The 51,410-nt window shown below is 63.1% G+C and carries 29 protein-coding genes and 1 pseudogene (1 of these 30 cut by a window edge); 15 read left to right on the top strand and 15 right to left on the bottom strand.

The genetic code is table 11. From position 1 onward, the window contains the following. The 7 genes and pseudogenes from MF4836_RS35390 to MF4836_RS18800 all read left to right on the top strand — a co-directional run. Nucleotides 1–1,295, top strand: a pseudogene (locus tag MF4836_RS35390) (T6SS effector BTH_I2691 family protein); the annotation flags it as partial. A gap of 32 nt (nucleotides 1,296–1,327) precedes the next feature. Continuing rightward, nucleotides 1,328–2,071 carry a DUF6708 domain-containing protein gene (locus tag MF4836_RS35840; RefSeq protein WP_238596160.1) on the top strand — a complete coding sequence of 248 codons (744 nt, stop codon included), beginning with the start codon at nucleotides 1,328–1,330 and terminating at the stop codon, nucleotides 2,069–2,071. Further along, complete coding sequence (locus MF4836_RS35835) at nucleotides 2,068–3,039, top strand: DUF6708 domain-containing protein (RefSeq protein ID WP_238596159.1); 972 nt, start codon at nucleotides 2,068–2,070, stop codon at nucleotides 3,037–3,039. Before MF4836_RS35840 ends, MF4836_RS35835 begins: the two co-directional genes overlap by 4 nt. 104 nt (nucleotides 3,040–3,143) lie before the next feature. Continuing rightward, nucleotides 3,144–3,644: an AAA family ATPase gene (locus MF4836_RS18815; RefSeq protein WP_078471545.1), complete on the top strand. Its 501-nt coding sequence runs from the start codon at nucleotides 3,144–3,146 to the stop codon at nucleotides 3,642–3,644. Nucleotides 3,645–4,541: 897 nt separating this feature from the next. Beyond that, nucleotides 4,542–5,951: a circularly permuted type 2 ATP-grasp protein gene (locus MF4836_RS18810; RefSeq protein WP_020298782.1), complete on the top strand. Its 1,410-nt coding sequence runs from the start codon at nucleotides 4,542–4,544 to the stop codon at nucleotides 5,949–5,951. Between the two features lie 3 nt (nucleotides 5,952–5,954). After that, entirely contained in the window at nucleotides 5,955–6,905 is a 951-nt protein-coding gene (locus MF4836_RS18805; protein ID WP_078471544.1) for an alpha-E domain-containing protein, read from the top strand. Continuing rightward, a complete protein-coding gene (locus MF4836_RS18800) occupies nucleotides 6,902–7,696 on the top strand; it encodes a transglutaminase family protein (RefSeq protein WP_078471543.1) in 795 nt (264 codons plus the stop codon). The genes MF4836_RS18805 and MF4836_RS18800 overlap by 4 nt, the downstream gene beginning before the upstream one ends. 26 nt (nucleotides 7,697–7,722) lie before the next feature. Here MF4836_RS18800 and MF4836_RS18795 read toward each other — a convergent pair whose 3' ends face one another. Next, nucleotides 7,723–8,520: a hypothetical protein gene (locus MF4836_RS18795; protein WP_078471542.1), complete on the bottom strand. Its 798-nt coding sequence runs from the start codon at nucleotides 8,518–8,520 to the stop codon at nucleotides 7,723–7,725. Nucleotides 8,521–8,580: 60 nt separating this feature from the next. Beyond that, a complete protein-coding gene (locus MF4836_RS18790) occupies nucleotides 8,581–9,378 on the bottom strand; it encodes an AraC family transcriptional regulator (RefSeq protein WP_078471541.1) in 798 nt (265 codons plus the stop codon). 111 nt (nucleotides 9,379–9,489) lie between these two features. Here MF4836_RS18790 and MF4836_RS18785 point away from each other — a divergent pair, with 111 nt between their 5' ends. Continuing rightward, the gene (locus MF4836_RS18785) at nucleotides 9,490–10,428 is read left to right on the top strand and encodes a DMT family transporter (protein ID WP_078471540.1); all 939 of its coding nucleotides are present in this window, start codon (nucleotides 9,490–9,492) and stop codon (nucleotides 10,426–10,428) included. Between the two features lie 159 nt (nucleotides 10,429–10,587). Here the strand turns inward: MF4836_RS18785 and MF4836_RS18780 are convergent, their stop codons facing one another. Further along, nucleotides 10,588–11,238 carry a sel1 repeat family protein gene (locus tag MF4836_RS18780; RefSeq protein ID WP_078471539.1) on the bottom strand — a complete coding sequence of 217 codons (651 nt, stop codon included), beginning with the start codon at nucleotides 11,236–11,238 and terminating at the stop codon, nucleotides 10,588–10,590. A gap of 164 nt (nucleotides 11,239–11,402) precedes the next feature. Here MF4836_RS18780 and MF4836_RS18775 point away from each other — a divergent pair, with 164 nt between their 5' ends. The 4 genes from MF4836_RS18775 (at nucleotide 11,403) to MF4836_RS18760 (ending at nucleotide 15,323) form a co-directional block, all read left to right on the top strand. Beyond that, nucleotides 11,403–12,623, top strand: a complete 1,221-nt coding sequence (locus tag MF4836_RS18775) for a putative DNA modification/repair radical SAM protein (protein ID WP_078471538.1) — start codon at nucleotides 11,403–11,405, stop codon at nucleotides 12,621–12,623. Further along, the gene (locus MF4836_RS18770; protein WP_078471537.1) at nucleotides 12,620–13,480 is read left to right on the top strand and encodes a TIGR03915 family putative DNA repair protein; all 861 of its coding nucleotides are present in this window, start codon (nucleotides 12,620–12,622) and stop codon (nucleotides 13,478–13,480) included. The genes MF4836_RS18775 and MF4836_RS18770 overlap by 4 nt, the downstream gene beginning before the upstream one ends. 24 nt (nucleotides 13,481–13,504) lie before the next feature. Next, nucleotides 13,505–14,194 carry a hypothetical protein gene (locus MF4836_RS18765; protein ID WP_078471536.1) on the top strand — a complete coding sequence of 230 codons (690 nt, stop codon included), beginning with the start codon at nucleotides 13,505–13,507 and terminating at the stop codon, nucleotides 14,192–14,194. Nucleotides 14,195–14,612: 418 nt separating this feature from the next. Then, on the top strand, nucleotides 14,613–15,323 hold the full coding sequence (locus MF4836_RS18760) for a response regulator transcription factor (RefSeq protein ID WP_078471535.1): 711 nt from the start codon (nucleotides 14,613–14,615) through the stop codon (nucleotides 15,321–15,323). A 13-nt stretch (nucleotides 15,324–15,336) separates the two neighbouring features. On the opposite strand, the gene MF4836_RS35080 is transcribed toward MF4836_RS18760, so the two are convergent. The 4 genes from MF4836_RS35080 to MF4836_RS18745 all read right to left on the bottom strand — a co-directional run bounded on the left by MF4836_RS35080 (nucleotide 15,337) and on the right by MF4836_RS18745 (nucleotide 20,536). Beyond that, a complete protein-coding gene (locus MF4836_RS35080) occupies nucleotides 15,337–15,783 on the bottom strand; it encodes a hypothetical protein (protein ID WP_153050243.1) in 447 nt (148 codons plus the stop codon). A 119-nt stretch (nucleotides 15,784–15,902) separates the two neighbouring features. Next, a complete protein-coding gene (locus MF4836_RS18755; RefSeq protein ID WP_443217360.1) occupies nucleotides 15,903–17,129 on the bottom strand; it encodes an HlyD family efflux transporter periplasmic adaptor subunit in 1,227 nt (408 codons plus the stop codon). 48 nt (nucleotides 17,130–17,177) lie between these two features. After that, on the bottom strand, nucleotides 17,178–19,289 hold the full coding sequence (locus MF4836_RS18750) for a type I secretion system permease/ATPase (protein ID WP_078471534.1): 2,112 nt from the start codon (nucleotides 19,287–19,289) through the stop codon (nucleotides 17,178–17,180). Then, nucleotides 19,286–20,536 carry a TolC family outer membrane protein gene (locus MF4836_RS18745; RefSeq protein ID WP_078471533.1) on the bottom strand — a complete coding sequence of 417 codons (1,251 nt, stop codon included), beginning with the start codon at nucleotides 20,534–20,536 and terminating at the stop codon, nucleotides 19,286–19,288. Before MF4836_RS18745 ends, MF4836_RS18750 begins: the two co-directional genes overlap by 4 nt. Before the next feature lie 745 nt (nucleotides 20,537–21,281). On the opposite strand from MF4836_RS18745, the gene MF4836_RS35820 reads away from it, so the two are divergent. Together MF4836_RS35820 and MF4836_RS18735 are read left to right on the top strand one after the other, a co-directional pair. Then, nucleotides 21,282–30,842, top strand: a complete 9,561-nt coding sequence (locus MF4836_RS35820) for an Ig-like domain-containing protein (RefSeq protein ID WP_078471532.1) — start codon at nucleotides 21,282–21,284, stop codon at nucleotides 30,840–30,842. Beyond that, nucleotides 30,842–40,513 (top strand): VCBS repeat-containing protein, encoded by a 9,672-nt coding sequence (locus MF4836_RS18735; RefSeq protein WP_078471531.1) that lies wholly within the window; start codon nucleotides 30,842–30,844, stop codon nucleotides 40,511–40,513. Before MF4836_RS35820 ends, MF4836_RS18735 begins: the two co-directional genes overlap by 1 nt. A gap of 96 nt (nucleotides 40,514–40,609) precedes the next feature. Here the strand turns inward: MF4836_RS18735 and MF4836_RS18730 are convergent, their stop codons facing one another. The 8 genes from MF4836_RS18730 to MF4836_RS18695 form a co-directional block, all read right to left on the bottom strand. After that, the gene (locus MF4836_RS18730) at nucleotides 40,610–43,042 is read right to left on the bottom strand and encodes a TonB-dependent siderophore receptor (RefSeq protein ID WP_078471530.1); all 2,433 of its coding nucleotides are present in this window, start codon (nucleotides 43,040–43,042) and stop codon (nucleotides 40,610–40,612) included. Between the two features lie 83 nt (nucleotides 43,043–43,125). Beyond that, nucleotides 43,126–44,139, bottom strand: coding sequence for a FecR domain-containing protein (locus tag MF4836_RS18725; protein ID WP_078471529.1), 1,014 nt, complete (start codon nucleotides 44,137–44,139; stop codon nucleotides 43,126–43,128). Then, complete coding sequence (locus MF4836_RS18720) at nucleotides 44,136–44,657, bottom strand: sigma-70 family RNA polymerase sigma factor (protein ID WP_078471528.1); 522 nt, start codon at nucleotides 44,655–44,657, stop codon at nucleotides 44,136–44,138. The genes MF4836_RS18725 and MF4836_RS18720 overlap by 4 nt, the downstream gene beginning before the upstream one ends. A gap of 137 nt (nucleotides 44,658–44,794) precedes the next feature. Beyond that, a complete protein-coding gene (locus tag MF4836_RS18715) occupies nucleotides 44,795–45,814 on the bottom strand; it encodes a branched-chain amino acid aminotransferase (protein ID WP_020298764.1) in 1,020 nt (339 codons plus the stop codon). 292 nt (nucleotides 45,815–46,106) lie between these two features. After that, nucleotides 46,107–47,498, bottom strand: coding sequence for a dihydrolipoyl dehydrogenase (gene lpdA / locus MF4836_RS18710; protein ID WP_078471527.1), 1,392 nt, complete (start codon nucleotides 47,496–47,498; stop codon nucleotides 46,107–46,109). Nucleotides 47,499–47,501: 3 nt separating this feature from the next. Further along, the gene (locus MF4836_RS18705; protein WP_078471526.1) at nucleotides 47,502–48,788 is read right to left on the bottom strand and encodes a dihydrolipoamide acetyltransferase family protein; all 1,287 of its coding nucleotides are present in this window, start codon (nucleotides 48,786–48,788) and stop codon (nucleotides 47,502–47,504) included. Continuing rightward, nucleotides 48,789–49,847: an alpha-ketoacid dehydrogenase subunit beta gene (locus tag MF4836_RS18700; protein ID WP_078471525.1), complete on the bottom strand. Its 1,059-nt coding sequence runs from the start codon at nucleotides 49,845–49,847 to the stop codon at nucleotides 48,789–48,791. 1 nt (nucleotide 49,848) lies between these two features. Continuing rightward, nucleotides 49,849–51,084: a 3-methyl-2-oxobutanoate dehydrogenase (2-methylpropanoyl-transferring) subunit alpha gene (locus tag MF4836_RS18695; protein WP_078471524.1), complete on the bottom strand. Its 1,236-nt coding sequence runs from the start codon at nucleotides 51,082–51,084 to the stop codon at nucleotides 49,849–49,851. Nucleotides 51,085–51,279: 195 nt separating this feature from the next. On the opposite strand from MF4836_RS18695, the gene bkdR reads away from it, so the two are divergent. Further along, nucleotides 51,280–51,410, top strand: the beginning of a protein-coding gene (gene bkdR / locus MF4836_RS18690) for a Bkd operon transcriptional regulator BkdR (protein ID WP_078471523.1). Its footprint extends 355 nt past the window's final position; 131 of the gene's 486 nt are visible here — the first part of the coding sequence; it begins with the start codon at nucleotides 51,280–51,282; the stop codon falls past the right edge of the window.

The raw sequence follows: 51,410 nt of genomic DNA, 5'->3' as shown, positions 1-51,410 counted from the left end.
TTACAGAGACGCTGCGCAGCGTCAGCATCGGCGCCGCCACGCTCCACAGCGGCAGCACCCGGCTGCTGCATACGCTGGCTATTGGCGTGGACGACGCCCAAGCGCTGGCCAGAGGCGCCATGCAACGAATGCGCAATACCGCCATCTCCGCAGCCCCTGCCGGCGCCGACCTGCTGCTGGGCCTGGGCAGCCTCTGGTTCCAGCAAGACAGCCTGCGCAAAAACTTTGAGACCTTCCTCAACACCCCGGGCAGCGGCAATCCCGAGGCGCTGGCGGCGGTGTGGTCGTCGTCCATCGGGGTAATGGGGGTGGGGGTCGAGATTGCGGGTGTAGGGACTCAGCTATTGCGGCCGGGGCTGACGACCACGGTGCGGGTGGCAGGTCAGGTGCAGACGGTGATGATGGGGGTGCGAATTGCGCAGTATGGGGGGGCGATTGCTGCGGTCGCGGGGGTGATGGATGGTGTGCAGTATGGTTTTGCCGCCAAGAGAACGGCTAAACAAGGGGATGATCCTTCAGCAACGGGATACGCTGTCGCAGCAGCAGTTGCATTTTTTTCAGGTGGCATTGGAATCGGCGCTGCACTCGCTACACAAGCAGTCCTTCTTGGTCCGTTAGGCTTTGCACTAGTTCTGGGGTTAACCGCTTATTCCATAGCCTTGTGGGCAAAAAAAACTGAATCTAGCCCGCTTGAGCTATGGGTCAGACATAGCCGTTGGGGTAAGCCCGAAAAGTACAGACGATGGACATCAATTGATGACTTTGATATTGCAGTCGGAGCCCTTAATGCTGCTGTATTAGGAATGACTGCCGAAGTAGCAGTTGGTGTTCGCCTTCAACGAACAAGTGATCTGATCGCTGCGGGCGAAACTGAAATAATCATCAGAGATGGATTTTCTATCCCTGCCGGGATCTATTTAGACTATAAAATAACTTTGCCAGGTTATGACCCTAAGACTTCACGTTATAGCTGGAAACTAAAAGTTTTTCGTCCGGGGGATGAAGGCGGCATGATAATCGCGTCAGGTAGATCAGGCAGTTCTAGTAATTTGATATTACCTCCAGCCTCGCTAAAGTGTCCCGACTATAACCCTAGAACTACGACTCCAGAGCTTAAAGAAGATGTTGTCTCGCGCGTGCTCTCTATTAGTGGAGCAATTGCTCTTAATCAAACACATAGCGTCCACGCCATTGAATTAGAGGTGTCGTACTGGCCGAACCTGGCCGACGAATTAGGCGTTGCTTTCCTGATAGCTAAAGAAGATAAAATTGATGTTGATAAAAAAGGTGATTGAAATTGGTTAGACCGCTACTCGACCCCCCTTGTTTGGGCTGGCAAGAAGACTTGTCTGGGCCAGAGGTCCCTCCAAGTGCGCAGCCGTCATTAGGCGAAAATGGGGCAAACTATCTAGATGATGTCTATCTGGAAGTCTCTCGCCAAACAACAAGGGCTAGAGGGCTTTTAATTTGGTTGGCAATCATATCGGCTATCAGTCCGCTATATGTTGGTAGTTATATTATTTCCGGTTGGATTAATCTGTCGCTCGCAAATGTATTAGCAGCTTGCGTTGTGATTATTCCGCTTGCAGCATGGATGATTTTCTACTTTGTTAGGATGGGTATATCTCCCCCTCGTGATGAACCGATTCGTTTTAACCGCCCCCGCCAACGCCTCTACGCCTACAACTTCAAATACCGTTGGTGGAATCCCTTCGGGCGTTGGCGAGTAGTGCCTGTGGCCTACAATTGGTCGCAAGTACGCGCCGAACGTTGGAAGCAACGTGGGACTACCGCCCAAGGCGCACTCATCATCAAATGGGGCGTGGTCCTGTCCATCGTCGAGCCCGGCACCAATAAAGTCATCGACCGTTTTCCCTTGAGCACCATGGGCGCCGATGAGTTTGCCTGGGCTTATATCTGCACTTACATGCAGCAAGGTCCCTCGGCCCTGCCACCGCCGGGGCCACCGCACGACCATAACAACGTGCCTTGGTACAACTTGGCCCTGCGCCTGGCGCCGAAGGTGAAGTGGCCGGCCGAGATGGACTGGGAGTCGCGGACAGCGCCGTGAGAAGAGGTTCCTACCTTAAAGAAGATGCCAAGTCACACACGTTGAGCATCAGTGATTCCATTGCTGAAAACCCAGCTCATAACATCCATGCTATTGAACTACAGGTCTCATTTTGGCCGGATGTAAGTGATGAGTGCGGTGTTGCGCAACTGGTAGTTAAAGACGACAAATTAAATGATCACGCTAAGGAAAGTAAATTGACATCCCCCCTACTCAACCCACCTTGTCCTGGCTGGAAAGAGGATCTTCCACCGCCAAACGCACCTCCGCCTGCCATAGCCTCACTTGATAATAATGGGTCCAATCACTTGAGTGATTATTATTTAGAACTGCCTAGGGCCTCGTTCCGGGCAAGAGGGATTATGTTGTGGATGGGGCTAATTATGTTGTTATGGTTGGTGACGTTAACCATAGGGCCATTCTCTTTTATTCACTCTACAAAACCATCAATTTTATTGATTGGCATAGTTTCTACCCTAGTATCTTTTTGGATTTCTCTACTAGCCATTAGGCTAGATTTATCAATACCACGTGATCTACCACTGCGTTTCAACCGAGCCCGCCAACGCATCTACGCCTACAACTTCAACTACCGCTGGTGGAACCCCTTCGAACGTTGGCGCGTTATCCCCGTGGCCTACGACTGGTCACAAGTCCGCGCCGAACGCTGGAAAAAACGCGGCGCCACTGCCCAAGGCGCGCTCATCATCAAATGGGGCGTGGTCCTGTCCATCGTCGAGCCCGGCACCAATAAGGTCATTGATCGTTTTCCACTAAGCACCATGGGCGCCGATGAGTTTGCCTGGGCCTATATCTGCACTTACATGCAGCAAGGCCCCTCGGCCCTGCCACCGCCAGGACCACCGCGCGACCATAACGATGTGCCCTGGTACAACTTGGCCCTGCGCCTGGCACCGAAGGTGAAGTGGCCGGCCGAGATGGATCGTGAGTCGCGGACGGCGCCGTGAGCAGAAAGCGTCAGGTGGTGCTGCGACACCCCGGCAGCCGTCTCTCGGGGTGATGGACACTTTTAGTTTGCGTATGCTGCTTAGCCGTCCCAGGAGCAACCCCCATGCTTATTGTCTTCAGCGGCCTGCCCGGCACTGGTAAAACCACCATCGCCCGCTTGCTGGCCGTGCGCCTGGGCGCCACTTACCTGCGTATCGACAACATCGAGCAGGCGCTGCGTGACAACGGTATGCGCGAGGTGGGCAAGACCGGTTATGACATTGCCAATGCCCTGGCCCGCAGCAACCTGGCCCTGGGCAATCAGGTGATCGCCGACTGCGTCAATCCGCTGGCCGAGAGTCGTGAGGCCTGGCGCGCGATCGCCGATGGCGAGGGAGTAGGGCTGCTGGATATCGAGGTGCTGTGCTCCGACCTCGATGAGCACCGACGCCGGGTCCAAGGTCGGGAGTTGGATGTGCCGGGGCTGGTGCCGGCGAGTTGGCAGTCGGTGTGCGAGCATGACTACCAGCCCTGGGCTGTGCCGCCATTGCGTCTGGACAGCGCCCAGTTGTTACCGGAAGAGGCAGTGCAACTGATCCTCGAGCGGCTCGCCGCCGGTCAGTGAAGCGGTATGTTGCAAGCTGTTTCAACACGCGCTGTACAGGGGGCGCCAACAGGCCTTTTTCAGGATGGAAACGGTGTTGGCTGGTTGTTCTGCCGTGACCCGTTACCGGCAGATTGCCCGCCGTTTCGCCGATGATCCCCCGGCCAATACCCCAACTCCATAGGGGCCGCGCAGCAGTATCAACGACGGCAGCCACGGCTCAGTCAGTTACAGCGCATTTGTCCGGGATACGGGCGAAAAGGGCGGTGACTGCCGCTGTGCTGCGCTTTTTCGGACGCAGATGGTGCGTGCAGTGCCGCTGTTTTCAGCACCGGGCGCCCAGGGTTACGTCGGGTGGTCAGGCAGGTTGGGTAAAAAAGTCCCGGTTAAGGGGCAAAAAAACCGTCAGCCGCGCTTTCTGCACTTTTTTCGGTCGTTCCAGGGTTGAGCGACCCTGGGGGACGATGTTGCCGGCTCAACCGATTCAGTGAATATCGGTGTCCATGTCTCATAGGTGAATAAAAATGTCGCTTTATAGATGATATTGCGGGCTGCCTCGGCAAAATCCCCAAGGCACGGCATTTGGGCATAGCGATTGCAAAAGCCCTGAAGAGACCGGGGGCATGCCAATGCCTGAGTGCCGGTCCGTTGTCTTCTTTAAATTCCCCTCTTACCCATCAGCAAGGTCACGACGTCATTGCCTGTCCTGGCGCTGCCGCCCTTGCCGAAAAAACTGCACACAGTCCAGCGCAACGTTCGCGTCACGCGTCGCCGTGCTGCGTGTGCATCGTCCCCGGATAGCTGCAACGCACAATGAGGTGCTTTACAACCCAGTACTGACCGCACAGCGCAAGGCCCGATTTATCGAAATAGAGAGCGTAAATAAAAAGCCGTTTAAACCACGGCGAGGAGTGGGGTATGTCCCGTGCTTTTTTTAATGAAATGTATGACGCGAGTGGTGGCTGCCGCCCACATTACCAGGAGTTTGCCCGCTGGCTTGCGGACACTCCCTTGGAGTTGCTGGACCAGCGTCGGCGCGAAGCCGACCTGTTGTTCCATCGCGCCGGCATCACCTTCACTTTGTACGGGGACGAGCAGGGCACCGAACGGCTGATTCCGTTCGACATCATTCCGCGCAGCATCAAGGCCAGTGAATGGCAGACGGTCGAGCGCGGCTGTATCCAGCGGGTTCAGGCGCTGAACATGTTCCTGGCCGATATCTATCACGGGCAACACATTCTCAAGGAGGGCATCATCCCGGCCGAGCAAGTCCTGGCCAACGAGGGTTACCAGGTGGCGATGCAGGGCCTGGATCTGCACCGCAATATCTATTCGCATATTTCCGGGGTCGACCTGGTGCGTGATGGCGACGGCAGTTACTACGTGCTCGAAGACAACCTGCGCACCCCCAGCGGCGTCAGCTACATGCTTGAAGACCGCAAGATGATGATGCGCCTGTTTCCGGAGCTGTTCGCCGCGCAGCGGGTGGCGCCCATCGACCATTACCCGAACCTGCTGCTCGAAACCCTGAAAAGCTCCTGCCCGCTGGACAACCCCACGGTGGTGGTGCTGACCCCCGGGCGCTTCAACAGTGCCTATTTCGAGCATGCGTTCCTGGCCCGCGAGATGGGCGTGGAGCTGGTGGAAGGCGCCGATCTGTTTGTGCGTGACGACCGGGTATTCATGCGCACCACCTCCGGCGCCCAGGCAGTGGATGTGATCTACCGTCGCCTCGACGACGCCTTCCTCGACCCGTTGTCGTTCAACCCCGATTCGATGCTCGGCGTGCCGGGGCTGATCGCCGCCTACCGCTCGGGCAACGTAGTGCTGGCCAATGCCGTGGGCACCGGGGTCGCCGACGACAAGTCGATCTACCCCTATGTCGACGAGATGATCCGCTTCTACCTCAGCGAAGAGCCGGTGCTGAAGAACGTGCCCACCTGGCAATGCCGAAAGCCGGCGGAACTGTCCCATGTGCTGGCCAACCTGCCGGACCTGGTGGTCAAGGAAACCCAGGGCTCCGGCGGCTACGGCATGCTTGTCGGGCCGGCGGCCACGGCGGCGGAAATCGAGGATTTTCGCGCCCGGCTCAAGGCGCGCCCGCATGCCTATATCGCCCAACCGACCCTGTGCCTGTCGACCTGCCCGACCTTTGTCGAAAACGGCATCGCGCCGCGGCATATCGACCTGCGTCCCTTTGTGCTGTCGGGCAGCGAAACCCGTTTGGTGCCCGGTGGCCTGACGCGCGTGGCCTTGCGCGAAGGCTCGCTGGTGGTGAACTCGTCCCAGGGCGGCGGCACCAAAGACACCTGGGTAGTGGAGGACTGACACATGCTTTCAAGAACCGCTTCCGATCTGTACTGGATGTCCCGTTACCTGGAACGCGCGGAGAACCTGGCGCGCATGCTCGAGGTCAGTTACTCGCTGTCGCTGATGCCCCAGGCCGGGCGCAGCGACGGCCACGCCGAACTGGCGATGTCGCTGCTGGCTGCCGGCACCCTGGACGATTACAACGAGCGTTACGGTGAGCTCAATACCGAGCGCATGCTGCATTTTTTTGCCCTCGATGAAACCAACCCCGGCAGCATCTTCAGCTGCCTGCGGGCGGCACGCAGCAACGCCCATGCGGTGCGCGGGCGGATCACCGCCGACATGTGGGAGAACATCAACGCCACCTGGCTGGAAATGCGCAACATCGCCAGCAACGGTCTGGGGCGCTACGGCATCAGCCATTTCTGCGAGTGGGTCAAGGAACGCTCGCACCTGTTTCGCGGCGCCACCTCGGGCACCATCATGCGCAACGATGCCTACTGCTTCATTCGCCTCGGGACTTTCCTGGAACGGGCCGACAACACCTTGCGCCTGCTGGACGCGCGCTACGAAATGTTCGGCGAAGAGTCCGAGGAGGTCAGCGACAACTCGGCCCGCGGCTATTACCAGTGGAGCGCCCTGTTGCGAGCCCTGTCATCGTTCGAGGCGTTCAACGAGATCTACCGCAATGCGCCGAATGCCGAACAGGTCTCGGAAATGCTGCTGTTGCGTGCCGATGTGCCGCGTTCGCTGCACGCCTGTATCGAAGAGCTGGACCACATTCTCGCCAGCCTGCCCGGCACCAACGGGCGCCCGGCCCAGCGCCTGGCGGCGGAGCTGAATGCACGCCTGCGCTATACCGGGATCGACGAAATCCTGGCCTCGGGGCTGCACCTGTGGCTGAACGATTTCATCGCCCGGGTTCGCCACCTGGGGCAGACCGTGCACGAGTCTTATCTGGAGGTTGTATGAAACTGTCCATCCGTCACGACACCACCTACAGCTACGCCGACGAGGTCTGCACCAGCATCCAGTTTTTGCGCCTGACGCCCCAGGACAGTCAGCGTCAGCGCATCCTGCAATGGCACCTGGAATTGCCGCGTCTGGTGCGCAGCCAGATCGACCCCTACGGCAACATCCTGCATGTGCTGACCCTGGACGAACCCCACGGCGCCATCGTGCTCACTGCCTATGGCGAAGTGGAAATCGACCGCTCCCGGGAGGTCGAGCCTGACAGCCAGTCGCCGCTGCCGTTTTTGCGCAGCAGCCACCTGACCCAGTGCGACGCCGCCTTGAGCGCCTTTGCTGTGCAGCATTGCGGTGCGCGCCGTGATCGCGCGGCGCTCACCGAGCTGATGCACGCCCTGGCCGACCACATGCCTTACAGCCCGGGGGCCACGGCGGTCGACAGCACCGCCGCCGAGTCCTTTGCCGGCGGGGTCGGGGTGTGCCAGGACCACACCCATGCGTTTCTCGCCTGTGCTCGCAGCCTGGGAATCCCGGCGCGCTATGTCTCGGGCTACCTGTGCACCGAGGATGAAAGCCACCTGGCCAGCCACGCCTGGGCCGAGGCCTGGCTCGACGATGGCTGGTACAGCTTCGACGTGACCAACCGCCTGACCCGGCCCGAACGCCATCTGAAACTGGCGCTCGGCCTGGACTACCTCGACGCCTGTCCGGTGCGCGGCATGCGCCGTGGCGGCGGCGCCGAGCGCATGCAGGCGCGGGTCCAGGTCAGCTCGATGGTGCAGGTGCAGCGGTAAGGGCCGCCCAGGCGCGAGCCTGGGTGTCAGTTGGAGCCGGGATGCTGATAGTCCCGGCACCAGGCGTCGCCGTAGCGGCTGAGCAGGGCCTGGGTCAGTTGCTCGCTGTCGGCGGTTTCGCTGACGCGGAACAGGGTCCACACCAGAGGCCGCAGCAACTGATCGCGGGTCCGGTAGCCGGGGACATCAACAATGCTCTCGGCACGCTGGGTGAACCAGTGTTCCAGCAGGCGCTGGGAATCGGCGTCGGCCCCCAGCAGGAACACGAACACCAGGCCGATCAGGTCCAGGTTCCAGCTCAGCATCGGGTTGTCAAAGGCCACCTCGGCCAGGGGCAGGCTGCGTAGCAGGGCGGCGATTTCTCCATGCAGCCAGGGATCGTCGGCGAACTCGGTCTTGAGCTTGGCTTTTTTGCTCAGCATCCCGGGCTGGTGGGAGAAGCGCCGCAGTTGTGTCAGCAGCGCCAGCTTGCGCGTATACCCTGTCAACGATACGTCGCCGGTAAACAACAGGCGCATGACCCAGCGGTTCAGGCGGCAGCGCGGAAATCCGTATTGCTCCAGAACCTCGGCGGCCTGCCCGGCGGCCTGGGTCAGCAGTGGCCAATGGGCGTCCTTGCTTACAGGCGGGGTCAGGCCATTGAGTAGCAGGTGGTAATAGAACGCCTGCAGGGTGGCCTCGGGCAGATCCCGGGGCGGCTTGCGACTGAGTGGCGTGATGGCCGGGTGATGCTGGTTGTAATACTCGTTGTAGCTCAGTTCCTGATCGAAGCTGTCTTGGCCGGAAGCGATAAAACGCTCCACCGTATCCGTGCTGGAAGTCATGGGCAGTCCTGTGCATCAAGGGGGCGGGCAGTATAAGAAAAACCGCCGCCATGGCACACCTCATGAGGGCGGCAGGTAGCTTTTCCGGTACTCGTCCGGGGTCGCGCCCATCATCTTGCGGAACATGCTGATAAAGGCCGAGGCGCTGCTGTAGCCCAGGTCCAGGCCGATGGTTTCCACGGTCTGGCCTTGTTCCAGCAGGGCCAGGGCTTCCACCACTTTCAGGCGTTGGCGCCACTCGATCAGCGACATGCCCAGGTCGCGCTGGGCACGGCGCATCAAGGTGCGCTCGGTAGTGTTGGCGGCGCGGGCCAGTTGTGGCAGTGAGCGCGGATCGCCAGGGGCGGCTTTCAGCGCACGCAACACCGGGCCCAGCAGCGGGTCGTCGGAGGATGGCAGGTAACTGCCGGCGCATGAGGCTCGGGCCAGTTTATCCACCAGCACCTGCAACAGGCGTTGCTGCTCCTCGGTCTGGGGCTGGCTCGGCGGGTCGCGGCGCAGGTCGTTGAGCAGCGCCAGGATCAGCGGGCTCAGGGTCAGCGCGCAGTGGCGGCTGGGCAGCGCGCCGCACAGCTCGGCGCTCAGGTACAGCGAGCAATGGCACGCCGCATGGCGGTTGAAGCCGACGTGCTCGACGTTCGGCGGCAGCCAGATGCCGTATTGGGGCGGTGCCAGGTAATGGTGATCGCCCAGTTCGATTTCCATCACGCCGCTGTAGGAGTAGACGAACTCACCCCAGGCATGGCTGTGACGCGGGTAGGTGGCCTGGGCCGGCATGCACTCGGTGCGAAAGAAGATCGGCGCCGGCAGCGACTCGGTAAAGGGTGGGATGCGCAAATGCTGGGCGGTGTGGCGCATGGAACACCTGCTTGGCGGATAAGTGTTATGGATTGTCGGATAAAGACTATATCAATCAAATCTGTCAGTCGGACAATGCCAGCTCACTTCCCCCCCAATCAAGGACGCCCCATGGCCAATCGCCAAGCGCTCGATGCCAATGCCACTCTGTTGATGGTCGGCCTGTGCGCGGTCTGGGGTTTTCAGCAGGTCTCGTTGAAAGCCATGGCGCCCGACATCGCGCCGATCCTGCAGATTGCCCTGCGCTCCGGTCTCGCTGCGTTGCTGGTCGGGGCCTTGATGCGCTGGCGCGGGGAAACCCTGGCCGTGGGCGAGGGGCACTGGCGCCCGGGGTTGCTGGTGGGGGGGCTGTTCGCCCTGGAGTTTCTGCTGGTGGGCGAGGGCCTGCGCTACACCACGGCCTCGCACATGGTGATTTTCCTCTACACCGCGCCGATCTTCGCCGCCCTTGGGTTGCACTGGAAACTCCCTGCCGAGCGGCTCCAGGCCGTGCAATGGCTGGGCATCGGCGTGGCTTTCGCCGGGGTGGTGGTGGCATTCAGCGGACACTCCGGCCCGGCCCAGGGCGCCAGTACCTGGCTCGGGGATTTGCTGGCGGTGCTGGCCGGCGTGGCCTGGGGCGCGACCACGGTGGTGGTGCGCTGCTCGCGCCTGGCGGCCAGCCCCGTGACCCGGACCCTGCAATACCAGTTGCTCGGCGCCTTTGTCTGGCTGTCGCTGGCGGCCCTGTGGACCGGGCAGACCACCCTGCATTTCACGCCCATGGTGTTCGCCAGCCTGACCTTCCAGGTGCTGCTGGTGTCGTTCGCCAGTTTCCTGGTGTGGTTCAGCCTGTTGCGTCGCTACCTGGCCTCGCGCCTTGGGGTGCTGTCGTTCATGACCCCCCTGTTTGGCGTCGGCTTTGGTGTGTGGCTGCTGGACGAACCCCTGGAGTCGAACTTTATTCTCGGTTCGTTGCTGGTGTTGGCGGGGCTCGTGCTGGTCAGCGGTTATGAGTGGTTGCAGCAGCGCCTGGCTCGCCGCGCATTGGCGGGCCAGGGCCGGTTGTAGCCGGCCGGGGCTGGGTGGCCAAGTTTGGGCGGAGCCTGAGCCATCAACGACGGCGTTCATCGCGAACGGCGCCCGCAAAACCAGTACCGCCTTCATCAACACTGCACTGGCGGTCAGCAGGCGCAGGCAGTTCTGTCTCAGCCGGCACCTGGTGCCGGTTCAGGATTCGGCAGCGCGCTGGGCCTGGAGAATCTCCTCGCGCAGTTTTTCTGCGCCACTGCAGGCCGGATCCTGCGGGCCGAAGCGGCAGGATTTTTGTAGCACCTTGAGCGCCAGCTCAAGGTCGGCCTTGACCCCGATCCCGCGACTGAGGTGGAAGCCGTACATGGTGCAGGCCCAGGGGTCGTCGAGGTCACAGGCTCCAGCAAAGGTCTGGACCGCACATTGGCGAGCCTCGGGGCTGTCGGCATCCGCCGCGAGCATGCCGGCGGCGCGGTTGGTGCACCCGGAGACCAAGCCCAGGCTGCATGCCCGCTGGTACAGCGGCTCATAACCCTCGTCGGCGCCACCGGCCGGTTGCAAACCATTGGCCAGCCAGTAGCAGGCATTGGCGTCGCCGGTTTCGCAGTGGGCCAGGCAGCTTTCCATGCGCCCCGGGCCCTGGCAGGGATCGGCTCGCAGTGGCTGGAGGGTGGCGCGCGCCGGCATGGATTCGGCCGGGCACTTTTTGGCCTGAGCCTGCCAGGCGGCGTTGGCCTGGAGCCGGGCCGCAAGGCTGGCGCTGAGCTTGAGCGGGTCTTGATCGGCGTTGGCATGCAAGGCCGAGAACAGCGTAATAGCCAGTAGCCAGAGTCGATGGGCGGAGCGCATTGAGGGAATCCTTTCTGGGGGGCTGCGTATCTTAAGTAAATTCATGGCCGGTTCCAGGGCTTTCCCGGTATCGGTCGCAGTTTATTTCGAGCCAGGTCCACGTGCCTCTTGAACGGGACAGGTTCAACTCTGTACTGTATATGCAAACAGTATAGGGTTTAGCCATGCAGCTGATCGACAAGCTGAGCATCCTCGCCGACGCCGCCAAGTACGACGCGTCCTGCGCCAGCAGTGGTGCGCCCAAGCGCAGTTCCGCCGGCAAGGAAGGGCTGGGCTCGACCAATGGCATGGGCATCTGCCACAGCTATACCCCGGACGGGCGCTGCGTTTCGCTGTTGAAGATCCTGCTGACCAATTTCTGCCTCTATGACTGCCAGTACTGCGTCAACCGTCGTTCCAGCGACGTGCCCCGGGCGCGGTTCAGCCCCGAGGAAGTGGTGACCCTGACCCTGGACTTTTATCGGCGCAATTGCGTGAGCGGGCTGTTCCTCAGCTCGGGGATCATTCGCTCGGCGGACTACACCATGGAGCAGTTGGTGCGGGTGGCCAAGCTGCTGCGCGAAGAGCACGAGTTTCGCGGTTATATTCATTTGAAAACCATCCCTGAGGCCGACCCGCTGTTGATCGCCGAAGCCGGGCGCTACGCCGATCGTCTCAGCGTGAACATCGAGTTGCCGACCGACCTGAGCCTGCAGACCCTGGCTCCGGAGAAGCAGCTGGGCTCGATCAAGCAGGCCATGCAGACCATCTACACCGGCGAGCAGACGGTGCTCAACGAACCCCGGGCGCCGCGTTTCGCGCCGGCGGGGCAGAGCACCCAGATGATCGTCGGCGCCGACGATACCGACGACAGCACCATCCTCCACAGCGCCGAAGCGCTGTACGGCAATTTCCGTTTGCGCCGGGTGTATTACTCGGCTTTCAGCCCCATTCCCAACAGCCCGAAAAGCGTGCCCCTGGCCGCGCCGCCACTGATGCGCGAGCACCGTCTGTATCAGGCCGACTTCCTGCTGCGCAGTTACGGCTTTAGCGCCGATGAGTTGTTCAAGGGGCCGGGGCACCTGGCGCTGGACATGGACCCGAAACTGGCCTGGGCCCTGGAACACCGCAGCGTGTTCCCCCTGGACCTGAACCGCGCCGAGCCAGCGCTGATCGCCAGGATCCCCGGCATCGGCCTGCGCACCACCCAGCGCCTGGTGGAGTTGCGCCGCGAGCGGCGGATCCGTTACGAAGACCTGGCGCGCATGCGCTGCGTGCTGAGCAAGGCCAAGCCGTTTTTTATCACCAGCGACTATCACCCGCAGCAAGCCGAAAGCAGCAGCGCGCTGCTTTACCAGCAGTTGCGGGAGCGTCCGCAACCTCAACAGATGGGCTTGTGGGGATGATCTGCCTCGACTGCGACGAGCTGTTCGAAACCTGGCGCCAGCAAGCGCGCTGGTTGCTCAGCCACGGCATTGACCCGAGCCGGGTCAGTTGGTGTGGGACCCAAGTGGCCGACCTGTTCGCCACCGACGAAGCGTGCCCGCCACACATGGGGCCGGTGCAGGCGCGTATACCCAAGGCCTTGCTCGGCTTGCTGGAGCACGCCGCGCGCTATCACGGCGAGCAGCGCTGGAGCCTGCTGTATGAGGTGCTGTGGCGGGTCAGCCACGGCGATCGCACGGCCATGCTCAGTGGCGACCGCCTGGGCAGCGAATTGCAGCGGCGGATCAAGCAGGTGGACCGCGAGGCCCATCACCTGCATGCCTTTGTACGATTTGTCGAGGTGCCGCCAGGGCCGGAGGGCGCGCAGGGGGCGACTGCCGAACAGCCGCAGTACGTGGCCTGGCATGAGCCTGCCCATGACATCCTGGCCAGCGCCAGCGAGCATTTTATCGGGCGCATGGGCCGCCATCGCTGGATGATCGCCACCCCCCGGGACGGCGTCTATTACGACGGCCAGACGCTGATTCACCAGCGCCGCTGTCCCGTGGCCTGGCAGCAACTGGCGCAAGGCGTGCAAGACCCTGGCGGTGAAATGTGGCTGGCCTACTACAGCCATATTTTCAATCCTGCGCGGCTCAACCCCAAGGTTATGCAGGGTCACTTGCCAGCGCGGTTTTGGAAGAATCTGCCGGAAGGCCCGTTGATCCCTTCGCTGATCAGCGAAGCGCGCCACGGCAAGCAGCGCGACGGGCAGGCCAGCCAGGTGGCGAATCGTCCCGGTAAACGTATCGGCCCAGCGCAACCAGACACCCTTTGAAGCGGATCAGGAGCAGCATTGACGATGGATGATGGCAAGGGCATTACCGAGGCGTTCTGGTCGCAACAGGTGAGTGATGACGCCAAGATGCTGTGGCGGGTGGGCAGTCGGGGCATCACCTTTCTGGCGGCGCTGTTGCTGCCCAAGACCGGCTTGAAGGTGCTGGATATCAGCGTCGCGGTGCTGACGGCGTTGATTCCACTGTTGGTAATCGAGACGCACCGCGCCTATTCCAAGTTTTCGCCGGGCTTTCTTGCGGCCGTGATCAGGATTTGTGTCAACGGCACCGGCGTTGCTGTGGCGTGCCTGGGGTTGCTGATTTACATCGGGGTGGTAGTGCCGGTGGTGTCGGCGATCGGCAGCGTGTTTTTCCTGGATGTCCTGCGCAGCTTCAATGGCCAGGGTGTCGGGCCCCTTGAACAGGTATTTTTTAGCGTGTTTGCCATGGCAATCCTGTTGGCCCTGGTGATCGCGGTATTGAGGAATTTTCGCGAGTTGAACATCCTCGAGCTGGTCTATCGGCTGCCACGGGCCCAGGTCGAATGGGTGATGACACAGCGGCCGATGCGGGCCAGCAACTGGGGGATGTTCGTCTGGTTCGAGCTGTGCGTGTTGATCGCCAGCTTCGTCTACACCCTGACGGTATCCAAGGCAGCGGTGTTGCTGGTGGAGGGTTTCAGGCAGGTGCTGGCGTTGTTTCAGGTCAGCGTTTGAGACTGTGATTCGGTCGCTGGGTTCCGATATTCAGGCAGGTTTTAACTCCTGCAATAGCACTTTTTGCAAGTTGGCTTAGTGCGGTTTTTGAAGGGTCGTGTAATGGCGTGTTAGTCCGTTTTCTTATGTTGATTTTGGTGGTTTTTGAACTTTAAGTTTACGCTGCGACATTGAGTTGGCATGATGAAAACACCCCTCGCCTTGATTGGGAAAATAATAATTTAATCTTGCGTGGGCTGTCCGTAACCAACTAGCGGATTAAGAATAAGAACTATCTTAGCTCTTGATAAGACAAGTCTTATTGATTAATAAGTGGCATGTTCGGTTTTTAGTTGTCAGTCATTCACCGATTGTTAGTGTATTTCTAACTAGTCCGAGCTTGAGTTGGTGCCACTCTGTCGACCCGGAGTATTACGTCATGCGCATTGCCATTCTCGATAATCAACCGCTGGAGCTTGAGCGGTTGCGCGAGGCGCTGAGTTCCTACAGTTTGTCTGACGGTAGTTCCCCACTCTGTACCGCGTTTTCCAACAGTCCGGATCTGCTGCGCCGGCTCAAGCGCGAGACCTTTGACCTGGTCATCCTCGATTGGCAGGCCACCGAAGTCAGCGGTTTGCAGGTGCTGCTGTGGATCAAGGAGCATCTGCGGCCCGAGCCCCCGGTGATCATGGTGACCTCGCGCAGCGCTGAGCGTGACGTGGTCCAGGCCCTGAACGCCGGCGCCGACGAGTACATCAGCAAACCCTTCCGCCAGGCCGAGCTGCTCGCGCGCTTGAATAACGTATTGCGCCAGCGCCAGGGCGACAAGGGCCGAGATGAGGGGGCGGTGGTCTTCGGCAATCTGCGTTTCAACGTGCATGAGGGGCAGGTCTGCGTTGGCGGGACCCCGGTGGCCTTGACCCTGCGCGAGTTCAACCTGGCGTTGCTGCTGTTTCGTAACCAGGGCCGGCCCTTGTCGCGCAGCTATCTGTATGAACACCTGTGGATGCGCGATGAAGTGTTGTCGTCCCGAACTCTCGATACCCATATCTACCGCGTGCGCAGCAAACTGAAGCTGACGGCCGAGCACGGCTGGGTGCTGAGTACGGTCTATGGCTACGGCTATCGGCTCGAAGCGCTCAATGCCTGAAAGGTCATGTTTTTCAGGGTTTTGGCGTGCGCGGCGCGTCTGGGCTGCTTGTTGCTGAAGGAGGGTTCAAGGCGTCGTCGCACACCTGTTTACGGACGTTGAGCAGGTTGGCGGCAGCGGGTGAGCGGGCGAGTATCCTGGCGGCTTCCAGCTCACGTTTTATCGGTCCCATTTCCTCACGCCGCGGCGGCCCCATGCGCCCGGCATAGCCGGTGATGATCTGGTTGGAGTGGGTGCCGCAGCGAGTTGAAAGTAACGGCGCGAGCGTCAGCGGATTGCCTGGGCCCAAGGCGGGAACCCGCGGTTGCGGCCCGAATTCGGCATCGGTGACAGGGGGCGGTGAGCTGATAAGCACACCATGTTTGGGAGGGGATAAGGCATTTCCAAGGTGATGCGTGATATGGGCTGTCTGCAGCATGAATATCTTCAGGACTCGCCAGAACTGACCCTCGACCAACATTTTTGAGTTCGCTGTATTAAGGGGGTTAACTCCATGTTATGTGTTTGCGTTTCAGCTGTTATGCAAGTTGACAATTGCTCAGAATTACTTGCTGTTAAATGTCAAAAAGTTTGAAATTCCTAGCGCTCCCTTAATGCCTCCTTGGCCTTGTTGAAAGGTTTGATCAAGTAAGAGAGCACGCTTTTCCTGCCGGTACGAATGTCCACCGTGGCAATCATCCCGGGCACTATGGGTAAGGGTCTGCCAGCCTTGTCCAATAAGGAGTCGCTGTCGGTCAATATGTGTACCCGGTAGTAATAGACATCGCGGTGTACATCGTCCTGCAAAGTATCAGGTGAGATAAATATGACCTTTCCCGATAGCCCGCCATAAATCGAATAGTCATAAGCCGAGACTTTGACGCTGGCCACTTGCCCTGGATGGATATACGCGATGTCTCGGGGCGAAATGCGCACTTCGACTTGCAGGCGTTCATCCAGGGGCACGATCCGCATCAACTGGCCATTGGGCGGGATGACCCCGCCGATGGTATTGATCTCGATGTCTTTGATCACCCCGCGCACTGGCGAAGTGAAGGTCAGGCGGGTCAGCGAGTCGGTGCGCCCGCGGGTCACTGATTCCTGGGCGTCGATCTCGGCGTTGGCCTTGGCCAGTTCCTCGCGGGCCTTGACCAGATACTGGCTCTGGGTGTCGGTGTAGTGGTTTTGCAGTTCGTTGAGTTGGCGTTTCAGGCGCAGCACCTCCACAGCGCTGGCGGCTCCCTGGGCGACCAGGGGCGCGGTCAGTTGCAGTTCGCTGCGAATCAGGTGCATGGCCTCGTCGAGCCCCTCCAGGGATTTGTCCAGGCTTTCGCGGCGCGAGTGATAGAGCGCGGTTTCGGCGGCGACCAGGCTGGGGTCGGCCACGACCTCCGGCGGGAACTGCAAGGGCGTGCCGTTGACCTCGGCCATCAGGCGCGCGGCGGTGGCCTGGGCGGCGCGACCGCGGGAGGCACTTTCCTCCACGGCCGACTCGACCCGGATCGGGTCCAGGCGCGCCAGTACCTGGCCCTTGCTGACGATCTGCCCCTCTTGCACGCTCAAGCTGGCGAGCACGCCGCCTTCCAGGGACTGGATCAGTTGCTCCTTGGAAGAGGCGATCACTTTGCCGGTGCCGCTGGACACCTCGTCGATCTCGAAGTACCAGGCCCACAGGCCGAAAGCCAGGACCGCCAGCGCCAGGCAGGCGATCAACCGCGAAGCCCCCGGCAGCTCCTGTTCGGAGCGGTTGAAGCCGTCCGCCGGCAGGGTGTCGGTGACGTGTGGGGAGGGTTTGGGGGGATCGACCTGATGCGGTCCGATCGGCATTGAATGAGGCATGGCAGAGGTTCGCTCACACAGGGAAAGTTAAGACAGTCATTGGTTGCCGAAGTGGGCCAGCACCTGTTCCTTGGTGCCGTCCATGACGATGCGCCCGGCATCGATCACCAGCACCCGATCGACCCACTGCAGCACCGCCAGGCGATGGGTGGCCACCACCAGCGTGCGGCCGTCGAGCCAGGGCGTCAGTTGTTCCAGTACCTGGCGCTCGCTGACTTCGTCGAGGGTCGCGGTGGGTTCGTCGAGCAGCAGCGTGTTGGGTTCGCGCAGCAGCGTCCGGGCCAGGAGCAGGGCTTGTTTCTGGCCACCGGAAAGGCCGATGCCCCCTTCGAGGATCAGGTAGTCCAGGCCGCCTTCCTGGGATTGCACCAGTGCCAGGGCGCCGCTCAGGGTCAGGGCCTGGAGGATTTCGGCGTCGCTGGCCATGGGCCGGCCGAGGGTCAGGTTGTCGCGGATCGAGCCAAAGAACAGCCGCGAGTTCTGGGTCAGCAGGCCAATATCGCGGCGTACGTCTGCCGGGTCGATCTGGGTCAGTTCCAGGCCGTCCAGGACCACGTTCCCCTGTTGCGGCAGGTGCAGGCCGGCGAGCAATTGCAGCAGGCTCGATTTGCCGGCGCCATTGCGCCCGAGAATCGCCACGCGCTCGCCGGCGTGAATATTCAGGTGCTGGATATCCAGTGCCGGCTGCTTGTCCTTTTCGCTGTAGCGAAACTGCACGTCCTTGAGGGTGAAGCGCCCACGCAGCAAGGGACGGTGCACCCGCCGCGAGCGTTCGGGCTGGTCCACCGGGCGTTTCATCAGTTCGTCCAGGCCCTGGCGGGCGACGCGGGCCTGTTGCCAGCGGGCGAAGATCCCGGAAATCTGCGCCAGGGGCGCCATCATCCGTGAGGCCAGGATCGAAGAACCGACCAGGGCGCCGGTGGTCATTTCGCCGCGCATCACCAGGTAGCAGCCCGCCAGCAGCACCGTGACGTAGACCAGGCTTTGCAGCTCCTGGGTCCAGGTCAGCAGCAGGTTGGTCAGGTGCCGTTGCTTGATGGCGATATCCGCTGCAACGGCGTGCATCTGGTTCCACTGATTCTGAAAGCGCGGTTCGGCGCGCAGCAGCTTGATGTCTTCGATGCCTTGCACCGCTTCCACCAGCAAGGCGTTGCGCAGCGCCGCCTCGCGCATGCCCTCGGCCGAGAGCCGGGCCAGGGGTTTCTGCACCAGCAGCCCGGGCAGGATCAGCAGCGGCAGAGCGGCCAGGGCCACGTACACCAAGGGCCCGCCGGTGAGGTAGAGGATCACCAAAAACAACAGGACAAAGGGCAGGTCGGTGATGGCGCCGAGGGTGGTCGAGGTGATCAGTTCGCGCACTTGTTCCAGCTCGCGAATCTGCGCGATGAAGGTCCCGGTGGACTTGGAGCGGACATCATTGCGTAGGCGCAGGGCATGGCCGAAGACCTGGTCGGTGATTTTCAGGTCGGCGCGCTTGCCGATCATGTCGGCGACCTTCGAACGGGCCATGCGCAACAGGAACTCGAAGCCGATCGCCAGCAGCACCCCGATAAACAGGACCCACAAGGTCGGTTCCGATTGGGCGGGTATGACGCGGTCGTAGACCTGCATGGAAAAAATCACCCCGGCCAGGGCCAGGATGTTGGCCACAGTTGCCGCCAGCAGCACGTCGCCGTAACGCTTCCAGTCACGCAGGGCGATGCGCCAGAACCAGTCGGGGCGGTAGGGCTTGATGTAGTCGTCGACCCGGGCGTCGTCAACCGACGATTCCGGGCGCAGGATCGCCACCCGCACGGCGCGCTCGCGCAACTGGCCGAGCCGCAGGTTGATGAACAGACCCTGTTCGCCGCTTTTCAGCACGCTGATATTGCCCGCGGTGTCGGCCTTGTCGATGATCGCCACCTGCCCGTCGTCGAGTTCCACCGCCAGTGGCAGGCGCCAGGGGTCGAGCGCCGCCTCGGAGAACGCCTCGAACCGCAAGATCAGACCCATTTGCCCGGCCATGCGCCGCAGCACCGCATCCGGGTCGTTGCCATGCTCCCAGGCGAGGGAGACGCGCACGGTTTCTTCGGAGACGTCCATGCGGTAGAACCGGGCGATGTTGAGCATGGCTTCGAGCCAGGGTTGGTAGGCTGCGGCGTTGTTCATGGGTGGTTTTCGCCCTGTGCGGTAGGTGGGGTGTCCAGGCCATAGGCCTGGCGACTGCGGCCAGCCGCGCCGATGTAGGTGATCAGGCCCAGCCAGAAATCATGGCGCGCGGTTTCCTGGTCGGCGGCGGCCTGGTAGACCTCCTGCTCGGCGTTGAGCAGGTCGAGCACCGAGCGCGTGCCGACGCTGTACTGCTCGCGGTACAGCGCACGGGTTTCACTCATGCTGGCCATGCGTTGCGCGAGGATGCCGAGCCTGGCCCGGGCCCCGATTGCCAGTTCATGGGCGCGCAGCAGGGCGTCTTCGGCCGTCAGGCGGCTTTCGTTGATGGTGGATTCGGCATGCTCGATGGCGGCGTTGGCGCCTCGGACTTGAGCCGAAATCGCCCCCCCTTCGTACAACGCCATGGAGCCGGTCAGGGTCAGGGTGTTGTAGCTGCCGTGGCGGATCCCGTTGTTCGGGTTGGTGCCGCTGAGGGCCTGGTTCGCCGTGGCCTCCAGGGCCAGGGTTGGATAGCGCTGGGCCTTGGCGTTTTGCAGTTGCCCGTAGGCCGAGCGCCGATCCGCCTCGGCGGCCAGTACATCGGGCAGCAGGCCGTAGTCGGGTGGGGTGTCGAGTTGGGCCAGGCGCTCCAGGTCCGGCGGCAAATCGGCGACCCTGGCCGGCAACGCGGCGCCAACCAGGGTTTTCAGGCGCGCCCGCCATTGATTGAGCGAGGTGCCCACTTGCTGGCTGTTGGCCTGGGCGCTTTGCAGGCGCGTGGTGGCCTGGATGAAGTCCGACTGCGGCGTCAGCCCGGAGTCGGCCCGCAGCTTGACCCGCTGCAGCACATCCTCGACCGCGACCACCTGGTCCCGGGCGATCTGCAGCAGGCTCTGTTGCCGATGCACTTCAAGGATGGCCTCGGCGGTCTGCCCGGCGATGCTGTCGACCTGCTTGAGCAGCAGCGCCTGTTGTTTGAACACCTGGCCCTGGGCCTGGGTCACCGAGCCCTCGACCTTGCCGAAGTCATGCAGCATCTGCGACAGCGACACCGTCGCCACCTGGCCATAGCCATAGGTGTTGACGCGCCCGGAGTTCATCCCGGCATTGACCTTGGGGTAGTAACCGGCCCTGGCCACATCGACCTGGCCTTGCTGCTGCTCGATGGCACTGACCGCGGAAATGATCGAAGGGTGACGGCTGACGGCGATGGCGACAGCTTCGAACAGGCCCAGGGTCGCCGCTGGCAGCGTGTTGAAGGTCAAGGGTTGGAGGGCAGGGGCGTCTTGTCCCAGCTCGGTCGCCAGCGCCTGCGCGCCTGGTGTCTGGACCGTCCTCGAGGGACCCTGCGACAACCATGGCAGGTTGGCTTGTATTGCCTGGGCAGGCGTATCGCAGACACTAGCGAGTAATAAGCCGAGGGGCCAGTAGTGCAGTCTGGGCATATGCTCCGATGTCCTGGTCAATAACTAAACATGCACTTGCGGGTGCCGGCTAATAAGGAAAGTGATCGATTTGGTACGGTGCGGAATAGATAACTTTCAATAGGTTGTCCGGATATTTACGGTATTTGTATCCTGGAGAAGCGGCATGTTCAGCGTGGTTCGTAAGTGATCGGTGGGTTTATGTGCCGGACCGAGGCTAGCACCTCGTTTGAGCGTGCATGGGGTTGTGTGTCAATTGTTGACAATTGATCCGGTGGAGTTATGCCGGTCGGATTGATTTTATTAACTATTTGAATTTTATTGATTTATTTTTTGTTGTTGGTGTTTTTAAGAGGGTTGTTCTGCTGGGTTATATCTATTTGAATGGGTTATTGTTCGATAACTTTAGTTTATGGTCGATTCGTATAAAAAAGACGGGTGTTGTTGGAGTTGTCGAACTTTCATGATGTTTTCCTGTTTGTGAACAATTGTCACGTACGCCGTGATAGTGCAGCCGCCGTTGCTACGTTTACCTCAACTTCAAGTGCTGTTAAGCCCTTATTGCAACGAGGTAGATTCAGTGGACATGTCAATTTCCATTATCGATAAAGCCACTCAAAAACAGCTGTCGGTGGTCGGGCAGGAAGTGTCGTTGCACGGGCCGTCGGTTATCCGCCTGACAGGCAAACGCAGTGAGCTGCACCAAGTGGTGCGTGAAGGCGACAGCCTGAACTTGACCCTGGCATCCGGAGCGGTGATCAAGGTTCACGGGTTTTTCCCGACCCAGGGGCCTCAGCAAAACCAACTGGTGCTGCAGGACGGCAAGCAGTTGTTGCAGATGGAGTCGGTCGACGATGGCCTGGTGAGCGCGCGATTTGTGCCCATCGACTCGATTGATCCGTTGCTGGTCTACGCCCATTTCGACCTGTCGACCCTGGCCTGGATCGTCGGTGGGCTGGCATTGGCCGGGGCCGGTGCCGCCGCGCTCGCGGGGCGTAATGCCAGCAGCAACAAACACCCGGCAGCGCAGGGCCCGGAGCCCCTTGCGGCGCCTGTGTTCAGTGTGGAAGGCAATGCCGACGGCGGGTTGACCGTGGCTGGTACGGCGCCCGCCGGCAGCACAGTACGGGTGACCTACCCGGATGGCAGTTCCAGTAGCGTGCTGGTGGGCAGCGATGGCCACTTCAGCGTTACCTCCGGGCCCAATCAGCCGTCGGGCCCGGTCAGTGCGCAGAGCACGGACAGCAGTGGCCATAGCAGCACTTCGGCCACCACCGGTTATGTCGATACCTCGGCGCCGCAACCACCCACTCAAACCGTCAGCGCCAACCCCGATGGCACGTTGACGGTCACGGGCACGGCAGAACCTGGCAGTACGGTGAAAGTGACCTACGCCGACGGCAGCTCAAGCACCGTGGTCGCCGATGCCACGGGGCACTACAGCACCAGTTCCAGCACGGTCCAAAGCAGCGGCAACGTGAGCGTCACCGCGACCGATGTGTCGGGCAACGCCAGCACCGCGACCACCAGCGTCTTCACTGACACGGTCGCTCCGCAACCTGCGACTGAAACCGTGACGGCCAACCCTAATGGCACGCTGACGGTAACCGGCCACGCGGAACCGGGCAGCACAGTGGTGGTGACCTACCCCGATGGCAGCTCAAGCACCGTGGTTGCCGATGCCTCGGGGCACTACAGCGCCAGCTCCAGTACGGTACAAGGCAATGGCAGCGTCACCACCACCAGTACCGATGCGGCAGGTAATACCAGCACCGCGACCACCGGCACCTATACCGACACCAGCGCCCCGCAATCTCCGACTCAAACCTTCACGGCCAACCCCGATGGCACGCTGACGGTCACGGGCACGGCAGAACCGGGCAGCACGGTGACGGTGACCTACGCCGATGGCAGCTCAAGCAGCGTGGTCGCCGATGCGGCGGGGCACTACAGCACCAGTTCCAGCACGGTCCAAGGCAGTGGCAGCGTGAGCGTCACCGCGACTGATGCGGCGGGCAATAGCAGCACGGCGACTACCAGCGCCTATGTCGACACCACGGCGCCGCAAGCGCCCAGCCAGACCATCACCACCCATCCTGATGGCACGCTGACGGTTTCCGGCAGCGCCGAGCCGGGCAGTACGGTGACGGTGACCTATGCCGATGGCAGTTCCAGCACCGTGGTCGCCGACGCCACCGGGCACTACAGCACCGGCTCCAGTACCGTGCAGACCAGCGGCACGGTGAGTGTCACCGCGACCGATGCCGCAGGTAATACCAGCGCAGCGGATGCCAGCACCTATGCCGATACCACCGCGCCACAAGCACCGATTGAAAGCGTTTCCAGCAACCCGGACGGCACGCTGACGGTCAGTGGTACCGGGGAACCGGGCAGTACGATAAACGTCACCTACCCCGATGGCACGTCGGGCACGGCACTGGTCGATGCCTCGGGGCACTACAGCACCACCTCGAGCACCCCGCAAAGCAGCGGCAATGTGTCGGTCAGTGCCACCGATGTGGCGGGCAATACCAGCGCAACGGACGTCAGCACCTATACCGATACCAGCGCACCGCAAGTTCCGACTCAAACCATCGCTGCCAACCCCAACGGCACGCTGGCGGTGACCGGCACTGCGGAGCCGGGCAGCACGGTGACGGTGACCTACGCCGATGGCAGCTCAAGCACCGTGGTTGCCGATACGTCCGGGCACTACAGCACCGGCTCCAGCACGGTACAGGGCAGCGGTAGCGTGAGCGTTACCGCGACGGATGCGGCCGGCAATGCCAGTGGGCCAAGCACCAGCGTCTATACCGATACCAGCGCCCCGCAATCTCCGGCTGAAACCGTCACGGCCAACCCCGACGGCACGCTGACGGTAAGCGGCACGGCGGAACCGGGCAGCACGGTGACGGTGACCTATGCCGACGGCAGTACAAGCACCGTTGTCGCCGACGCCTCGGGGCACTACAGCACCGGTTCCAGCACGGTGCAGAGCAGCGGCAGCGTCAGCGCCACAGCAACGGATGCGGCGGGCAATACCAGCGCCGCGACCACCAGCGTCTATACCGACACCACGGCCCCGCAATCTCCGACTCAAACCATCACGGCCAATCCCGACGGCACGCTGGCGATCACCGGCACTGCTGAGCCGGGCAGCACGGTGACGGTGACCTACGCCGATGGCAGCTCAAGCAGCGTGGTCGCCGATACGTCCGGGCATTACAGCACCAGCTCTAGCACGGTACAGAGCAGCGGTGGCGTGAGCGTTATCGCGACAGATGCGGCGGGCAATGCCAGTGCGCCGAGCACCGGCGTCTATACCGATACCAACGCTCCACAAATGCCTAGCCAGACCCTCACCGCCCAGCCTGACGGCACGCTGACGGTAACCGGCAGCGCCGAGCCGGGCAGTACGGTGACGGTGACCTATGCCGATGGCAGTTCAAGCACCGTGGTTGCCGATGCCAGCGGGCATTACGGCACCGGCTCCAGTACCGTGCAGACCAGTGGCGCGGTGAGCGTCACCGCAACCGATGCCGCCGGTAATACCAGCGCGGCAGCGGTCAGTACCTATACCGACACCACTGCGCCACAGGCACCGAGCGAGGGCGTCTCCAGCAACCCGGACGGCACGCTGACAGTCAGCGGTACGGCGGAAGCTGGCAGTACGGTCAGCGTCACCTACCCCGATGGTACTTCGGGTACAGCGCTGGTCGATGCCACCGGGCACTACAGCGCCACCTCGACCACGGCGCAAAGCAGCGGCAATGTGTCGGTCAGCGCCACCGATGTGGCGGGCAATACCAGCCCGCCGACCACCAGCGCCTATACCGATACCACGGCGCCGCAAGCGCCCAGCCAGACCCTCACCACCCATCCTGATGGCACGCTGACGGTGGCCGGCAGTGGCGAACCGGGCAGCACGATAAACGTTACTTACCCCGATGGCACCTCGGGCACGGCGCTGGTCGATGCCTCGGGGCACTACAGCACCAGCTCCAGTACCGTGCAGACCAGCGGCACGGTAAGCGTCACCGCGACCGATGCCGCGGGTAATACCAGTGCCGCGAACGCCAGTAGCTATATCGATACCACCGCGCCACTAGCACCGGGCGAAAGTATCTCCAGCAACCCGGACGGCACGCTGACAGTCAGCGGTACGGCGGAACCCGGCAGTACGGTCAGCGTCACCTACCCCGATGGCACCTCGGGCACAGCCCTGGTCGATGCCACGGGCCACTACAGCACCACGTCGGGCACGCCGCAAACCAGCGGCAGTGTGGCGGTCAGTGCCACCGATGCCGCAGGCAATACCAGCGCCTCCACCACCTCCGGCTACATCGACACTGCGCCACCCCTGGCGCCGAGCCAGAGTGTCAGCGCCAATCCTGACGGCACCTTGAGCGTTTCCGGCACGGCGGAGGCGGGCAGTTCGGTGACCATCACTTACCCCGACGGCAGCACCAGCACCGCGCTGGTCGACGGGACCGGGCATTACACCACCACCTCGGGCACACCGCAGATCAGCGGCAGCCTGAGCGCCATCGCCACCGATGCCGCCGGCAATAGCAGCGCGTCCACCAGCGCCCCCTATGTCGACACCTTGCTGCCGACGGCGACCGCCGCCATCAGTGCCGTGACTTCGGACACCGGCAGCAGCACCAGCGATTACCTGACCAGCGACTCCAGCCTGGTGGTCAGCGCGACCCTGACCGGAACACTCAACCCCGGCCTGGGCGACAAGGTGCAGATCTCGCTGGACGGCGGCGCCACCTGGCACGACGCGGCGCTGGTCAGCGGCAGTACCTTTGCCTTCGACAATACCGCCAGCCCCCTGGCCGACGGCAGCTACCTGTTCGAAGCCCGGGTCATCAACGCGGCAGGCAACCCCAGCCCGACCGGCACCCAGGCCGTGGTGATCGACACCTCGACCCCCAGCGCCAGTGAAACCATCAGCCTCGACGCCATCACCACCGACAGCGGCGCCAGCAGCAGCGACTTCATTACCAGCGACAACACCTTGGTGCTCAACGGCACCCTGGGCACTGCCCTGGCTGCGGGCGAGGGTGTGCGTATCAGCCTGGACGGCGGCGCTACCTGGCATGACGCGGCGGTCAGCGGCACCGCCTGGAGCTACGACAACACCAGCAACACCCTGGCCGATGGCATTTATGCGGTGCAGGTGCAGGTGATCGATACCGCCGGCAATATTGGCCAGAGTGCGAGCCAAAATGTGCAGATCGATAGCACGCCTCCGGTCGCCAGTGAAACCATCAGCATCGATGCCATCACCACCGACACCGGCGCCAGCAGCAGCGACTTCATCACCGGTGATAACACCCTGGTGCTCAGTGGCAGCCTCGGTACGGCCCTGGCGGCGGGCGAGGGGGTTTACCTCAGCCTGGATAACGGCCTGACCTGGCACGCGGCCGCTGTCAGTGGCACCCAGTGGAGTTATGACAACAGCGCCATTGCGGTTCCCGATGGCACCTACCACCTGCTGGTGCAGGTGGTCGACAGTGCCGGCAACCTTGGCCAAAGCGCCAGCCAGACGGTAGTGGTCGATACCCAGGCTCCAGCGGCCAGCGAGACGGTGAGTATCGCCGGGATTTTCCTCGACACCGGGATCAGCGCCAGCGATTTCATTACCAGCGACCACGGTCTGTTTTACTTCGGCAATCTCGCTACGGCGCTGCCCAGTGGCGAGGGTGTGCAACTGAGCGTCGATGGTGGCGTCACCTGGAACGACGCGACGCTCTCCGGCGCCAGTTGGAGCTATGACGGTATCGGCCAGCCGCTGCCTGACGGCACCTATACCATTGAGCTGCGGGTGATCGACAGCGCCGGCAATATCGGCCAGACCGCCAGCCAGCCCCTGGTGATCGACAGCAGCGCCCCGGCGGCCAGTGAAACCATCGCCATCGCATCGATTACCAGCGATACCGGGAGCAGTAGCAGCGACTTCATCACCGGCGACAACACCTTGATATTCAGCGGCACCCTGGGCACGGCCCTGGCGGTGGATGAAGGCGTGCGCATCAGCCTGGATGGCGGAACCTCCTGGCAAGTCGCGACGGTCAGCGGCACGAACTGGAGCTACGACAACAGCGCCAGCACCCTGGCCGATGGCACTTACACCGTGCAGGTTCAGGTGGTTGATACAGCGGGCAATATCGGTCAAAGCGCGAGCCAGGTGCTGGTGATCGACACCACGCCACCGGCGTCCAGCGAGACGGTCACCATTATCTCGATCGTCACGGACACCGGGGCCAGTGCCTCCGACTTCATCACCAGCGACAGTAGCCTGGTGTTCAACGGTGGCCTGGGCGCGGCCCTGAGTCCGGATGAGTCGGTGCGCATCAGCCTGGACGGCGGCGTCACCTGGCACGCGGCGGCCGTCAGTGGCACCGCCTGGAGTTTTGATAACAGCGCCAATACCCTGGCCGACGGCACCTACAACGTGCAGGTGCAGGTCATCGATAGCGCCGGCAATATTGGTCAGCGCGCCAGCCAGAATGTGCTGATCGACAGCACGCCACCGGCGGCCGGTGAGACCATCACCGTCTCCTCGATCAGCAGCGACAGCGGCAGCAGTAGCAGCGACTTCATCACCAACGACAGCACCCTGGTGTTTAACGGCAACCTCGGCAGCAGCCTGGCGGCGGGCGAGGGCGTGCGCCTGAGCCTGGACGGCGGCAGCACCTGGCATGACGCAACGGTCAGCGGCAACTCCTGGAGCTACGACAATACGGCGAACAACCTGGCCGATGGCACGTACAGCGTGCAGGTCCAGGTGATCGATACCGCCGGCAATATCGGCCAGACCGCCAGCCAGAGCCTGGTGGTCGATACCCGCGCGCCGCTGGCCAGCGAAACCATCAACCTGGCCTCGATCACCACCGACAGCGGCATCAGCAATAGCGACTTCATCACCAGCGACAATAGCCTGGTGTTCAACGGCAACCTGGGCACGGCGCTGGCGGTGGGCGAGGGCGTGCGCATCAGCCTGGACGGTGGCGCCACGTGGCAGAACGCCAGTGTCAGCGGCACCCAGTGGAGTTTTGACAACCGTGCCAATGCCCTGGCCGATGGCACCTACAGTGTGCAGGTGCAGGTGATCGACAGCGCCGGCAACCTCGGGCAGAGCGCCAGCCAGAGCGTGGTCATCGACAGCACGGCGCCGCTGGCGGGAGAGACCCTGAGCATCGATTCGATCGCGCGCGATACCGGCGCCAGCGCCAGCGACTTCATCACCAGCGATCACACCCTGCTGTATCGCGGCAGCCTGGGCCTGGCACTGCCCAACGGCGAGGGCGTGCAACTGAGTACCGATGGCGGCGCCACCTGGCATGACGCCCAGGTCTCCGGCACCAGCTGGAGTTACGACGGCACCGGGCAATCGTTGCCCGATGGCAATTACACGGTGCAGGTACGGGTGATCGACCTGGCGGGCAATATTGGCCAAAGCGCCAGCCAGGCCCTGGTGATCGACAGCAGCGCGCCCAGCGCCAGCGAAACCGTGCTCATCACCGCGATCAACAGCGACACCGGCGCCAGTGCCACAGACTTCAATACCAGTGATCCAACCCTGGTGTTCAACGGCAGCCTCGGCGCGCCGCTGGCCAGCAACGAGTCGGTGCAGATCAGCCTCGATAACGGCGTGACCTGGGTCACCGCCAACACCAGTGGCAGCACCTGGAGTTATGACAACAGCGCCAACACCCTGGCCGATGGTACTTACGCAGTGCAGGTTCAGGTGATCGACACGGCCGGCAATATCGGCCAAATCACCAGCCAGACCCTGGTGGTCGACACCACGCCGCCAGCGGCCAGTGAAAGCATTTCGATCCTGGCGATTACCCGCGACAGCGGCGACAACGGCAATGACTTCATCACCAATGACCACTTGCTGCTGTTCAACGGCAGCCTGGGGGCGCCACTGACGGCGGGAGAGGGGGTAAGGATCAGCCTGGACGGTGGCGTCAGTTGGAGCAGCGCCACCGTCAGTGGCACCAACTGGAACTATGACAACACCGCGCAGAACCTGGCCGATGGCAGCTACAGCATTCAGGTGCAGGTGATCGACAGCGCCGGCAATATCGGCCAGAGCGCCAGCCAGTTGGTGCAGATCGACAGCCTGGCGCCGACCGCCACGGCCAGCATCACGGCCATCAGCGGCGACACCGGGAGCAGTGCCAGCGACTTCATCACCGCCGACAACACCCTGGTGATCACCGCCCACCTCAGCGGCACCCTGGCCAGCAACGAACAGGTGCAGATCAGCCTGGACGGCGGCAGCACCTGGCAGACGGCGAGCCTGGTGAGCGGCAGCACTTATGCCCTGGACAACAGCGGCCAGGTCCTGTCTGACGGTACCTATCAGTTTGCCGCACGGGTCACCGACCTCGCCGGCAACACCAGCCCGCTGGCCAGCCAGACCGTGGTGATCGACACGGGCGCGCCATTGACTGGCAACAGCGTCAGCATCAGCAGTTACACCGACGACGTAGCGCCCCAGGTCGGCAACTTCGGCGATGGCAGCAGCACCAACGACACCACGCCGCTGCTCAACGGCACGGTCAGCGGACTGAACAGCGGCGACAGCGTGCAGATCTATCAAGGCGCCACGCTGCTGGGCAATGCCACGGTCACCGGTGGCGTCTGGACCTATGGCCTGCCGACCCTGGCCCAGGGCAGCTACAGCTTGCACGCGGCCATCAGCGATGCGGCGGGCAACCTCGGCACCCAATCGTCGAGCTTCAGCCTAACGGTGGACACCAGCGCGCCGACCCAGGGGCTGGTGATCGGCAGCATCAGCAGCGACACCGGGGCCAGTGCCAGCGACTTCATCACCGACGACAACACGCTGCTGATCAGCGGCACCCTGAGTGCCCCGCTGGGCGTTGGCGAGACCGTGCAGCTGGCGCTCAATGGCGGGCTCAACCCGGCCACCGCTACTGTGGTCGGCTCCACCTGGAGCCTGGACCTGACCGGCACGGCCCTGGCCGACGGCACCTACCATGCCCAGGCCTGGGTCCTGGATGCCGCCGGCAACAAAGGCCCGGTCAGCAGCCAGGATGTGCTGATCGACACCAGCGTGCCGACGGCCAGTATCAGCATCGACACCGTCAGTCAGGACACGGGCCTTAGCGCCAGTGACTTCATCACCAATGACCCGACCCTGGTGCTCGGCGGCACTCTGGGCTCGGCGCTGGGCAGCGGCGAGTCGGTACAGATCAGCCTCGACGGCGGCAGCACCTGGCTGGCGGCCAGCAGCAGCGGCACCCAGTGGAGCTACGACAACACCGGCAATGTCCTGGCCGATGGCAACCACGCCTTGCAGGCGCGGGTGATAGACCTGGCCGGCAATATCGGCAGCCTGGCCAGCCAGACCCTGGTGGTCGATACCACGCCGCCTACCAGCGGCAACAGCCTGGCCATTGTCAGTTACACCGACAATGTTGCGCCCCAGGTCGGCAGCTTCGGCGACGGCACCTTTACCAACGACAGCACGCCGTTGCTCAACGGTACGGTCAGCGGCTTGAACAGCGGCGACAGCGTGCAGGTCTACCAAGGCAGCACCCTGCTCGGCACCGCCAGCATCAGCGCTGGCACCTGGACCTACCAACTGAGCGGCCTGACCGAAGGCAGCACGACCTATCACGCGGTGATCGTCGACAGCGCCGGCAACCTCGGTACGGCTTCTGGCAACTTCAGTCTGACCCTGGACACCACGGCGCCAAGCGCCAGTGAAACCCTGGCAATTACCGCCATCAGCGGCGACACCGGCAGCAGTGGCAGCGACTTTGTCACCAGCGACAACACCTTGCTGATCAGCGGCAGCCTGGGCACCCCCCTGGCCAGCGGCGAGGGCGTGCAACTGAGCCTGGATGGCGGCAGCACCTGGTTCAACGCCAGCGTCAGCGGCAGCAGCTGGAGCTACGACAACAGTGCCAGCACCCTGGCCGATGGCAGCTACACCCTGCAGGCCCGGGTGGTGGATGCCGCCGGAAACGTCGGCCAGGTTGCCAACCACAACCTGGTGGTCGACACCACCGCGCCGACCGCGCTGGTCAGTATCGATTCGATCTCCCAGGACAGCGGGATCAGCGGCAACGACTCCAGACCAACGACAGCACGCTGATGTTCTTCGGCACCCTCAGCACCAACCTGCCCACCGGTGAGAGCGTGCAGATCAGCCTCGACGGCGGCACCACCTGGCACGCGACCGAGGTCAATGGCGCGGGCTGGACCTACGACAACACCGCTAATGTGTTGCCTGACGACACCTACACCGTATTTGTCCGGGTCATCGACGCCGCCGGCAACGTCGGCAGCCTGGCGGCCCAGACCGTGGTCATCGACAGCAGCGCGGCCAGCGGCAACCTGATCGAAATCCTCACCATCAGCAATGACAGTGGCTTGAGCAATCAGGACTTCGTGACCAACGACCCGACGCTGATCATTTCCGGCGACCTGGGTTCGCCCCTGGCGGCCAACCAGCATGTGGAGGTCAGCCTGGACGGCGGAACCAGTTGGCACACCGGCACCAGCCTCGGCACCAGTTGGAGCTACGACAACACGGCCCAGACCCTGGCCGATGGCAGCTATGCCATGCAAGCCCGGATCATTGACGATTTTGGCAACGTCGAGCAGACCACCAGCGACACCCTGCGTATCGACACCACGGCCCCGGCGGCCAGCGAAACCCTCGCCATCACCTCCGTCAGCAGCGACACCGGCAGCAGCGCCAGCGACTTCATTACCAGCGATCACACCCTGGTCTTCAATGGCACCCTGGGCACGGCATTGGCTGCGGGCGAGGGCGTGCAATTGAGCCTCGACGGCGGGGGGACCTGGGTCAGTACCAGTGTCAGCGGTACAGGCTGGAGTTATGACAACAGCGGCAATGCCATGGCCGATGGCAGCTACACCTTGCTCGCCCGGGTGGTGGACACCGCCGGCAATATCGGCCAGGAGGCCAGTCAGAACCTGCTGATCGACAGCAGCGCGCCCAGCGCCACCAGCAGCATCAGTGCCATCAGCCACGACAGCGGCAGCAGCGCCACGGACTTCATCACCAACGACAGCAGCCTGCTGGTCGATGCCACATTGAGCGGCACCCTGGGGGTTGGAGAATCGCTGCAGATTTCCATCGATGGCGGCGCGACCTGGCACAACAGTGGCCTGCTCAGCGGCAGTACCTATGAGTACGACGCCACGGGCACCAGCCTGACGGATGGCAGCTACAGCTTCCAGACCCGCGTCGTCGACGCGGCTGGCAACATCGGTGCGATCAGCAGCCAGAATGTAGTGATCGACACCACGGCCCCCAGCGCCACCGCCAGCATCAGTGCAATCACCAGCGACACGGGCTCCAGCTCCAGCGACTACCTCACCAGCGACCACACGTTGCTGATCAACGCCAACCTCTCAGGGACCCTGGGCAGCGGCGATCAGTTGCAGATCTCCACCGACAACGGCAGCACCTGGCACACCGCGAGCCTGCTCAGCGGCAACACCTATCGCTACGACAACAGCGGCGTCAGCCTGGCGGATGGCAGCTACAGCTTCCAGGCGCGGGTGGTGGACGCTGCCGGTAATCCCGGAACCTCCAGCAGCCAGGCGGTGGTTATCGACAGCACGGCCCCGGTCGAGAGCATCACCCTGAACAGCCTCAGCCCTGATACCGGCGTCAGCGGCAGCGACTTCATTACCTCGGCCAACCGCCTGAACTTTGGCGGCACCCTGGGCAGTGCCCTGGCCAGCGGCGAGGGCGTGCAACTGAGCCTGGATGGCGGCAGCACCTGGGTCGGCGCCACGGTCAGCGGCAGCACCTGGAGTTACGACAACAGCGCCAGCGTCCTGGCCGACGGCAGCTACACGGTGCAGGCGCGCATCATCGACAGCGCCGGCAATAGCAGCGTGCCGGCCAGCCATGGGCTGCAAATCGACACCAGTGCGCCCAGTGCCACGGCCACGGTGACTGCGATCAGCAACGACAGCGGCTCCAGCGCCAGCGACTTCATCACCAACGACAACACCCTGCTGGTCAACGCTACCCTCAATGGCAGCCTGGGCAGTGGCGAGTCGCTACAGATCTCTCTGGACAACGGCAGCACCTGGCACACCGCGAGCCTGGTCAGTGGCAGCACCTACCAGTACGACAACAGCGCCAGTGTCCTGGCCGATGGCAGCTACAGCTTCCAGGCCCGGGTGCTGGACACGGCGGGTAATCCCGGCCTGAGCAACGCCCAGGTGGTGGTGATCGACACCAGCGCGCCCACCAGCGGCAACAGTGTTGCCATCAGCAATTACACCGATAACGTGCTGCAACAAATCGGCAACTTCGGCAGCGGCAGCAGCACCAACGACACCACGCCGCAGCTCAACGGTGTGGTCAGCGGGCTGCAGGCCGGCGACCTGGTGCAGATCTACCAGGGCGCCACCTTGCTCGGCAACGCCAGCGTCAGCGGCAGTACCTGGTCCTATCAGCTCGGCACCCTGGCCGAAGGCGCCTACAGCTACACCGCCGCGATTACCGACAGCGCCGGCAACAAGGGCACCACCTCGGGCAGCTTCGCCCTGGTGGTGGACACCACTGCGCCGGCGGCCAATGAAACCATCAGCATCGTCGCAGTCAGCAGCGACACCGGCACCAGCGGCGACTTCATTACCAGCGACAACACCCTGGTGCTCAGCGGCACCCTGGGCAGCACCCTGGCCAGCGGCGATATTGCCCAGGTCAGCCTGGACGGCGGCAGCACCTGGCTCAACACCACGGTCAGCGGCAGCACCTGGAGTTACGACAACAGCGCCAGCGTGCTGGCCGATGGGGTCTACAACCTCAAGGCACGGGTGGTGGACGGCGCCGGCAACCAGGGCGCTACTGCCAATCAGGTGCTGGTGGTGGACACCACTGCGCCAACCGAAAGCATCGCCATCGTCAGCATCAACCAGGACACCGGCACCAGCAGCAGCGACTTCAACACCAGCGACACCACCCTGGTGTTCAGCGGTACCCTGGGCGCGGCCCTGGGCAGTGGCGAAAGCGTGCGCATCAGCCTGGATGGCGGCAGCACCTGGCGCACTGCGCTGGTCAGCGGCAACACCTGGAGTTACGACAACAGCGCCAGCAGCCTGGCCAGCGGCAGCTACAGCGTGATTGCCCAGGTCATAGACAGCGCCGGCAACCTGGGCAACAGCGCCAGCCAGACGGTCATCGTCGACACCGTGGCGCCCACTGCCAGCCCCAGCATCGTGTCGATCACCAACGACACCGGCGCCAGTGCCAGCGACTTCATCACCCGCGACAACACCCTGGTGTTCCAGGGCACCCTCAGCGCGCCCCTGGCGGCGGGCGAGGGCGTGCAGTTCAGTATCGATGGCGGCAGCACCTACCTGGTGGCCAGCGTTTCCGGCACCACCTGGAGCTACGACTACACCGGCAGCGCGTTGCCCGATGGCAACTACAACATCAAGGTGCGGGTGTTCGATACCGCCGGCAACATTGGCCTGACCGCCAACCAGACCCTGGTCATCGACACCAGCGAGCCGGCCCAGAGCATTCTCATTACCTCGGTCAGCCCGGACAGCGGCACCAGCAGCAGCGACTTTGTCACCGCCAGCCACAGCCTGGTGTTCAACGGCAGCCTGGGCGCGGTCCTGGGGACCAATGAAAGCGTGCAGATCAGCCTCGACGGCGGCAGCACCTGGCAGGGCGCCAGTACCACCGGCACCAACTGGACCTTCAACAACAGCGCCAACAGCATGGCCGACGGCACTTACAGCGTGCAGGCTCGGGTGATCGACGCTGCGGGCAATATCGGCAACCTGGCGACCCAAAGCCTGGTGATCGACAGTGTCGCGCCAACCGCCACCGCGACCATCAGCGCCATCAGCCAGGATGCCGGCACCAGTGCCAGCGACTTCATCACCAATGACCAGACCTTGCTGGTCAACGCTACGCTCAGCGGCACCCTGGGCAGTGGCGAGGTGCTGCAGATCTCGCTCAACGGCGGCAGCACCTGGCAGAACGCAACCCTGGTCAGCGGCACGACCTACCAGTTGGACAACACCGGCAATACCCTGGCGGCCGGCAGCTACACCTTTGAGGCGCGGGTGGTCGACAGCGCGGGCAACGCCAGCAGCGCCGGAACCCAGGCGGTGCTGATTTCCACCACCGGCCCGGCCGTCACCGCCCTGGCCGTGTCCAGTGTCAGTACCGACACCAACTCGGCGCTGGCCGCAGGCACCGCCAGCACCACCAACAGCGGCACCAACAGTGACCTGGTGACCCGCGACACCTCGCTCACCGTATCCGGTACCTACAGCGGCACGCTGCTGGCCAGCGACGTGTTGCAGATCAGCAGCGACGGCGGCAGCACCTGGAACAGCACCACGGTCAACACCGGCACCCATACCTGGAGCTACCTCGACCCCATCAGCCACGCCAGTTCCGTCACCTATCAACTGCGCAGTTTCAACCTGGCCGGCAACATCGGCAGCGTCACCGCCTCGCAACTGGTCACGGTGGATACCGTCGCGCCGGTGCAGAGTCTGCTGGCACCCGCATTGGGCAGTGCCTATGACAGCGGGGTGCCGGGTGACCATGTCACCACCAACACATCCATGACCTTTACCAGCGCGCAAAGCCACACCGGCAGTGCGGGCGACACGGTGCTGCTGGTCAACGACGTGAACAACGACGGGGTCTACTCCGAAGGCATCGACAGCCTGATCGGCAGCGCCACGGTGGCCGCCGATGGCAGCTGGAGCCTGAGTGCCAGCGGCCTGGCGACCGGCTCTTATCACCTGGCCCTGATGCAGGTGGACGCAGCCGGCAACCGTTCGCGCTTGAGCGCCACTACCGAGGTCGATGTGGTCAGCGCCAATGATCATGCGCCCCTGGCCAACACCGGTTGGGGCGGCGCTAATACCGCGGGTGACACTGAAAATAAGGGCACCGCCTATACCCTGGGTACCAATGGCCTGTGGGAGTTCTACAGCAACCTGTCGGTGTACAACTCCACGGGGCTGACCAGCTACAGCGCCACCTCCCTGGCCAGCGGTACCACCGCCACCTCGGTCAACAACGTGACCTTTGTTGACTACAACCGCGACGGCTTCATGGATGTGCTCGGCGTCGACTTCAATTACACCGACGGTCAGCAGTCCTGGACCTACAACGGCAGCAGCTACACCGCGTTCCAGATCAGTGGCGCCAGCGGCGGCGTCTATGACGGGCACGGTACGGTGGTGGCCTATGACAAGACCGGCGACGGGTACATCGACCTGGCCTATGGCGATTCCTCCCTTCCGGGGGATGCCAATGCGTCCGGCGGCATCGACTCGCAACTGCTGGTCAACAACGCCGGGGTGCTGATCAAGGACAGCAACTTTGTGCAGACCCCAGCCACTGGCGGCGCCTCTTCGACTACCGGCCAGCCGTATTCGCAACTGTCGGGGGTCGATATCAACAACAACGGCACGGTCGACCTGGTGTTCCACCAGAACAACCCGGCCTACGCCAGCAACAACACCCTGGTGGTGCTGAGCAACAGCGGCACCGGCAGCCTCAGCGTCACTGCGACCCTGGCCGGTGTGTTTGCCAGCCCGGTGGAGAACTCCCAGACCATTTCCATGACCTGGGCCGACTTCAATGGCGACGGCTACATGGACCTGTACCTCAACTCCGGCCTGATCGGCTCGGACGGCACCACGGCCACCGCCAACGAAAGCCGCCTGTACTTCAACAACCAGGCCGGCAGCCTGAGCGCCAGCCCCCTGGGCTTTGGCGACAACCTCAACGGTGGCGCCTCGCTGGCGGTGGACTGGAACCACGACGGCGCCATGGACGTGATCGAGTTGCCGAACATCGGTGCAGCCTCGTCGTCGATCAACCTCTACACCAACAACGGCAGCGGTACGGCCTTTGCCACCAGCATCCTGGCCACCGCCATCAGCAACGTCAGCGGTGCGGTCGCCGCCGACTACAACTGGGATGGCGCGGTGGACCTGCTCTACTTCAGCACCGGCAACACCAGCGCCCGCTGGATTCAGAACACCAACGTGGTGCAGTACGGCACCAGCCTGCATCTACGCCTCCTCGATGCCAACGGCCTGACCGCCTACTACGGCAACACCGTGCAGTTGTACGACTCCAGCGGCAAGCTGGTGGGTACGCAAATGATCAACCCGCAGTCGGGCAGCAACACCAATGACAGCTCGTCGATCGTCAACTTCTATGGCCTGAGCGCCAGCCAGACCTACACCCTGGTACTGCTGCGCAACCTGGGCGGCGTATCGGCCGATGTCGGCGGGCTGGCAAGCGAAGGAGGGAACAGCATCGAGAGCGTCAACGCCAGCTGGACCGGGCTGGTCGCGGGCGCGGCCACCAGCGCCTATGTCCTGTCGGCCGAGACCGGCAGCAACAACGCCAACGGCAACTTCGTCGGCACCGGCTACAACGACACCTTTTTCGCCACCGCCGGCACCGATAGCTACAACGGTTCCGGCGGCTGGAGCAATGGGCGCTTTGGCACGCCGGTATGGAGCGCCACCGGTGGCGAGGACGTGGTCGACTTCATGCTGGCCGGCAGTACCGCAATCAACGTCAACCTCAATACCCTGACGGCCCAGGGCACCGGCTTCAACACCGCAACCTTCACCAGCATCGAGGGCCTTCGCGGCGGCTCAGGTAACGACACCTTCACCGCCAGCACCACGGCCCTGGTCAATAACCTGTTCGAGGGCCGTGGCGGCAACGACAGCTTCGTCCTCGGCAGCACCGGCGGCCATGCCACCCTGGTCTACAACCTGCTCAACAGCGGCAATGCCACCGGCGGCAATGGCAGCGACCTGGCCAGCGGTTTTGTGGTCGGCAATCTGGTCAGTAGCGCCACCGCCGATGTGATCGACCTCAGTGGTCTGCTGTCCGGCTACACCGGCACCGCCTATGTCTACAAGGACGCCATCAGCGGCAAGTTCGTGCTCGATGCGGCCTCCCAGGCACTGAACAATTACCTGAGCGTCAGCAATGATGGGAGCAACAGTTATGTGTCGGTCGACCTGACCGGCAGCGGCACCTTCGGCGCCTCCAATATCCTGCTGACCCTCAGCGGCGTGGTCACCGACCTTGCCACCTTGCTGGGCAACGACCAGTTGCTCCTGGCGTCCTCGAGTGCCGGTGCCTCGGTGGGGGTCAACACCCAGAGCATCCTCGACAGCACGCCGATCATCAGCGGCACCATCCCCTATGCGCTCGCCAGCGGCATGCACCTGGAGGTGATGCTCAACGGCGTCACCTACAGCTCGGCCACGGGGGCGGTGGTGGTCGACCCGACCAACAACACCTGGTACGTCCAGGTGCCCAACGCCAATGCCCTGACCAGCGGCACCTATGAGGTGGTCGCGGCGATATTCAACAGTGACGGCTCGGTGGCGGTCCAGGACCACAGCACCAATGAACTGACGGTATTGTCGCCGCCCACCGGCACCACCACGGTCACCGGCGAAACCTCGAACATCAGTGCCATGGGCATGGCCGTGGGCGACGTCAATAACGACGGCCTGTTCGACTACTTCAATGCCACCAGCATCTACACCCAGCTCGCCAGCAATGGCAGCAACATCAATAATTTCAGGGGCACCCTGCTGTACACCGAAGGTTCGGGCACCGGGCAACTGGGCAAGGTCAGCAGCGTGCAACTGCTGGATATCAACCGCAGCGGCAACCTGTCGGTGATGACCGAGCAAGCCAATACCTCCCAGGGCAACAACGACTTCATCAACAACGGCAACGGCGCCAGCTACACACTGCTCAACTACAGCTATGGCACCTTGATCTCTTGGGGCGGGCAGGTCGGTATCGATTTGAACAACGATGGCTACATCGACCTCGTCAGCGGCGACAAGTACACCGACAACTCCGGGGTCTACGAGCTCAACAACAAGAACGGCACCTTCACCAGCTATGACCTGGGGAGTACCAGCGACCCGCTGAGCGGGAGCACCAGCAACGGCAACATCAACGAGGACATAGGGGCGTTCGACCTTAACGGCGACGGCCGGGTCGACCTGCTGGGGCAATTCTGGGGCGGCTTTGGCGGTGCGGTGACCAACCTCACGGTGTTGCTGACCAGCAGCAATGGGCTGGTTTCGGCATTGGCCGCGAGTACGGCGGCGGGCACTCTGAAAACCATCACCAACGTGCTCTACCACGTGAACGCATCGGCCGGTAACACCTCCAGTTACCCGCCCGGCACCCAGAGCATGGACGTCGCCGACTTCAACGGTGACGGCAAACTCGACCTGTTCCTGGGGCAGACCAGTACCGCCGGTACCGCCAGCAGCGTGTACACCAGCGACGGCGCGGGCAACTTCACCCTGGCCACTACCTTGTCCAGCAGCACCCTGGCCGGCGGTGTCACCCTCAATACCGACTGGAATGGCGACGGCAAGCTCGATGTGTTCGAGTTCCAGGACAACCTGACCGACAGTACGACTCTGAAACTGCAGACCAGCTACGAGTACTGGCAGAACACCACGGCCAGCATTGGCGCCGCGCCGACCTTCAGCCGCACCCTACTGAGCGTGAGCAGCGTGGCCACGGCGACCTCGATCACCGGTGCGGTAGCCGCGGATTTCAACTACGACGGCTCCCAGGACCTGCTGATCAACGCCAATGGCCAGGACGTACTGGTGGTCAACCCCAACGTGATCGCCGCCGGCACCAGCCTGCACCTGAAGATCGAAGACCCGGCGGGGCACAACACCTACGTCTCGCAGACCGTCAATCTCTACGACAGCAGCGGCACCCTGGTGGAGACGCGGATCCTCAATGGCCAGTACGGCTACGGCACCACCGATGACCGCGGCATCGTCGACTTCTATGGCCTGAACCCGGCCATGACCTACACCGCAGTACTGGTCAAGGCGGCGATTGTCGGCATCGACGGCGGCGAGGGCAGCGTCACCGGGGTCGCCGGGCTGGGTGGGGGTACAACGCTCAACAGCACCTGGACCGGCCTGACCCCTGGCGCGGCGACCCACGCCTATGTATTGACCGCCGACGCCAGCACCGACAGCACCACCGGCACCTTTGTCGGCAGCGGCTATGACGACACGTTCTTTGCCGGGCCCGGCACCAACACCTACAGCGGCTCGGGCGGTTGGGAAACCATCGCCGGCACCCCGGTCTGGAACAGTACGCTGGGCACCGACATCGTCGACTACAAGCTGGCCGGCAGCACTGCGCTGACCATCGACCTGAGCAACGCGGCCGCGCAGAACACCGGCTTCAACACCGCCACCTTCAAGAACATCGAAGGCCTGGCCGGGGGCTCGGGCAACGACACCTTCACCGACAGCGGCAGCGACAACACCCTCGAGGGCCGGGGTGGCAGCGACACCTTCAACCTGACCCACGGCGGCCACGACACCCTTCTGTACAACGTGCTGGCCGGGGCTTCGGCGAACAACACCGGGGGCAATGGCAGCGATATCGTCAATGGCTTCAAGGTCGGCACCTGGGAGGGCACCGCCGGCACCCAACGCCTGGACGTGCATGCCTTGCTGGTGGGCTACAGCGGCGATGGCAGCGCCAGCTACCAGGGCGGCGTCGCCACCCTGGGCGCCGGTGCCGGCAATATCGGCAACTACCTGCAAGTGACCCAGAGCGGGGCCAATACCGTGATCAGCATCGACCGCGATGGCAGCGCCAGCACCTACAGCAGCGCCACCCTGGCCACCTTGCAGAACGTGCACACGGACCTGGCCACCTTGCTCGCCAACCATCAACTGACCGTGGTCTGAGACCACGCCGGCATAAAAAACCCGCCGATCGCAGCTGCGAAAGGCGGGTTTTTTAATGACCGGTGGTGCGCTGGGCGCGCTGCCGATCGCTGCGGGTCAGAAGTTGTACTTGAAGCTGGTCATCAGGTTGCGCGGCGCGCCGTAGTTACCGTAGGAACCGGCGTTGCTGTAGTAGGTGCGGTCGAACAGGTTGTTGACGTTAAGGGAGGCACTGAGGTTGCGGCTGATGTCGTAGCGCGCCATCAGGTTGGTCACCGCGTAGCTGCCCTGGGTGAAGGTGTGCAGGTCGCCGCCGACCTTGCTCTGCCAGTTGACCCCGCCGCCCACGGTCAGCTTGTCCAGCGGGCCTTGCAGGCGATAGCTGGTGAAGGTCTTGAAGCTGTTGCGCGGCAGGCCGGTGACGATCCGCTGGTCGTCGGCGTCGGTGGTGACCGAGTAGGTGTAGCCGGCGGAGGCCTGCCAGCCTTCGGCCAGTTCGCCGTTGAACTCCAGTTCCACGCCCCTGGAGGTGGTGTCCTGCTCGGCGCTGTAGACATTGTCGTGCTGCCAGATCGCCAGGTTGTCCTGCTGCAGTTTGTACAGCGCCAGGCTGGAGTTCAGGCGGCCGTCGAAGTGGCTGCCCTTGACGCCGATCTCATACCCCTTGCCCTGCATCGGCTCCAGTGGCTTGTTGTCTTCGCTGCGCACCCAGGACGCCTGGGGGTTGAAGATGCTGGTGTAGCTGGCGTACACCGACCAGGTGTCATCGAGGTCGTAGACCACCCCTGCGTAAGGGATGAACACGCCGTTTTCTTCGCGCTTGACCTTGGTTTCGTCGCCGCCGTATGGACGGTCGGAGGTGTCGCTGCTCCAATTGATCACCCGGCTGCCGAGGATCAGGCTCAGGTCATCGGTCAGGCGCAGGCGCGAGGTCAGGTAGGCGGCGTACTGGTTTTCATCGATCGACGACTTGCCGCTTACGCTCTGGCTGGGCTTGGGCGAGTGGCCGTCCCAGTCGAACAGATTGTCGATGGGGCCGGCCGGTGAGCCGGCGTAGTCATAGCGCCAGCCGCCCCAGCTCGGGGTGCTTTCCTTGTACTGGGACAAGGTCACGCCACCGATCAACTCGTGCTCGCGGCCGAACAGGCTGAAGGGGCCGGTCAGGTACAGGTCGAGGTTGTCCTGGCGCGGGGTGCCGGAGAAACGCACCGGCAGTTGGGTCAGGCCGCTGCCGTCCTTGTTGACCGAACCCATGGCGAAGTTGAACAGCTCGTCGAACTGGTTCTCGGCGTGGGTGAACTCCACCTTGCCGCTCCAGCCGTTGCCCAGTTGCTGTTCGATGGAGGCGAAGTAGCTGGTCTGCTGGTGGTCGTTGTAGGACCAGGTCGGCGAGGTGTTGGTCGAGCGACTGAAGTCGGTGCGTTCGCCACTGCTGAAGCGCGTCGGCAGGCCGGTGCGCAGCGGCGAGTCGACATCGGTGCGCTGGTAGCTGAAGCCCAGGGTCAGCAGGGTGTCTTCGCTGAGGTCGAACTCGCTGATGCCGTACATCAGTTGTGTCTGCTGCTTGAAGCGGTCGACCCAGGCGCTTTCGGTCTTGTAGTCGGCCACCAGGCGCCCGCGCACATTGCCGCTGTCGGTGAGCGGACCGGAGACGTCGAGGCCGCCGCCGTAGCGATCCCAGGTCCCGGCCTGGCCACTGATGCTGGCCTGGGCTTCGTGGGTCGGGCGCTTGCGGATCAGGTTGATGGTCGCCGACGGGTTGCCCATGCCGCTGATCAGGCCGGTGGCGCCACGCACCACTTCGACCCGGTCGTACATGGCCATGCTCTGGGAGTAGTTGTCGAGGCGGGTGTTGGTCGGCACGCCGTCGATCTCGTAGTTCTGGATGGCGAAGCCGCGGGACCAGTAGCTGTCGGTTTCCGCCCCCAGGCCGTCGCGGGTGACGATGATCCCGGGGGTGGCTTCCAGGGTGTCGGTCAGGGTGCTGAGGTTCTGGTCGTCAAGGCGCTGGCGGGTCATGACCGTGATCGATTGCGGGGTTTCCCGGGGTGTCAGGTTCAGGCGCGTGGAGCTACTGGAAGAGTAGGTGGTGTACTCGCCGGTGCCTTCGGTGGTCGACCCCGGCGCCTTGCCGGAAATCGACACCGCGCCCAGTTCCAGGCTGCTGTCGCCGGCTTTGCGCGCCTGCAACGAGTAGTTGCCCGTGGCGTCGCGAGTCGCTTGCAGGCCGGTGCCGGCGAGCAGCAGGGCCAGCCCCGAGTCGATGTCAAAACGCCCTTTGAGTCCGGCGCTCTGCTGGCCGTCGGTCAGGGTCGTCGGGTACGACAGCAGGATATGGGCGGTCTGGCCAAAGCGGGTCAGGGCACCCGCCAGGCTGCCGGCGGGGATGTCGAAATCCTGTTGCGCCTGTTCGGCAGCCTGGACCCAGGTCGGTGCCAGCAGCACCACGCTGGCGGTGGTCATGCAGGCCAGGCCCTGGGCGACCGCGCCCGCCAGGTTTTGCTTGAGTGAAACGTGCCAGCCCCGGCCCTTGCGTACGACGAGTTGCATGTGTGGATCCCCATGAATGTCAGTGTTCTGGGGGTTAAGTCTCGCGAGCGAGCAAATCGGACCACCCTTGAGCAAAATAAATGTCAGCCGGCCAGGGTGCGGGGCTTGAGGGTCACCCAATAGCGGGTGAAGGGGCGGACTTCCAGGTGCAGGGTCTCGGCCACCGCATTCAGGACACGGTCGGTATCGGCCAGGGGAAAGGTGCCCGAGACCGGCAGGTCGGCCAGACTCGAATCGCACCCCAGGTGTCCGGGGCGATAGCGCCCCAGTTCTTCGAGAAAGTCCGCCAGGCGTTGGCCCTGGGCCGCCAGCATGCCCTGGCTCCAGGCCGGCTGCGACGCACCCTGGGGTTGCCGCGAGAGCAGGCCCTGGCGATCGAAGCGCAGCTGCTCGCCCGCGTTCAGGGTCAGGGCCGGCTGCCCCGGGTTGCGCGGTTGCACTTGCACGCTGCCCTCATAGACCCCGAGCAGGGTGACGCCGGCGGCCTGGCGCACATTGAAGCGAGCCGCCACGGTTTCGATGCGGCCCTCGGCGGTGTCCACGCTGAGGGGCGGCAGGCCGGACTGGCGGTCGAGGGTCACCAGCATTTCCCCACGCAGCAGACTGATGCGGCGCAGGTCCTGGTCGAAGCGCAGCTTGATGGCGCTGTCGGTGTTGAGCTGGACCCGGGTCTGGTCGACCAGGGTCAGGCGGCGTTGCTGGCCGACGCGGGTGCTGTAGTCGGCGCTCCAGTCCTGCACCAGCGCCAGGTCCCGGGCATTCCAGGCCCCGGCCCCGACGGCCAGTAGCACCCCCAATTGCTTGAGCGCAGTGCGGCGGCTGAGGGTGGGGCGCAGGCTCGGGCCCAGGGTGGCGCTGGCCAGGGCGCTGTGGCCTTGCTGGCGCACCTGGTCCATGCGCTGGGCAAAGGCTTCGGCCCGCAGCCAGGCTTTTTCGTGCAGCGGATGGGCCTGGCGCCAGTTGCGCCAGGCGGTCAGGGTGGCCTCGCTGATGGGCGGCTGCTGCAGGTCGAGCTGCCATTGCATCGCCTGTTCCGCGATGGCCGCGGTAATCGGCTGGGCCTCGGCGCCGGCGCGGGTGGGCAGCGGCGGGCTCAAACCAGGTCCAGGCTGTCGTCGAGCATGATGCACAGGGCTCCCGCCTTGACGATGTAGCGCTTCACCGTCGTCACGGAAACCTCCAGGCGCTCGGCAATTTCCCCAAGGCTCAGGCCATCGAGCTGGCACCAGAGGAACGCCTTGCGCACCGGCAGCTCCAGGCGTTCGAGCACGGCGTCCAGTTCTAACAGGGTTTCGAGGAGGATGGCCTGGGTTTCCAGGTCGGGGACCAACTGTTCCGGGACCGCCTGCAAGGCTTGCAGATAGGCACGTTCCAGTTTCTGCCGCCGGTAGTGATTGCTCAGCACGCTTTTCGCGACCTTGGTCAGAAAGCTGCGCGGGGCCTGGATCTCCACCGGCTCAGGCTTGTTCAACAAGCGCAGGAAGGTGTCCTGGGCCAGGTCCGCCGCGCTGTGGGAGCAGTTCAACCGCAGGCGTAGCCAGTTTTTCAACCATTGGTGCTGTTGCCGATACAGCTCGGTCACATCGCAGGCACTGACTTGGGCGCTTGAAGGCATGGCGGGGAGATACCGGGGCAGGGGAGGTCATGAATGATAATGCTTATCATATAGATCGTTGCCATTGCCCCGCAACAAAAACCAAAAAGGCCCGCCGTTCAGTGATGAAGGGCGGGCCTGTTGGGTACAGCGTCAAATCAGACCTTGACGATCCAGCCTTCTGGCGCTTCAACGTCGCCGGTCTGCACGCCGGTCAGCTCTTTGTAGAGCTTCTGGGTCACAGGGCCGACTTCGCTTTCGCTGTAGAACACGTGCAGCTGGTCTTTGTATTCGATGCCTCCGATCGGCGTGATCACCGCGGCGGTACCGCAGGCACCGGCTTCCTTGAAGTCAGCCAGTTTGTCGATCAGCACATCGCCCTCGACCACTTCCAGGCCCAGACGGCTCTTGGCCAGTTCGATCAGCGACAGGCGGGTGATGCCTGGCAGCACCGAAGGCGACTTCGGCGTGACGAACTTGTTGTCGTGGGTGATCCCGAAGAAGTTGGCCGAGCCGACTTCTTCGATCTTGGAGTGGGTCATCGGGTCCAGGTAGATGCAGTCGGCGAAGCTTTTCTTCTTGGCTTCCGAACCTGGCATCAGGCTGGCGGCGTAGTTGCCACCGACCTTGGCCGCACCAGTGCCTTGAGGCGCCGCACGGTCGAAGCTGGAGATCAGGAAGTTGTGCGGGGTCAGGCCGCCCTTGAAGTAGGCGCCGACCGGAATGGCGAAGATCGAGAAGATGAACTCGGGTGCGGTGCGCACGCCGATGTTGTCACCCACGCCGATCACGAACGGGCGCAGGTACAGCGCGCCGCCGGTGCCGTAAGGCGGAATGAAACGCTCGTTGGCCTTGACCACGGCCTTGCAGGCTTCGACGAACTGTTCGGTGGAAACATGCGGCATCAGCAGACGGGCGCAGCTGCGCTGCATGCGCAGGGCGTTCTGGTCGGGACGGAACAGGTTGATCGAGCCGTCCTTGCAGCGGTAGGCCTTCAGGCCTTCGAAGCATTGCTGGCCATAGTGAAGGGCCGTGGAGCCTTCGCTGATGTGCAGCACGTTATCTTCGGTCAGGGTGCCTGCGTCCCACTCGCCATTGCGCCAGTGCGACAGATAGCGCTTGTCTGTCTTGATGTAGTCAAAACCCAGCTTGTCCCAATTGATGCTTTCGTTACCCATGACACCCTCTATCACTTGACGACCGTCGGAACGGCTCAAGGTTTCTGACGTTTTTTTGGATGGGCACAACAATACTGCATTCCGGGGGTGTACCGCATCCCGGACGATGGGAGGGGAGCAAAAAAACGTAGCTTGCTCATGAATCGTTTCGCCATTGTCCGGAATACGGGAGCAAATTCCCGCCCTGGGCCATCCCGACCCCTAGCCGCTGCCGTCAGGCTGCGCTGGCCAGGATAGGCGCCACAGGAATGTCAGCGTGCTGTGCGGTGTTCAATCGGCGCAGCGCTGCCCCTTACATATGCAGCGCATGTCCCAAAGCCCGCAGCGCCGCTTCCTGCACCGCCTCGCCCAGGGTCGGGTGGGCGTGGATGGTGCCGGCGATGTCTTCCAGGCGCGCGCCCATTTCCAGGGACTGGCCGAAGGCCGTGGACAGCTCGGACACGCCGACGCCCACCGCTTGCCAGCCGAGAATCAGGTGATTGTCGCGCCGCGCTACCACCCGCACGAAGCCGCTTTTCGATTCCAGGGTCATGGCCCGACCGTTGGCCGCGAACGGGAAGCTCGAGACGATGCAATCCAGGCCAGCGGCCTTGGCTTCGTCCGGGGTCTTGCCGACCACCACCAGTTCCGGATCGGTGAAGCACACCGCCGGGATCGCGGCCGGGTTGAATTCCCGGTGTTCACCGGCAATCAGCTCGGCAACCATTTCGCCCTGGGCCATGGCGCGGTGGGCCAGCATCGGCTCGCCGCTGAGGTCGCCGATGGCCCAGACGTTGCGCATGCTGGTCTGGCAGCGGTTGTCGATCTTGACCGCCGAGCCATTCATCTCCAGGTTCAGCGCCTCCAGGTTCCAGCCTTGGGTGTTGGGTTTGCGGCCGACCGCCACCAGCACCTGGTCGGTGTCCAGGTGCAGGGTTTCGCCATTCGGGTCGCGCACTTGCAGGGTGTTTTTCGCGGCGTCGAAGCCTTCGACGCTGTGCTTGAGGTACAGCTTGAGCCCCAGCTTTTTCAGGGATTCGGCCACCGGCTGGGTCAGTTCCGTGTCATAGGCCGGCAGGATCCGATCCTGGGCTTCGACCACGCTGACCTCGGCGCCCAGCTTGCGGTAGGCGATCCCCAGTTCGAGGCCGATGTAGCCGCCGCCGACCACGATCAGGTGTTTGGGCAGCGCCTTGGGCGCCAGGGCTTCGGTGGAGGAAATGATCGGCCCGCCGATCGGCAGCATCGGCAGATTGACGCTTTTCGAGCCGGTGGCCAGCAGCAGGTGCTCGCACTGGATACGGGTATTGGCGCCTTCGATCTCCACGGTCTTGCCGTCGATCACCTTGGCCCAGCCCTGGATCACCTGCACCTTGTGCTTTTTCAGCAGGGCCGCGACGCCGGTGGTCAGGCGATCGACGATGCCGTCTTTCCATTCCACGCTCTGGCCGATGTCCAGGGTCGGCGTCGCGACCTTGATCCCCAGGGCCGAGCCCTGGCTGTGGTGCAGGGTCTGGTGGAACTGTTCGGCGACATGAATCAGCGCCTTGGACGGGATGCAACCGATGTTCAGGCAGGTGCCGCCAAGCGCCTGGCCTTCGACCAGGATGGTCGATATGCCCAGCTGCCCGGCACGAATCGCCGCCACATAACCGCCAGGGCCGCCGCCGATAATCAGCAGCCGGGTGTTTAGAGTCTGTTGCATTGCTTACTCCACAAACAGGGTGGCGGGTTGTTCGAGCAGGCCGCGAATGGCCTGGATGAATTGCGCCGCGTCCATGCCATCGACCACCCGGTGATCGAACGAGCTGGAGAGGTTCATCATCTTGCGAATCACCACCTGGCCCTTGATGACCATGGGCCGTTCAACGATTTTGTTGACCCCGACAATCGCCACTTCCGGCAGGTTCAGCACCGGTGTGCTGACAATTCCGCCCAACGCGCCGAGGCTGGTCAGGGTAATGGTCGAACCGGACAACTCATCGCGGGCGGCCTTGCCGGTGCGCGCGGCGTTGGCCAGGCGCGCGATTTCCGCGGCGCTGTCCCACAGGCTGCGAGCCTCGGCATGCTTGACCACCGGCACCATCAAGCCGATGTCGCTCTGGGTGGCGACGCCGACATGCACCGCGCCGAGGCGGGTGATGACCTGGGCTTCGTCGTCGTAGCGCGCATTGATCTGCGGGAAGTCACGCAGGGCCACGACCATGGCTCGCACCAGGAACGGCAACAAGGTCAGCTTGCCGCGGCTGGCGCCGTGCTTTTCATTGAGGTGGGCGCGCAGCTCTTCCACGGCGGTGACGTCGATTTCCTCGACATAACTGAAGTGGGCGGCACGCTGGGTGGCGTCCTGCATGCGCTGGGCGATCTTGCGGCGCATGCCGATCACCGGGATCTGCTCTTCATCGTGGCGCTGGGCATACGCCGCCGGCGTCGAGGCCGCACGGGAACCCTGGGCCAGATAGGCGTCCAGGTCTTCATGCAGGATGCGCCCGGCAGGGCCGCTGCCCTGGACCAGGCGCAGCTGGATCCCGGCATCGAGCGCGTGTTTGCGCACTGCCGGCGAAGCCAGCGGACGCTCGTCGGCATCCCGGGCCCCCGGTGCCGGGTTGGCGGCACGGCTGACGGCAGCGCTGGCGGGCGCTGGTGCTGGCTTGGCCTGCACCTGAGGGGCCGCCGCCTGGGGCGCCGGTTGTTCAGCCGCTGGCGCCTTGGCAGGCACCGCGGGTTGGCTGGACTCCTTGAAGTTGCCCGCGCCCTCGACTTCGATGCTGATCAGGATACTGCCGACCGCCATCACTTCGCCGGGCACACCGCCCAGGGAAATCACCTTGCCGTGGACCGGGGAGGGGATGTCGACCATCGCCTTGTCGGTCATGACATCGGCCAGGACCTGGTCTTCGACCACCAGGTCGCCCACCTTCACGTGCCAGACCGAGAGTTCAACTTCTGCGATGCCTTCGCCAATGTCCGGCATCTTGATAACGTGCGTGCCCATTCAGACCTCCATGACCCGATGCAAAGCCGCGCCCACTCGGGACGGGCCAGGGAAATACGCCCACTCTTGCGCGTGCGGGTAGGGGGTGTCCCAACCGGTGACGCGTTCGATCGGCGCTTCTAGGTAGTGGAAGCAGTGTTCCTGCACCAGGGCCACCAGCTCGGCACCAAAACCGCAGGTGCGGGTGGCTTCGTGGACGATCACGCAGCGGCGGGTTTTCTTCACCGAGTTGACGATGGTTTCCAGGTCCAGCGGCCACAGGCTGCGCAGGTCGATGACTTCAGCGTCGACCCCGCTTTCCTCGGCCGCCACTTGCGACACATAGACCGTGGTGCCGTAGGTGAGGATGGTCACATCCTTGCCTGGGCGGGTGATGGCGGCGACGTCCAGCGGCACCGTGTAGTAGCCGTCCGGGACTTGCGCGGCCGGGTGTTTCGACCAGGGGGTTACCGGGCGGTCGTGGTGGCCGTCGAACGGGCCGTTGTACAGGCGCTTGGGCTCGAGGAAAATCACCGGGTCATCGTTTTCGATCGAGGCGATCAACAGGCCCTTGGCGTCGTACGGGTTGGACGGCATCACGGTGCGCAGGCCGCAGACCTGGGTGAACACCGCCTCGATACTCTGGCTGTGGGTCTGGCCACCGTAGATGCCGCCGCCGCAAGGCATGCGCAGGGTCAGGGGCGCGGTGAACTCACCGGCCGAGCGATAACGCAGGCGCGCCGCTTCGGAGATGATCTGGTCCGAGGCCGGGTACACATAGTCGGCAAACTGGATTTCCGCCACCGGACGCAGGCCGTAGGCACCCATGCCCACCGCCACGCCGACAATCCCGCTTTCGGAGATTGGGGCGTCGAACACCCGCGAGGTGCCGTATTTGTTCTGCAGGCCTTCGGTGCAACGGAACACGCCACCGAAGTAGCCCACGTCCTGGCCGAACACCACGACGTTGTCGTCACGCTCAAGCATCACATCCATGGCCGAGCGCAGGGCCTGGATCATGGTCATGGTGGTCGTGGTCATGGCGGTTTCCAACTGGATAGAGGTGTTGTGATCGTTCATGTCAGATCCCCAGTTGCTGGCGTTGGCGCTTGAGGTGCTCGGGCATGTCCTTGTAGACATCCTCGAACATGGTCGCGGCGCTGGGCGTCTGCCCGCCGGCGAGGGTGCCGTACTGCTCGGCTTCTTTCTGCGCGGCGATCACCTGGGCTTCCAGTTCGGCGCTGACGGCGCTGTGTTCTTCTTCCGACCACTGGCCGATGCGGATCAGGTGCTGCTTGAGACGCACGATCGGGTCGCCCAGGGGGAAGTGGCTCCAGTCATCGGCCGGCCGGTACTTGGACGGATCATCGGAAGTGGAGTGCGGGCCGGCACGGTAGGTGACCCACTCGATCAAGGTCGGGCCGAGGTTGCGCCGGGCGCGCTCGGCAGCCCAGGCGGAGGCGGCGTAGACCGCGATGAAATCGTTGCCGTCGACCCGCAGGGAGGCGATGCCGCAACCCACGCCGCGTCCGGCAAAGGTGGTCGCTTCGCCACCGGCAATGGCCTGGAAGGTCGAGATTGCCCACTGGTTGTTGACCACGTTGAGGATCACCGGCGCGCGGTACACGTGGGCGAAGGTCAAGGCGGTGTGGAAGTCGGATTCAGCGGTGGCGCCGTCGCCGATCCAGGCCGAGGCGATTTTGGTGTCGCCCTTGATCGCCGAGGCCATACCCCAGCCCACGCCCTGAACGAACTGGGTGGCCAGGTTGCCGGAAATGGTGAAGAAACCGTGATCGCGTACCGAGTACATGATCGGCAACTGGCGGCCCTTGAGCGGATCGCGCTCGTTGGACAGCAGCTGGCAGATCAGGTCCACCAGAGGTACTTCGCGGGCCATCAGGATGCTTTGCTGGCGATAGGTGGGGAAGCACATGTCGTCGATGTTCAGGGCCAGGGCCTGGGCGCTGCCGATGGCTTCCTCGCCAAGGCTCTGCATGTAGAACGACATTTTTTTCTGGCGCTGGGCAACCACCATGCGGTTATCGAAGATCCGCGTCATGAGCATGGCACGCATGCCCTTGCGCAGGATCTCCACGGGTACGTTCTGGGCCCATTCGCCCAGGGCGTTGCCCTGATCGTCGAGCACACGAATCAGGCCACGGGCCAGGTCCGCGGTTTCGGCAGGTTCTACGTCGATGGGGGGTTTGCGCATCAGGCCTGCGTCGTTCAGGCGCAGGTAGGTGAAGTCGGTCTTGCAGCCGGGACGGCCTGAGGGTTCAGGAACGTGCAGGCGTAGCGGTTCATACGCTTGGGTCATGGCTTTCTACGCTCGATCTTGTGGATTTCTTGTATTGGGCGCGCTAGCTGACGGTCATTCCCCGGGTAGGGGAAATCTTGTCCTACAAACATCATAGGCCGGGACAAAGAGAATATTTATCTGTGTTTCATTGCGCTTTAGGTCATTTGCAGATAAAAAATCTGCATAACCACAAAAAACAGGTTGTTTTGTCTCATGCGTAAACTGGATCGTACCGATATCGGCATTCTCAACAGCCTTCAGGAGAATGCCCGCATCACCAACGCCGACCTCGCCCGTTCGGTCAACCTGTCGCCGACTCCCTGCTTCAACCGGGTCAAGGCCAT

The sequence above is a fragment of the Pseudomonas sp. MF4836 genome (assembly GCF_002018875.1).
Taxonomy (GTDB): Bacteria; Pseudomonadota; Gammaproteobacteria; order Pseudomonadales; family Pseudomonadaceae; genus Aquipseudomonas.
The sequence above is the reverse complement of the archived record's forward strand: the minus strand, read 5'-3'. Positions and strand labels throughout refer to the sequence as shown.

What these genes read in the sequence shown, in the direction of transcription:
- MF4836_RS18780 (WP_078471539.1), bottom strand. Translation starts at nt 11,238, where the DNA reads ATGCGCTCCGCCCATCGACTCTGGCTACTGGCTATTACGCTGTTCTCG.
- MF4836_RS18795 (WP_078471542.1), bottom strand. Translation starts at nt 8,520, where the DNA reads ATGACTTCCAGCACGGATACGGTGGAGCGTTTTATCGCTTCCGGCCAA.
- MF4836_RS18775 (WP_078471538.1), top strand. Translation starts at nt 11,403, where the DNA reads ATGCAGCTGATCGACAAGCTGAGCATCCTCGCCGACGCCGCCAAGTAC.
- MF4836_RS18735 (WP_078471531.1), top strand. Translation starts at nt 30,842, where the DNA reads ATGTTCTTCGGCACCCTCAGCACCAACCTGCCCACCGGTGAGAGCGTG.
- MF4836_RS18800 (WP_078471543.1), top strand. Translation starts at nt 6,902, where the DNA reads ATGAAACTGTCCATCCGTCACGACACCACCTACAGCTACGCCGACGAG.
- MF4836_RS18715 (WP_020298764.1), bottom strand. Translation starts at nt 45,814, where the DNA reads ATGGGTAACGAAAGCATCAATTGGGACAAGCTGGGTTTTGACTACATC.
- MF4836_RS18750 (WP_078471534.1), bottom strand. Translation starts at nt 19,289, where the DNA reads ATGAACAACGCCGCAGCCTACCAACCCTGGCTCGAAGCCATGCTCAAC.
- MF4836_RS18720 (WP_078471528.1), bottom strand. Translation starts at nt 44,657, where the DNA reads ATGCCTTCAAGCGCCCAAGTCAGTGCCTGCGATGTGACCGAGCTGTAT.
- MF4836_RS18810 (WP_020298782.1), top strand. Translation starts at nt 4,542, where the DNA reads ATGTCCCGTGCTTTTTTTAATGAAATGTATGACGCGAGTGGTGGCTGC.
- MF4836_RS35820 (WP_078471532.1), top strand. Translation starts at nt 21,282, where the DNA reads ATGTCAATTTCCATTATCGATAAAGCCACTCAAAAACAGCTGTCGGTG.
- MF4836_RS18815 (WP_078471545.1), top strand. Translation starts at nt 3,144, where the DNA reads ATGCTTATTGTCTTCAGCGGCCTGCCCGGCACTGGTAAAACCACCATC.
- MF4836_RS35080 (WP_153050243.1), bottom strand. Translation starts at nt 15,783, where the DNA reads ATGTTGGTCGAGGGTCAGTTCTGGCGAGTCCTGAAGATATTCATGCTG.
- MF4836_RS18700 (WP_078471525.1), bottom strand. Translation starts at nt 49,847, where the DNA reads ATGAACGATCACAACACCTCTATCCAGTTGGAAACCGCCATGACCACG.
- MF4836_RS18755 (WP_443217360.1), bottom strand. Translation starts at nt 17,129, where the DNA reads ATGCCGATCGGACCGCATCAGGTCGATCCCCCCAAACCCTCCCCACAC.
- MF4836_RS18765 (WP_078471536.1), top strand. Translation starts at nt 13,505, where the DNA reads ATGGATGATGGCAAGGGCATTACCGAGGCGTTCTGGTCGCAACAGGTG.
- lpdA (WP_078471527.1), bottom strand. Translation starts at nt 47,498, where the DNA reads ATGCAACAGACTCTAAACACCCGGCTGCTGATTATCGGCGGCGGCCCT.
- MF4836_RS18770 (WP_078471537.1), top strand. Translation starts at nt 12,620, where the DNA reads ATGATCTGCCTCGACTGCGACGAGCTGTTCGAAACCTGGCGCCAGCAA.
- MF4836_RS18695 (WP_078471524.1), bottom strand. Translation starts at nt 51,084, where the DNA reads ATGACCCAAGCGTATGAACCGCTACGCCTGCACGTTCCTGAACCCTCA.
- MF4836_RS18785 (WP_078471540.1), top strand. Translation starts at nt 9,490, where the DNA reads ATGGCCAATCGCCAAGCGCTCGATGCCAATGCCACTCTGTTGATGGTC.
- MF4836_RS18805 (WP_078471544.1), top strand. Translation starts at nt 5,955, where the DNA reads ATGCTTTCAAGAACCGCTTCCGATCTGTACTGGATGTCCCGTTACCTG.
- MF4836_RS18730 (WP_078471530.1), bottom strand. Translation starts at nt 43,042, where the DNA reads ATGCAACTCGTCGTACGCAAGGGCCGGGGCTGGCACGTTTCACTCAAG.
- MF4836_RS18705 (WP_078471526.1), bottom strand. Translation starts at nt 48,788, where the DNA reads ATGGGCACGCACGTTATCAAGATGCCGGACATTGGCGAAGGCATCGCA.
- MF4836_RS18760 (WP_078471535.1), top strand. Translation starts at nt 14,613, where the DNA reads ATGCGCATTGCCATTCTCGATAATCAACCGCTGGAGCTTGAGCGGTTG.
- MF4836_RS18790 (WP_078471541.1), bottom strand. Translation starts at nt 9,378, where the DNA reads ATGCGCCACACCGCCCAGCATTTGCGCATCCCACCCTTTACCGAGTCG.